This is a genomic window from Ruegeria sp. BHSA163 (assembly GCF_059613365.1).
Map to the genome: position 1 here is coordinate 1 of NZ_JBXWSJ010000009.1, position 55,867 is coordinate 55,867.

Consider the following 55,867-nt stretch of genomic DNA (forward strand, 5'->3'; position numbering starts at 1 on the left):
ACACATAATGGCCGCGGCCAGCGGTCGAATGCACGGTCAGATTCGGCGCGCGACCCAGCAAATCGGCCACCTTTGGTTCGACCCGGTTGATGGCGTGAACTTGTCCCGACTGCAGCGCCGCGGTACGCGCTGTCGCGTCGTTGATGACCACGACTTCGACACTGTCGAAATTGCCAAAATCACTGTTCCAGTGGTTTTCAAACTTGGTGTACATGTGGCGAACACCGGGCTCATCTACCTCCAGCTTGTAAGGACCGGTTCCGATGCCGGCACCTGGATTGTCCATGCCGCCGTCTGGCTGAACAATCAGGTGGTAGTCGGCCATCAAATAGGGCAAATCCGCGTTCGGTTCGGTCAGAGTGACCTGGAAGTTGTCACCGTCCGCTTTCATGGACTCGATACCCTTCATGATGCCCAGAGCACCAGACTTTGAATCTTCGTTCGAGTGGCGCTGCATTGTTTTCAGCACGTCCTCGCTGGTCATGGTCTTGCCGTTGTGGAACTCAACCCCTTGGCGCAGTTTGAACGTCCAAACTTTGGCGTCGGCGCTACCTTCGACGCTTTCTGCGAGCCGAGGTTCAATCGTTCCGTCCGGCGCGACTTCGACCAGCTGGTCACCGAACTGTTTACCATTCTGGAACGGAACTGAGCTTGCATAGGTTGCTGGATCAAGAGAATTGGTCGATTCACCGCCCTGAAGGCCGAACTTCAGATCTCCGCCCTTTTTCGGGCCAGCCGCGCGCGCGGCGTTTGCGAACATTGTGCTGGCCATCGCAGCGGAAACTCCTAAGGCCGCAGCTTTGCCCATGAATTCACGACGTGTCAGCTTACCAGCAGTCACCTCTTTGGTCATGTGAGTGAGTTGTTCGTTCATCCAAAATCTCCCAATTGGTTGGATCAAGCCACTTACGGGCTTTTATTGACGCATGGGTCAAAGTTGCGCATTTCCGCTCATCGGGCAAGATTTAATGTAAATCGAGTTTCATGCCGGATTTACACTTGTTCCCGCGGTATCGTGTCTTCGATCTGGCGGGAATGGATTACCTTGCCGTTCTCGTAGGCCATTATACTGGCTCGAAGATGAAAATCGGAACGATCTGACCACATTTCACAGTTGGTTTGGGTTCTGAGGTTCACGTCCCCTCGGACCATCTCCTGCACCCAAGTACATTCGCCTCGTGCTGATAATGGATCATCAGGATGGATCGACCATGATTCGCTGGCGCTTCCTCCACTGATCAGGCCGTGTTCGTCGTCTCGGGCAAGGCCGAAGTCATCTTCAATTGTCAGGCGAAGCAGACCTGTGTTCATGTCCGTTTCAATACGTCTTGAATTTGTCGCAGTCCGCAAAGTCGTAAGCTTGCGCTCCGCGTCGCTTTCAGCCGGGGCAAATAACCATTCATCGGTTTCGGCGGTCGGTCTCACCGGTATGGTGATATCGCCGTCACTTAAGTGAAGTTCGGTAACCTCGGGCGACGGCCAGATCAACGGCCAATAGGCGTTGGAAATGGCTACGCGCAGGCTGTGGCCTTTCGGAACGCGATAAGCAATATGATCAAGGTCAAGCGTCACTTCATAAGTTTGACCGGGCGCTAGAGCCTTGGGCCGTGCATGATCATTGCGATGGGTCAGATTGAGCACACCATAAGTTATTCTGGCAGAGGCACCGTCGGGATGGACATGATTCAGACGTACCACGACCTGTGCTTGCGGTTTATCGGAACTTAGACTTAACCGAACCCGAGGTGCGCCGACTATGTCCAGATCTTCGGTCAACCCGGGGCCATCGAAGCAAACCGACAGGGCATCATCAGCGCGTTGATCACCCGGCATGTCGGGGCCTAGCCAAATGGCACAGAACTCCCCACTTTCCATTCCACAGTGTTGCGGCGAGCTAACGCGTTGGTCCAGCGGACCGGTCTTGTCGAGCCCAAGGTTGCTAAGCGTCATCTTTAAGTGCGTTATATGCGAAGTCGTGCCATTTGACTCGGCGATCCAACGCCCCGGTCGTTCGGGATACCATCGTGCCGGACGAACGCCATCCATTAAGTAGGCCCGATAATCGGGATCATTTTCAACGCCGGTTTCGATACCTTTGAGCCAACGTTCCCACCATCGAAGAGCTTCCTGCAAGAACCCAATCCTGGGTTCGGGAACTGCGAAATGAGGGTACTTGTGAACCCAAGGCCCAACGATCCCTTTTGTAACAGCCGCTAGTCTTTCGACCAGTAACGGCACAGTGTTTTTATAGCTATCGCCCCAACCGCCAATCGCCAAAGTTGCAGCACTGATTGCGTTGAAGTCTTCACAAACGGAACCGTGCCGCCAATAGTCATCACGTGTTTGGTGGCGCAGCCAGACTGACGGCAGAAATGGTTCTGCTTCCAACCTCTTTTCCCAAATCTCGCGCCAATCCTTGCGTAGTGCCGGGTCAGGCGCACGAGAGGAATAAGACCACATCGTTGCGCCCCAGCCCAAGTTCTCGTTCAAAAGGCAGCCACCTTTGTAGTGTATGTCGTCGGCGTACCGGTCCGCTGTCGAGCATAAGGTTATGATCGCTTTCAGGGCGTCAGGCTGCATCGCTGCCACCTGAAGGGCGTTGAACCCTCCCCAACTGATGCCCATCATACCTACCGAGCCATTGCACCATGGCTGCCGTGCCAACCAGTCAATGACCTCGACTGCATCGTCCAGCTCTTGTTGGGTGTATTCGTCTTCCATGAACCCTTCGCTGTCACCATTGCCGCGCATGTCAACGCGGACGCAGGCATATCCACGCTTGGCAAACCACGGATGGGTCAGGGCATCGCGGGTCGCTGTGCCGTCGCGTTTCCGGTAGGGCAAGTATTCAAGAATGGCAGGAACAGGGTCTTTTTTTGCGTCCAAAGGCATCCACATCCGCGCTGACAATCGGCAACCGTCGGACATTTTGATGCCCATGTCAGGAAGATCTTCGATGTCGCGCAGCGAATTGGCAGCTGGAGTCATATGGTCGACTTCCTTTCAGTTGGTTGAGTTCCTGCGGCAAAGTCGGGTGACGCGCTTTCGCCCCTCATCAGTTTTCCATCCAGATTGTCACGGGACCATCGTTGACGAGTTCAACCGACATGTCCGCTCCGAAGGCTCCAGTTTCCACAGGAATCCCGTGGTCAGCGAGGTTTGAGACGAAGGCATTGAAAAGACGCTCACCCTCCGCTGCCGGGGCCGCGTCCGAAAAGCCGGGTCTGTTGCCACGCGTCGTATCGGCGGCCAAGGTAAACTGACTGACCACCAGAGCCGAGCCGCCAACATCCAGGATCGATCTGTTCATTTTTCCAACTTCGTCCTTGAATATCCGCAGTTTAGCTATTTTTTGCGCCAGTTGAGCGGCCTTCTCTGGACCATCTCCGTGCATTGCACAAACTAGGATCATCAGACCTGGGCCGGATTGACCGATCAAGGCACCATCGGTCCATACAGAAGACTTCGACACTCTTTGCAACAATGCTCGCATGAACGATATGATCCTCTGTCTTATCTGTTAGCCACGCCAGTCAACGAATTGACCCAAAGGTGCGCGGTCGGTTCGAAACCCGTTAGCTGGATGGTCAGTGTCAGGGTAGCCGAAGGAGATAGCACAAAGGATCAGCCGGTCATCCGATATGTCAAAGTAGCGATGCAGAAACGGCCCATAAGAAGCCACGGCGGCCTGGGGAATGCATGCCAAACCAAGCGACTGAGCGGCCAAGGAAAAGGCCGTTACGAAACCTCCGCAGTCCATGGCGCCATAAGAACCCAGCTCAACGGGACTGGACAGAATTGCGCAATGCGGAGCTCCAAACAGGGCAAAATTTTCCATCATCTGTCGTTGGGACGCTTCGCGGTCGCCTTTTTTGACTCCGACCGCTTCGTACAACGCCCAGCCGCACGCGCGCCGGCGATCCTGGTAAACTCCGGAGTAGCTTGTTGGGAACGGCATATCTGGGGCAGGTGGGCGGTTGGTCGCCTCCTGCTGCAATGCTATACGGAACCTGTCTGTTTCATCTCCGGTGGTAACGACTACTTTCCAAGGTTGCGCGTTGCACCAGCTTGGTGCACGTCCCGCGCTAATGAGCAACTGCTCAATCTCTGTCTTAGGAACTGGATCGGGTCGAAAGGCTCTGCACGAGTAGCGTCCCCGCAGCAATTGATTCAGAACTGAGATGGTCAAACGGTCACTCCCTGTTTCAGTTCAGGAAGATGCACTCCGTTTCGAACTCAAGCAAGCGCATAGAAATTACTGCTGACCGGTCGCTGCCATATAACCAATCGCAGCGGCAACTATTAGCCCCAAAGTCACCGCAATCGTTATCTTTATTGCCGACCAAGGTCTTTCCCCTTGCACGCGCCCGGTGCGGCCATTGACAACAAACCTGTAGGTTTGTCCGCGATACTTGTATGCCGCCATCCAAACCGGCAACAGAATATGTTTGAAAGTGACATCCCGAACGTCAGTTTCGACCGCATGGATGCGCTGACGATCACCTCCGATGTCGAATCGAACGTCCCTTTCGATAACGCGTGCCATGTAACTCCGGGCTTCCTGATAGCCCTCGCGAAGTTCGACGGTATAGGCTTCGGCCCGAAAACCCGCCAAATACTCTGGCTGATAAGGTTCCAGCGCTGGCAGGTCCCATGGTTCCAAAGCATCGGTGTAGGACTTTGGCAAAGATCGCGAAGCCAGAACCAGAACATCATCAAAGAATCTGGCCACACGACCGGATTTTGGTGACCACCTGATTTTTGGCACCTGTTGTTGAACGCGTTTCCCGTCCTTAACGACTGTGCGAGTTTCGTAATAGACCGTCCCTCGCTCGCCCCGGTAAGACGATTTGGTATCAGCATCAAATGTCCAATATGGAACGTATATACCCTGCATTTTCCGGCCCTTGCGCGCATAGTCTTTCAAGCCATTTGGCGCGAACCATAGACGTCCCAGCCAGTCACTCATGGCCTTATTTGCAGATCGCTCGTCCAGCGCGAAAGGCAGGACGCCGCGGGGTTTGATATGGCGGCTGATGCCGGTGTCCGTAACAACTGGCGTGGCACAAAACGGGCATTCCGCTGCATGCGTGTTCGGGTCGAATTCGACCTGCGCAGCGCAGTTGGGGCAGGTCAGAATCCGAGTTTCTTCGATTTCGCTGTCAGGTAAGCGATCCGCCACTGCGGCGTCAAAATCCAACTCTCGTAAGTTGGCGCCACCCCAAGGCCCGTCACCGATAGGTTCCGAGTTTCCGCAATGATCGCAGGTCAGCGTTCCGTTGGCTGGATTAAAACGATAATCCGCTCCACATTGGTTACAAGGGAAACGGTGTTCTTCATTGGTCATAGCGCGGCTCACCTTGTTCTGTGCGCGACAAATCCGTTTCTACGCGCCGGGCGGCGGTGGGGGCAGAATCGTGAACAGTTGCGCTAGTTCCTGAACATCGCCTGCCTTTTTCCATCCGTCCTGACCAGCCGTCCAGACATGTGTGTCCCGCGTGATCTCTCCCTCGGTCGCCATTCGACCCATCTTGGCCTTGGAGAACGGCCCACTGGTTTGGCCATCGACGGCTATGTGCCAAACATGTTCAACGGGCGGAGGCGGCGGTGGAGTCGTCGGAGTGGAGGGTTGTGATGATGCCGACGCACCCCATGGGCCACTTGGCTGGCCCGATGCCATGTTTGCCATCTGGTTCGCCATTGCCATTCCCATGCCCATTCCCAATCCTGCGCCCACACCCCCGCCTTGGCCCGTGTTGTTGGCCGCAGCCGTCATCGCTTCGGCGGCAGAATATTGTGTGAACTTGCCCAGATCGCCTGCCAAACCCATCGAAGTCCGCTTGTCGAGCGCGGCTTCGACTGCCGGAGGCAATGATATGTTCTCAATGTAGAACTCGGGCATTTCCAATCCGTAGCCCTCAAGAACAGGTGACACCTCGGCAGCGATGAGTTTGCCCAAGTCGGCCGTATTTGCGGCCATGTCGAGGACCGGAATTCCGGAGCCTGCGATCACTCGGCTGAATTCCTGAACGATTATGTTCCGGATCTGAAAACTGATCTCATCCATTGTAAATTCGCCGTCAGTGCCAACGATCTCGACGAGGAACTTCGCTGGGTCCTTCACTCGTACCGTATACGTGCCAAAGGCCCTAATACGGGTCGGCCCAAACTCTGGGTCCCGCAACATGATTGGATTTTTTGTTCCCCATTTTAGATCGTTGAAGCGGGTTGTGTTGACGAAATAGATTTCGGACTTGAATGGTGATTGGAAACCATGATCCCAATGCTGCAGCGTAGTCAGTATCGGCATGTTGTTGGTCTCGAGCATATAAAGGCCCGGAGTGAAAACATCCGCCAACTGCCCCTCATGCACAAAAACCGCTGCTTGACCCTCGCGGACAGTCAACTTGGCCCCGTATTTGATCGCGTGACCTTCGCGTTCGAAGCGCCAGACCATGGTATCCCGCGTGTCATCCACCCAATGAATGACGTCAATGAATTCTCCGGTCAGAAAATCGAATATTCCCATTGGGGTTCTCCTGTTTTTGGGGTCAACGTTATAACCCCATCAATTCACGGGTAATGTTCCGCACCACTGGACGTGCGTCTTCCACCGAGACGCCTGGTTGCAAACGTCGATCGTACAATAATTTCAGCAGATGTTCGTCATGACTTGTCAGTAACGCAAATTCATCGTCGTCATTGAATATCGAAGGCCGGGCAGCCGGGCTGTCGTTTGGCAGGCCCAAACCTTGCGCGATTTCTTCGTGGATGCAGCTTAACCGCACAAGATCGGGTAGTTCGGCCCGAATTAATGCGACAGCACGCACATAAACGTTCGGCGCCGAGTTCGTGGCGGAAGCGAATACAAAACAGTCAAAAGAAGGGCGCGGATTAGCGATCAGGTCCAAGGTGCTTTGTCCAATATTCGGGACTAACTGTTTGAGGCGACCAACGACATAGCTACCGTCATCCTTGCCCGCAAAAAACACATGAAAGTTTCCGTTTCGACTGACGGTCGAAATAGGATGACCGGTCAATCTGGCCAATCTCTTGGAATAATTGGAAACGTCCTCCCGATCCTTGTTTCGCACTTCCGGTGGGACCGAGGGACCAAATTCGGGCTGGATGCGCACGGGGCCTGACCAGCGGCTCAGTTGCCCGTCTGTCCGCCGGGCGCCAACCGAGGCAATATCGTCCGGGTATTCGCTGTAAAAAGCGATTGTTTCGAAGTTTCTGGCCAGATCATCGGCTTCGTACGGTGTGTCAGGCCCGCCCCCGTCGGTCCTTAGCAGTCCGCGCGTTTGCAAATCGCGTTCTACTCGCTTGTAGAACCTTGCCAAATCCTGACTGGCCGCCGATGGCGGCACGTAAGCATTGGCTGTTTCAACAGTTTGGACGGGTTCGGGTTGGGGCGCGGTGACGGTTGGAACCACGTCTTCGCACCCTGCCACCACCAGCAGGGCAATGACCCCAAAGGTCAATCTAAATTGATGTCCTTTCGGGACCATGGCCCCCAACCTCAGCTGGGGACTGCTGTGTTGGCGGTGTCGCCCAGACCGTCCTTGCGAGCTTTGGCAGATGCCAGTGTATCGCGCAGTTCCGCCTCCATTTTTTGCAATTCTTCCTCAGCAGCAGCTCGTCTGGCTTTGCCTTCATCTGCGATTGCCAGGCTTTCGTTGATCGTGCCAATCAGGTCAGCGTTGGCCTTTTTAACAGCCTCAATATCGAAAACGCCACGCTCCATCTCTTCTCGGATCATTTTGTTTGACTGCCGCAGGTTGGCCGCGTTCGACGTCAGCAACTCATTCGTAAGATCGTTTGCATCCCGGACTGCCGCCGCAGCTTCGGCGCTTCGTTGGATCGTCACGGCTTGCGCCAATTGGGTTTCCCAAAGTGGAACAGTGTTTACCAGCGTGGAATTGATCTTGGTAACAAGCGATTTGTCATTTTCCTGCACCAGTCGGATCGAGGGCAGAGATTGCATTGTTACTTGCCGTGTCAATTTCAGATCGTGAACGCGGCGTTCCAGATCATCTCGTGCAGCGCGCAGGTCGCGCAATTCCTGCGCTTTCATTACCTGTTCGTCCTCTGGGGCGGCCTCGACCTCAGCTTCTTTTTCAGGAATATCGTGGCTGTCCAGTTCAGTCAGTTTTTCTTCGCCGGCAGCAATATAAAGCGCCAGTTCATCATAAAATCCCAAGGTCTTTTCGTAGAGTAAATCCAGTGATTTGATGTCTTTTAGCAAGGTATGTTCATGCCCCAACAAATCGTCAGTGATCCTGTCGATCTGGTTCTGAACTTCTTCGTACTGGGCGGTGAACTTGGCAAATGGAGCGGCTCTGCCCAACAATTTTTCCCACCAGCTGCGTTCGCGACGAACATCAAGTTCGCTGACCGAAAACCCCCGAATGGTGGTTACGATGTTACGAAGGCTATCACCAGCAGGCCCTACATCCTTGTTCTTCACATCTGCCAGCATGGCCTGGCTGATTTCCTGCAGTTCTGCTTGGGCTGAAGATCCAAAAGCAACGATCGAGTTTGTGTTGTCCATGTCGATCTCGTCCATGCGTTTTCGGATCTCTGCACTGACGGCTTCGTCAGCCTCTTCCAGCGTAACGACTTCGGCCTGTGGTTCAGGCAGCGCGACGGCTGTCACTTCCTGAACCAGAGTTTCTGTTTCAACGGCCTTGTTCTTGATGTCTTCGGACATTGGGTAAATCCTCGCTCAAATATTGGCCGGTCAGTCAAGCCGGACTCCTTCGCGCTGCAACCTTTCGCGCAACACATCAATTTCGACCGTCAGGTCGCTTCTATCATCCAATAACATTTTTCTGGTTCGCGCCGCGAAATTCTGTTCAAGATCGTCCAGTAAAGCCGAGTAATCTGCTAACGCTTGGGGGTCGCGCGTTCGGGCGTAAACATCTGCGAACTTTACCGTCGCGTCGCGTGCGCCCTGCAGATACACCGTCAGGTATTTTCGTGCACCCGCCAAGTCGCGCGGATCTTCCTCGACCGTGCGAAACAGATCTCGGGCTGTTGTCTGAAATTTTTCTACACGTGCTTCGATCCTACGATCTCCGGCCCGTTTTATGGCATCCGTCATTTCAGACAGATGTGTTTCCGCATCTTCAACGACCCGGGCTACGCGGTCTTGCTGGAAAGTGTCTATTCCTTCCATGCCCTTGTCCTTCATCGGATCAAGGCCAAACGAAACCGAGTGCAAAACGGTCGCGACTCCACCAAACAAGATCGGAGCCAGCAAGCTCGCCTGCATGGCGGCGTCTGTGCTTATCAATTCAGTTCGGTAAGATGCTAGCGCAACTCCCAAACCAGTCAGAACACTTGCACTGATCTTTCGGGGAAAAGCAGGGCGCCGGGCCGTCCGTCGTTCGTTATAAGCTGCCTCGGCACGCAATCCTTCGCGCAGCAGAAAAGCCGCAGCCGTCAGCAAACCTGCTGCCACTAGTCCGATGGTCATGCCAATAGCACCATCATTTAGGGACAAAAATACAAGTGGAATAGCTGGTACAAACAAGACGTTCGCGCGTGCGCCTGCGGGTTCGACGCGTGCACCGTCAAACTGTCCGCGCGGAGGCTGTGCGTCCGGCTCGGACCCGCCCTGAGGGCTGAATTTCCCGCCATACCGCTTAGCCATGCTGTTACAAGCCTCCCAGCAGGCCGGTGCAAACGCCAAACATCACCACCAACAACGCCACATAAGCGAATTTTTGAACTCCGGAACCGGACATGATGCCCCCTCATCACAGTTTCCTAGGAAAATTTAGTGGAAGCGAGGGCTTGGCGCTAGGGGGAAGGTTTACAAACCGTCGTCAATTGCGATGTTTCTTGCTTACGGTCGCACGTTTGCGTTGCGGCCGGACCGGACGCTTTGAAGGGTTGCCAGGTTTTGCCCCTTCATCCAGACCCAGCTGATCGCGCATGACACGACGGCGAACTTCCTCGACTTCGCCTGCCTTAAGCGCGCCCAGTTGAAATGGTCCATATGAAACACGCAACAACCTGTTGACGGCAAAACCGATGTCTTCCATCGCGCGCCGAATCTCCCGGTTTTTCCCTTCTCGCAGGCCAACGGTAAGCCACGCATTGGCCCCTTGCTGTCGGTCTAAAGTCACTGTCATGGGTTGAAACCGCTCACCCTCAACTACCAGGCCGTTACGCAACGGCGCGAAATCCTCGTCTTTTGGTCGTCCGTTTACACGCACCCGGTACTTTCGCAGCCAGCCTGTCGAAGGTAATTCAAGCTTGCGCTTTATGCCGCCGTCATTGGTTAGCAACAACAACCCTTCCGAGTTTAGGTCCAAACGGCCAATGCTCATAACCCGCGGCATATCTTCGGGTAAGCTGTCATAAATTGTTGCTCGGCCTTTCTCATCTCGCGTGGATGTAACCAAACCCGGAGGTTTGTGATATAGCCAAAGACGAGTTGGTTCCGGTTCAGAAATCGGTTTGCCATCGACAATGATCTTGTCATTGACCGTCACGTTTAGTGCAGGGCTGTCGATTGTCTTGCCATTGACGGCGACGCGGCCTGCATTGATCATCCGCTCTGCCTCGCGACGAGAGGCGACGCCTGCGCGTGCAAGAACCTTGGCGATCCGGTCGCCTGGAGGAGGGGTGTTTCTCATTCCCCGGCCTTAACCTATCCCGACGGCTTGCGAAAGCCAGGTTTCTGAGGCAGTCAGAAGCATGATGTTCAGATCGCATATGGAATTGGCGTTGGAACAGGCGCGTGCCGCAGCAGATCGCGGCGAAGTTCCGGTTGGAGCTGTGGTCGTGTCACCCAGTGGAAGCGTCGTGGCGAAGGCTGGAAACCGGACGCGCGAATTGAAGGATCCCACTGCGCATGCCGAAATACTAGCCCTGCGGGAAGCCTGCGCTGTCACTGAGTCTGAGCGCCTGTCGGGTTTCGATCTTTATGTAACGCTGGAGCCATGCGCTATGTGCGCTGCGGCAATGGCGGCCGCACGCATCAGGCGTATCTATTATGGTGCGTCTGATCCGAAATCTGGTGGCGTCGCCCATGGCGCCCGGGTGTTTATACACCCTCAGTCCCATCATGTTCCCGAGGTTTATGACGGGATCGCTGCCAAGGAATGTGAAAAACTGCTCCAATCGTTTTTTGCAGAAAAACGCGCCGGAAATAACTAGTAAGCCCCTTGAAAGGTGAAAACTGTTCACGTCCAATTAAGACTGTACACCGTTTGGCGGCCTCCGAACCCTTTCAGCAAGACAGGTTTTGGTGGACCGAACCACCCATTAGGATCTGTATCGAGCATCAGGCGCGTAACATCCGAAACATGAATTTCGTTTGGACCGCTGACATCTGTAACGCGTGCCGCTTTATTGACAACCGTTCCAAAAAAATCTTCATCCTTTTGGATAACTTCACCGGTGTGAATGCCGATCCGTAGGCGCAAAATCTTCGCAGTGTCGATTGACGCATTGCGTCGCTGAAGGTTCACCGCCGCGTCCACCGAATCTTGTACGGAAGTAAAGATAGACATTGTGCCGTCACCGAGCGATTTGACCAATCTTCCCCGGTGCGAAACTATGATTCCTTCGGCCAGTTCCAAGTGCCTTGAGATTATATCCGCCCATTCATGGTCGCCTAGTTTGCGTGTCAGTTCAGAAGAATCTGCGATGTCGGTAAACATGACTGAGGCTATACCATCGCTCTGATCTTGCTGAAATCCGATACGCGCAGCTTCGACAAGGGCGTTAAGTGCCTCATGTTCCACACCAATCTTCTCCAGGTTGGACATAGGGTTGGACACATGCAGCTGTACCATTTTCCAGATGCCGTCTTCTAAATTCAGCACAAATGTGAACCGATGGGGCGTCGAATTTCCATTACTTGCAAAAGTGAGCGTCGCAGAACAATGGGCCCAGCCAACTTCGCCACATTCAAAGGCTTCCAAGCTGTGTTCATCCCAGTCGAATTCCGGAATTTCCCTTACATGATCTGCAAATCCGTCCCGAAACACAGTTCCGGACCAACACTCACCGTCTGCAGAGCCCTGATACCGCAAGTGCTCTGATTTCGACAACATGTTCATCAAGACTGCTTGGTCCTGGTTCTGAACGGCAAGGTTCCATCTGCGCACAACTGCGGCCAGTTCCGGCGACGGAGTTATCTTGCTCATAAAGCTGAACCTACAACCTGATTGCCTGCATAACTTCTGGTTCGATCACATCCACACCGGGCAGACCATCAATCAGATCCTGAGCCGTCTGCTCAAGGATCGGAAAGGTTTTGTAGTGGCAGGGTATTACCGTTTTGAATTTGAAAAACCGTTTAGCCGCATATGCAGCCCCTCTCATGTCCATTGTGAAATGACCGCCAGCCGACAAAATTCCGATATCGGGTTGATAATAGTCGCCCATCCAATCCATGTCGGCCATTATGTCTGTGTCGCCCGAAACATAAACCGTACGTCCCTCGGCAGCGATAATAAAACCAACCTCTGAACCGCCTGTTCGCAATCCTTCCGGAGTGGAAAAGGTTGAACTGTGTGATGCCGGTACCATGGTAACTTTTATGCCGTTCAGGTTGACGGTTCCACCTTTGTTAAATCCGACGGTTTCGATGTTTTCGGCTTCGGCCCAATAGCCCATCAGGTCGTATTGGCCGACCACGGGAATACCCAAGTGCTTTGCCAGTGGCAGCACATCGACCACATGGTCAAAATGCGTATGTGTCAAAAGAATATGCGTCGCGCCTTCAACTGCGTCATCGTGCTGCGCCTCTGGCAGAGAAGGGTTTCCGGTCAACCATGGATCAATCAGAAAAACCTGACCTTCGGTTTCAATTCTGAAGCTTCCATGTCCCAGCCAAATGATATTCATCAAGAATCCTCCAACATACAGCTTGGTCTCAGCCTAGCATCCGCTATGTAAAAATCTATGGAATGGTCAGAATATATTGATGGATACTGTGAGCGGCTGTCGCCTGCTTATTGGGCCGAACCAATAAATGCCGTGACGAATTTAGCATTTCTGATTTCGGCCTTCATTATGTGGAGCCGTGTTGCCGGTCAGAAGGCACCTCTAGCCTATCTTTTGATTGCAATTCTGGCTGGAATCGGTGTTGGCAGTTTTTTATTTCACACGCATGCTCAGGTTTGGGCCGCGGTCGCAGATGTCACACCTATTCTGATGTTTGTGCTGGTATATATTTTTGCAATAAACCGGGATGTTTGGGGGTTGAAACCCTGGCTCGCGGCAGCACTCACGCTGCTGTTTTTCCCTTTCGTCGCTGTGACGCTCCCATTGTTTCAAACGATACCCGGTCTTGGCGGCTCGGCGAGTTATGCCCCTATTCCGTTATTAATATTGATCTACGCAGCCTTATTACGCCACCGAGCGCCAGGTACGGCACGCGGCTTGGCGTTGGGCGCTGTCATCCTGATAGCATCTATAACTTTCCGCGCATTAGACGAACCGCTATGTGGCTCTTTTTCAGTTGGCACGCATTTTATGTGGCACATACTGAATGCAACGATGTTGGGATGGATGATCGAGGTGTATCTTCGATCGCTGTTAAGGCGTAACGGTCAGTCCGGCAATTTGCGCGCAACGTAGAATCCGTAACTCACAAAAGATGAATACTTTTCGTACAGGTCAATCTCGGTCTGCTCGGCGCTGACAAGCGCCATGGCTTCGCTTGAATGTCCGTGCTTGTCCAAAAAGTTAGCAAACCTGCCTTGCATTGGGCCATAGTAGTTGTCGCGCCAACAATCTGGTGACAAAGGAAAATAGCCCAAAACCTCGTACCCATGTGTTTCTAGCTGCCCGATCTTTTGAGACGGCAGTCCGACTTCGGGGTATTCCCGACCCCAGTGACGGGTCAAAGCGTCTGGTCGGTTTCGGGTGAGCCAGGTGAGCTCGGAAACTGCCAAGATACCGCCCGGTTTCAGGAACTTACGCCAGTACCGAACCCCGTTCTCAAACCCAATATTGTAGATGGCGCCTTCAGACCAGATCACTTCCAGCGAGGCATCTTGAAATGGCAGTGCTTCCATCGACGCGAGCAGCGTCTTGATGCGATCTGCAAGTCCAAGCTTCACGGCTTGAGTATCGAGTTCGTCAAGAAAGTCCTGCAAAAAGTCTACGGCGCAAATTTCGGCATTTAGGCTCTGTGCAAGGATCAGGCTGGCCGCCCCAGTGCCACAGCCAATATCGGCGATTTTCAAACGCTGTTTCTTGTTCAGTCCAGCCAGATCGATTGCACGCCGGGTCGCGTCCCTACCGCCGGGGCCCTGCCTTTGTCCCTTTATATGCAGATCCACCAAGAGTTTGAGTTGATCCATCGGATTGAGTCTCCGGTGTATGTTGGAAAAAACAATTTCATGGTTGAAAGGCTGCCGCCAGAACTTCAGGCAAATCGAACTCCCGCAACGCTCGCGCACGGCCATCTGACGACATCTTTCGCGCAGTTTTTTCAACGATCCTTTGTATCTTTTCGGAGGAGTGCTTGGCTGCAAAGGGCTGAAAATACCATTTAAGAAACACGAAACAGATCACATCCTCCAACGCCTGTACTTCGGCGTCACGCTTTATGCCTTGTTTGCGCAACATTTGACTCGCGGTCTCAAGCTGCTCATGGTCATAGCCCGCATCTTTCATATAAGTCATAACGACCTTTGCGTGGAACTCGCCCTGCGCCTTACGCCAAGCTAAATATCCTGCGCGACCTTCAGGATATTCGGACCGTTTTAGTTTCCAACGTTCAACATGCTGCCCCCGCGCGGCAATCTGCAGTTCTTCCGAAGCATTTGGGAAGAGTCTTTCAAGTTCTGCAGTCATCCGTTGACCATAAAGCAAAGCCTCGGGCGTACCATTTTCCAGATTTGGATCTTGTGAATTGGCCGCGTCTATGGCGTCCAGAACAAGTTGCATTCGAGCGGTCATTATTAGCTCCGTTGCGCCGACTACATTGAGCCAAGGTTGGGCATCATCTTTTCGATGTTAACGAGTTGGGAACAGCTGCGCAGCATTCAATTTAAACGCGCCCGGGTCAGGGGGGATCCGACCCGGGCTCAAGGGCCATTTTATCGCTCTGGGTGAACTTTATCTTTGGTTACAGGCTCCGCGATTGGATCGGGGAAATTCAGATCGCGGACTAGGTTATCCATTCTAAGATCAAAGGCTTGTGCCTGTGCCGTCAGAAATGAAGTGGACATAAGGAACGCTATAAAAAAGGTTTTCATTGCCTTTCTCCATGTTTGCTGCGCCGTCAGACTGAAATGAACTGTTTAGTTCATTTTTCAAGGGCCAAAATGAACTAATTGGTTCATTTTTTTTGTTATTTCGATTTACCTAACCGAACACCGCGTAAACGGGAGCTTTCTTCGGCTTAATGCGCGGAAATTGATCCCGTTAATCTGGTGCTCTTGCGACTGCCGCGACGGACAGGTAAATGCCCTCTGAGCGAATTTGAGGGAAGCCGATGTCAATTGACCAAAGTACCGCCGCCAAAGTGGCGAAACTGGCCCGGATCAAGGTCGAGGATGACGCGCTGCCGGCGCTGGCATCCGAATTCAACACGATCCTGGGCTTCATTGAGCAATTGAATGAAGTTGACGTAGAGGGTGTCGACCCGATGGTGTCGGTGGAGCCGATGCGTCTGAAGCGCAGAGAAGATGTGGTCACCGACGGCAACCAGCAAGACAAGGTTCTGGCAAATGCGCCCGACGCGCGCGAGGGCTTTTTCGCTGTTCCCAAAGTTGTGGAGTAAGACATGAGCGAACTTAACAAGCTGGGATTAGCCGAAGCGCGTGATGCATTGCGCAAAGGTGAGGTGACCTCGGTCGAGCTTACTGATTCTTGCCTGAAGGCAATTGATGAAGCCGCCGCGCTGAACGCGTTTGTCCACAAAACGCCCGAAATCGCACTTGAACGCGCTAAAGCCGCGGACGAACGGATCAAGAAGGGAAACGCTCCTTCCATGTGCGGTCTGCCGATTGGTATTAAAGATCTGTTCTGCACCAAGGGTGTGCCTTCTCAAGCCGCCTCAAGAATCCTTGAAGGGTTCAAGCCAGAGTACGAGTCGACGGTTTCTCAACAGTTGGCTGATAATGGCGCTGTGATGCTGGGCAAACTGAATATGGACGAATTCGCTATGGGTTCGTCAAATGAGACCTCTGTTTACGGAAATGCGGTCAGCCCTTGGCGGCGCGGTAACGATGATGCGCAGCTGACACCGGGTGGTTCGTCCGGCGGTTCCGCAGCAGCTGTTTCTGCGGATTTGTGTCTTGCGGCCACCGGGACAGATACTGGCGGCTCGATCCGACAGCCAGCTGCATTCACCGGCATCACGGGCATCAAACCGACCTATGGCAGATGCTCGCGCTGGGGTATTGTTGCGTTTGCCTCGTCGTTGGATCAGGCGGGGCCGATGACCAAAAACGTGCGGGACGCGGCGATCATGCTGGAAACGATGTGCGGTCACGACCCCAAAGATTCTACCAGCGCCGAACTGGCCGTACCGAATTTCGAAGGTATGCTTACCGGAGATATCAAAGGCAAGAAAATTGGCATCCCCAAAGAATACCGCATGGACGGTATGCCCGCCGAGATAGAAAAACTCTGGTCAGAGGGCGCTGAAATGCTAAAGGCCGCAGGTGCCGAGATAGTCGATATCTCGTTGCCGCACACGAAATACGCCTTGCCTGCGTATTACGTTATTGCTCCTGCCGAAGCGTCGTCGAACTTGGCGCGCTACGATGGCGTTCGTTATGGCCACCGCGCCACATTGGCACAAGGCGACGGCATAACTGAAATGTACGAAAAAACGCGAGCCGAGGGATTTGGTCATGAGGTCCAGCGTCGTGTCATGATTGGAACTTACGTTCTGTCGGCAGGCTTCTACGACGCTTACTACAATCGCGCGCGCCGCGTGCGTACCTTGATCAAGAAAGACTTCGAGGACGTATTTGCCGCCGGAATCGACGCGATTCTAACGCCGGCAACTCCTTCGGCAGCATTCGGACTGGGTGAGATGACCGAGGCTGATCCTGTTCAAATGTATTTGAACGATGTTTTTACCGTGACGGTAAACCTTGCGGGATTGCCTGGTATCTCGGTGCCTGCTGGCCTTGACAAGAAAGGTCTTCCGCTGGGTCTTCAGCTGATTGGGCGCCCGTGGGATGAAGGCGACCTGCTCAATACCGCCTATGCGTTGGAAAGTGCAGCAGGGTTTGTGGCAAAGCCCGTGAAATGGTGGTAAGCCTTCGGGCAGTACAGGCAACGCACAGAGACGGAAAAGCCAAATGCGCAATTTGCTTCTGATCCCCGTAATAGGATTGATTGGTGCGTGCAACACGGTGGCACCTGTCGAGGGAACGGGTTTCAATACGCCTCAGTATCAGGCGCAGCGAGAGGCGGAACTGACCGGGCAGGGATATACTGGAAATCCGCTGTTGCCACCCGAGGAAGTTTCACAACAACCGCTGTCAGCACAGGACCCGCAAGGGGCCGTATCAGTGGGCGGTGACAGTGCCGATATCGCCAACCAGACCGCTGTTGCATTGGCCAGCACATCTGGACAGTCTACGCAAACCGCGCTCGTGCAACCAATCAGCAATCCAGGAATTTCGGACGAGCAGGATTTTACTGCCGTTTCAGGTCGGCGCAGCATAGAATCCGACGCCGCTCTGATAGAACAGAACCGCCAGACTTACGAGGTCGTGGCTCCTACGGCGGTTCCGGCGCGCGGTCAGGACGGTCAACCCAACATCGTTCAATATGCGTTGAACACTTCAAACCCTGTTGGCACGCAACTTTATAGTCGAGCGGGTTTCAATCTTGAAGCCAAAGCGCAACGAAACTGTTCCCGTTTCACTTCACCAGATCAGGCGCAAATCGAGTTTCTTTCAAGCGGCGGACCTCAACGAGACCGTAAAGGACTTGACCCAGACGGAGACGGATATGCGTGCGGTTGGGATCCAAGCCCGTTCCGCAGTGCCATCAACAACTGATCCACTTACGCCGATCTGGCGCCCATCCCCCAATTTCGGCCCGCGCCGGGATGGTCTTACGCCGTCGCTGATCGTTATTCACTATACCGCGATGCAAAGTGCCGCTGCCGCGCTGGAACGGTTGTGTGATCCAGTGCATGAGGTATCGGCTCATTACTTGATTGGATCTGACGGAACCCTCTGGCAATTGGTTCGCGAAGAAGACCGCGCCTGGCATGCAGGCGCTGGGAGTTGGTGCAAAAAGACCGATATAAATTCCCGCTCGATTGGCATTGAACTAGACAATGCCGGCAATCATCCGTTTTCTGAACCACAAATGACGACCTTGGAACAACTGTTGGGTCAAATTAAAGCGCGCTGGTCTGTCAAACCCTCAGGGGTTATAGGCCATTCTGATATGGCTCCAGGCCGAAAAAGTGACCCCGGTCCGCGTTTTGACTGGTCGCGTTTGGAACATCAAAGCATAGCTTCAACTATTGGTTTCAACAAAGACCCTAAGGACGAGCAGTTTCATACTTTCCGAACGCTTGCGCGAAATGCCGGTTACACAGCTGATGTGGATGACGAAGCATTACTTGCCGCCGTACGCCTGAGGTTTCGACCATGGGCCAATGGTCCTCTTGAATCAGCAGATTTTGAGCCATTTGGCAGCTCAACCAATTTGGGTTGAGCCATAGCGTTTCTGGTTAGAGTGACAAAATGCCGTCAAACCCAAATGCTACCTGAACCCTTGACGTGGTCTGTCGCACCGCATACCCACCCCCGTGCGCGGAGGGCCGGATGGCCGCTGGGGCTTACGCCCGAGAGGAAAGTCCGGACTCCACAAGGCAACGGTGCCGGGTAACGCCCGGGCGGGGCAACCCGACGGAAAGCGCCACAGAAAACAAACCGCCACATTCGTGTGGTAAGGGTGAAACGGTGGGGTAAGAGCCCACCGCGCCGCTGGCAACAGTGGCGGCACGGCAAGCCCCACCGGGAGCAATGCCAAATAGGGTCCCCGCGCGGGCCGGTCGGCGTCAGCCGATACCGCCGCTAAGCGCGTCTTGGCCGAGAGGGACCGGGTTGGCAGCTGGAGCCGTGCAGCAATGTACGGCCTAGAGGAATGGTCATCGAAGGGGGCAACCCCGGAACAAGATCCGGCTTACAGGCCCTCCGCGCGTTATACCGTCAGCTGCCCGGAGGTGTGTAGGCACCGGTTAAGGCAGCGGCCTTTTCCGCGATTGAAACAAAGTCGTCTGCCGTCCATGCGCGAACAGTCTCGATCTTATCTACCGCTCCGGAGGCAGCCACTGCCATACCGACCGCTACCGCGTCGGTTCCGTCTGGTGCCTCGCTGATAACGACAACGTCATTCGAACCAGTTGTCATGTAGAACGCCAGCAACTTGCCGCCCACCTTTTCCAGCAACGCCTTTACCGGCCCAGTTCGGTTTGCTGGCTTTTCCAACATTCCTTGAACGCCAGATTGGGAATACGAAGCATAGGTGATAAAAACAGGCATTGTGTTTCTCCTACAATTTTTGCATCGGAACCCAAAATTTGGCCGGTTCCACAGCCATCGATACCCATCAAAGACCGGTCACAAACGCCGTTAGGACAAGCCAAAGCCCCGCCGCAATCAGGCAAAGGCCGGTAAGTATCGGCAGCCATTTTGCACGGGGCAGCAATTTCTCGAGGGCGACGTACAGAGCGATCCCTGCGATCCAATAGAGGTTCATGATGCCGCCAACGAATAGCAGCGCCATCAAGGCCCAGCAGCAGCCAAGACAGTACACCCCATGCAAAGCACCTGTTCGCAGTGCACCATAAGCGCCAGGCCGATTGTGTTTTGATAGAAAGCGGGCCGGGCTTTGACAATGTTTGAGGCACGCAGTTTTGAGATCTGACAGCTGATAAGCGCCCGCAGATACCAGAACACAGCCAGCAAATACCTTTGATCGTATCGTCATCATGGGTCCGTCGGCCAAACCGACAAGTTCCAATGCCCATTGCGCGCCTGTTGCGACAAGACTGAATCCGGCCCATGCGATTAGGTACCCGGTAAGGAAACAGAAACTGAGCCAAACAGCGGCGTTCTGATCGCGACCAACACGCTTTAACGCGGTATAGAGCAGCACTGTTGGTGCGGCGCTAGGCGTCATCATCGCAATCATCATGACCCACCACATCAGGAATATCAGAACAGCGTAGTTGCGGGTCCAAATGGGCGGACCGCCCATTTGCATCGGTTCACCTATTGGGCCGGCCATGCGCGTCATCTCCAGCGCCGACATGTTCATGCCGACCCCGGTGATCGTGTACCAAGCAGCGGCGAGAACAACTAGAGATACGCTGCCCAGCACAATATAGCGGTCATGCCGCAACAGCCGCTCAATCATTCCAGGTCGCGGCGAAGTATCGGATGTGGTCATCGTAAGGCTCTGATCAGGCTCCAACTACACCGTGACCCGAAATATTCAGATGGGCCAAATGCGCATGGGTTGCGTCAAAGGTCAGGCTAATTTCGCCGCCATGCGTTTTTGCGGAACCAGAAGCTGCCTCGGCATGACGATACTCAAAACCGTTCGGCAACTGAATCGAGGCACGATGAGCTGCACCTGAAACAATGTGCGGAATTGGGCTGACTTCGACATCGAAAATACCTTGCACTTTGGCATAGCCTGAGCGTTCGTCCCGGTCCCAACTAAGTTCAATCGGGACATAGAGCGTTTCATGCTTTGTTGGGGCCATGGCGCTGTAGACATACCACATCGTCGCCATTTCATCGGTGTCTTCACCGGTCATGATTGCTTGAAGGGCTGCGCGTTGCTCCGCGCTGGCGGACTCATCAACAATCAACTGCATCTGGCCGTTACCCTCGTGAATAGGGCCGGGCCAATAATAAACGCCAGCAGCTCGAACTCCGGCTAGATCAGTATCGCCGTAGTGACCACTTTTGATATCGAAAACAACCACTGCCTCGCAATTGCCATGTGTTGGAAGAACGCTGAATTGGCATGGGCAACCAAAATTGCAGTTACAGTTTGCCAGCTCTTCACCTTGAATAGTCCACTCAGTCATGATGCCCCCAAAAAATGTCATGCATATAAACTCTGCCGACAGAGGGTTTGCCTGTTTTTTGGTGCCTCGAAGTTCGAGCCCGCAATTGGCTTCTTAACTTAGTGGGTTACGCCGAACATATCAGGATTTCGTGATCCATTCAATTGAACGTGCCACATTTCAAACTTGGGATGAACCCGTGTTCAGATTCAAGCGTTATGGTGGTGGACAACGGCTCCGAATGACAAAGCGAATTTCAGGTAAGTGCTCAGATCGGACTCTGGTTTGTCTGAATACATGCAGGTGTTACGATAGTGTCCCATAAAATGCGCCATCCATTGGGAGGAATGAAATGAGTTTCATGAAAGCATTGGCTTCGGTTGCTGTGGGTTTTGCTGCGGCAAAGGGGCTTGAAAAATACAAGCAAATGGGCGGCATGGCTGGTTTACAGGACGCAATGCAAAGCGCAAGCAGTGGATTTGGAATAGATCAGCTTGGCAAGATGGCTGAACAGCTTGGAATGCCCGGTGGGGCTTCGGGGTTGCAAGAGATGATCGGCAAACTCGGAATCGCCGACCCGGCTGGTGCTGCTGGTTTGGGTGGATTGATCAACGCAATGCAGGGGGCTGCCAAAACTGGCAGCCAACAAACTGTTGATATGCTTGAGACGGTGTTCAATGGCACTCCGGGCGGGGCAGCCATGGAACAGCATGCCAAGCTAATGCTGCGAGCAATGATTCAGGCGGCCAAGGCTGACGGAGAATTGGATGCGCAAGAAAAGGAAACCATCTTGAGTGAATTGGGCGATGATATCAGCGACGAAGAACGCGCCTTTGTTCAAGAACAACTAGAAGCTCCGATCGACGTGATGGGGCTGGCTGCGGATTCCGGGGCGCCTCTTCGGGCTCAGATCTACGCCACGTCCCTTGCGGCGATTCGTTTGGACCATGAGCGCGAAGCTGACTATTTGCATCAATTGGCCTCAGCTTTGGGACTGTCGGACTCTGAACGCAACCAAATTCACGAATATATGGGTGCGTCGACATTGTTCAGCTAGCGCATATCTGCAACCGCTGCTCCCTAGGCAATTGCCCTTGACATAGTCCGTGCAAGGCGTAAAAGCGCACGCTCAAGAGGATTCAACCGAAAGGCCCCTGCCTTTTCGGACGCAGGAGATAACCATGGCGAAGCCGACGACAATCAAAATCCGTCTGAACTCGACCGCGGGCACGGGCCATTTCTATGTGACCAAGAAAAATGCTCGCACTATGACTGAAAAGATGACCATTCGTAAGTACGATCCGGTCGCTCGCAAACACGTCGAGTACAAGGAAGGCAAGATAAAATAATCTGCCCTCAATGGTGAAATTTCAAAGGGACTTTGCACTGGCAGGGGCCCTTTTTTTATGCTCATTGGGCAATTGGAAAATCACTCGAACATTGGATGATGGAAATCAGGCCGTTGCAGAGGCGCATCAGCCATTCAAGTATTCTGTTTTCGCGCGGGTTGCAATTTCGCGTCACCTGCCGCTACGCTTCGCCTAACCGACCCAAAATGTTGACCGTCATGAAAAAAATCATATTACCCGCACTTGCCGCCCTGACCCTTTCGGCCTGCGAAGACCCCTTTAACCGACAAGGGGTCGGGTTCACCGGAATAGACGGAGAACCGCGCACGATTTCCGAAGTGGCTGGCGCAGCTGCGTTCATTCCGCCTGCAACCAATGTTCCGGCAGAGCTTGCTGAATTGCCGACCATTCAAGTCACGTCAGATAAAACTGAACTGGAAAAGATGGCTGGTGTAGCTATCGATAACGGTGGACGCAGCGATACGACAGCGGTGCAGCTGTCGGGCAGCGCAACACCCCTTTTCCTTAGCACGGTCGCCGTGAATGGGAAATTGTTCGGCGTCTTGCGCACACCAAGCAACAGCAACCGCGTCGATAACTCGGTTGGTTCAATTTTTGGATCCGAGACTGAACGGTTCACAGGCTGTTTGTCTGCCGGCCAAGTATATCGGAAAGGTTCATCCGGTAAGAGTTCCGGTTTTGCGGTTCCACTGAACTGTAGCTAAGCTTTTTCTCTCTCAAGTCCCAAGCCCCTGCCTGAACGGCAGGGGTTTTCGTTTAGCCCGGCTTTCGACTTTCCACCAAAAAACATGGGCGGACCTTTTCGGATCCGCCCAACTAGGTTTTAATTTGCAGAATTTTATTCGCGGTTGCCGAACAGTTGTAGCAGGAACATGAACATATTGATGAAGTCCAGATACAAGCTCAATGCACCCATTATCGCGGCTTTACCCAACCATTCTTGATCGCCGGAGTGAGCCATCTGCAGGTAAGTGGTTTTGATGTTCTGAGTGTCGTATGCGGTCAGGCCGGCAAAGATCAGAACACCCAGAACCGAGATGGCAAATGCCATAGCCGAAGAAGCGATGAAGATATTCACGATCGAGGCTACGATCAGGCCGATCACGCCCATGATCAGGAACGTGCCCATCGCCGAGAGGTCTTTCTTAGTTGTGTAGCCGTACAACGACAGTCCCGCAAATGCGATTGCCGTGATCAGGAACACTTGAATTATCGACTGACCGGTAAAGACCAGGAAGATCCAGCTGATCGATACACCCATAACTGCCGCAAACAGATAAAAAACTGTCTGTGCACCCGCTGCGGACAGGCGGTTGATTCCGGCGCTGAAACCGAAAACAAATAGCAAAGGCGCAAACATGATGACCCATTTCAACGGCGACGCGAACAAAGTGTATCCGAACGAAGTCAGATACTTACTTTCGCTTAGTTGAGCGGCAGCCGCCGATGGATCGGTTGTTGTTGCAAGCCCGGAAATTGCCCATGCGGCTGCAAATGTAATCAGCATGCCGACGGACATTGTGCCGTAGACTTTGTTCATGTGGGCGCGTAGGCCCTCGTCAATCTCGGCGGCGCGCGCACCGGTGGCCGTCCGGATCGTGTCGAATTGTGCCATTAAAAGGGTCTCCCTTCATTCATCTGTTCCCGGCCCGCGAATGCAGGCTGGTTTCCAAGCAAATATCGGAGAGTGTGGCCGCCGATTCAAGGGTTTTACGCCTAAAACTCAGCAAAACTGTCAGTAATGTGCTCGGGCCGCCTTTTCTGGCGGCCTCAAAACACGATCAGTCCGATTAATACAGTTGTTTTATCCAGTTATCAGGTGCGTCCCAGATGTGGCGGGTTGCTTCGCGGCGGGTCAGCCCGATATCGTCAAGCAAATGATCATCCAACCTGGCAAGTGAGCGACGCTGCCGGGCAAGATTAAGCAAATTCCAAAAAATCTTGCGTTTGGCGACGCGTTTCGTGCTTCCAGAGTGAGAGATAGCTATTTGGGTCATAATGATTGCCCTTTCACTTAACCTTGATGGTTCTTTTTCATTAGATCAATTATGTTGATATATATGGAGCAACATGCCATATTATGAAAATGAATGTTTATGACGTGATCCATAAGGAATCGTGAATATGCGTAATTTGGACATTACAACTCTTCGATCCTTTATTGCCGTTGCTGATCACGGTGGCGTAACACGCGCTGCGGGATTTCTGCATCTGACCCAGTCAGCAGTTTCAATGCAGCTAAAGCGACTTGAGGAGCTTTTAGGACTGGAGCTTTTGGATCGCAGCGGAAGGACGATTGCGCTCACTGCGTCAGGCGAGCAACTGCTTGCTTATGCCCGCCGCATCGTCGCGCTAAACGATGAAGTTATTTCAAAGCTTACGGATCAGGCGTTTGAGGGCGAAGTCGTTCTGGGTGTGCCCCATGACATTGTTTACCCCGCTATCCCACGTGTATTGCAGCGCTTCAACGCCGACTTTCCGCGCGTACGCGTGCAACTAGTTTCTTCCTACTCGATGCAATTGAAAGAGATGTACCGGCGCGGCGAATGCGATCTCATACTTACCACGGAGGCTTCTGGAGCAGACGGAGCCGAGACTATTGCCGAACTTCCACTTAGATGGATCGGCGCGCCGGGCGGTTCGGCATGGCGCAAGCGACCAATTCCGCTTGCACTTGGACGACGCTGCTTGTTCCGTCCTCAGGTTATCGCTGCTTTGGATGCAGCAGGTATTCCATGGGAATTGTCTGTTGAAACCGAGAATGACCGCACCATCGAGGCGACTGTAAGCGCAGACTTGGCCGTTCACGCGATGCTCGACGGTACCGAGGCTGCCCATCTTGAGCAGATCGAATCGGGTGGCGCCCTGCCAGAGTTACCTGCACACCGAATCAATCTTTATGGGGCTGATAAAGGACGTGACGCAGTTGTTGACGCCCTTGCTTCTTTGGTACGGCAGAACTTTCTCATGCTCGGGGGCTCACCGCTTAAGGCAGTTGTCGCCTAGGGTTCAAAGTGAAATCACGATTTTACCCGTCGACTTCCGATCTTTTAGCAATTGCATCCCTTCGGCCACCTGTCCAAGTGGCAGGACGTGGCTAATATGGGGCTTGATCCGCCCTGCTTTGTGCCATTGAAACAGAGTCGAAAAACTTTCCTGCACAATCTGGGGGCGGAACTTTAAATATCCGCCGATATACAGTCCAATCACGGTCAGGTTTTTTACCAGCAAATGGTTGGCTGGGATATTTGGCACTTCGCCCCCTGCAAAACCTATTGGCAATAGGCGGCCTTCTGGGTTAGTGGCCCGAAACGCAGCATTGAAAACGTCGCCACCAATCACGTCATAAACAACATCCGCGCCACCCAAAGATAGAACGCGTTCGCGCAGGTCCTCACTGGCGTCGACCAGATAGTCAGCTCCGGCATTCGCGGCTACCGACAGCCTTTCGGCGCCGCGCGCCTGAGCAATGACTTTGGCACCCATCAACTTGCCAATCTCAACGGCAGTCAGGCCGACACCACCTGCCGCACCAGTTACAAGCAGCGTTTCGCCCGGCTGTAGCCGCGCGCGATGGTCCAACGCGATGTGGCTGGTTCCGTAAGCAATCTGAATGGCGGCAGCATCTTCAAAACTCATTGTTTCGGGAAGAGGAACCGCCCGATCTGCGTCAAAGACACCGTATTCAGCCAACCCGCCAAAACCACAATAAACCGCCACACGGTCACCCGGAGCGATGGTCGAAACATTGTTTCCGATTTCGTCAACAATGCCCGCGACTTCCATTCCCAGAGCGAAAGGGGCTTCGGGCGTATCCTGATACGTGCCTTTCTGCATCAAAAGATCCGCAAAGTTCAGGCCGCAAGCCTTGATCCGCACACGTATTTGCCCGTCGGATGGCGTCGGTAAGGCCAAAGTTGTCAGCGTTGGCGGTTTTCCCTGAGTCTCGACACAATACGCAAGCATGTGGGCCCTCCTGATCGTCTTGGGCATAGGCAATAGACGCGCAATGAATGTCAATTCGAAAGAGTCTGTGCGATGTGTTCTGCGAAGTAGGTGCCGAATTTTGTTTCCAATCTGAAAACGAACTCACACAGATGAACTTTTTGACACAACCACAAACAACTATTCGCAACACCGAATACAACCCGCTTGAAAAATAGATGGAATGCGTCATAGTGCTTAAGGGTGCCATTCGGGGGGAGTATCCGAGTTGGGGAGTTTGTAATCAGCATCCCGCTGCTGTGCCGGGGTGTGTGTTGTAGCGATTTCCCGGATGGTTGTTTGAGTTAAAAAGGAGAGTACCAATGACCCATCACGTCGATGTTCATGTTGGCAAACGCGTCCGGCATCGCCGCTGGCTGATTGGCATGACCCAGCAGCAGTTAGCGCAGCAGGTTGGTATCAAGTTTCAGCAAATCCAGAAATATGAAACTGGGGCCAACCGTGTAAGCGCGTCTCGCCTTTGGGATATCGCAGAGGCATTGGATGTCCCAGTCAGTTTTTTCTTCGAAGGCCTGGAAGACGAAACCAAAGGCAACAATGACAAAAAGTCGGTTCCTGCCGATCTAATGGGAGACAAGGAAGCGCTGGATCTTGTCCGCTCATACTACGCCATTCCAGAAAATCAGCGCCGCAGGCTTTTCGAACTCGCCCGCGTACTGAGCGAAGTTGCCTGATCGACCCACTTGACAATGGGGCGCAGTGATCGCACGGGTACCACATGCGACACAGCCCATCCAATGATCTTGAGATAGCCGAAACAATGGCCGACGCAGCGCGCGCGGCCATTTTGCCATTTTTCCGGCAGCCCGATCTAGAAGCGGACAACAAGGTCGAGGGTGGGTTCGATCCAGTGACTATCGCCGATCGCGCGGCCGAGAAGGCGATGAGAGCTGTTCTTGCCGAACACAGACCTGACGATGGCATTCTGGGTGAAGAATTTGGACATTCGGCGGGTTCCAGCGGTCGAACTTGGGTTTTAGATCCAATTGACGGAACAAGAGGGTTCATTAGCGGTACGCCGACCTGGGGTGTCCTGATCGCGCTTAGTAATGAAACCGGTCCATGCCTGGGTGTGATTGATCAGCCCTATATTGGCGAACGATTCATGGGACAGGGTGAACTGGCCATTGCTACGGGACCGGCCGGTCAACGCAAACTGACGACACGCAAGACGCAGTCGCTTGAAGAAGCAATTGTGTTCACTACCTTTCCCGAAGTCGGCACTCCGAGTGAGGCTGAGGCGTTTCGCGCTGTCTCACAGCACGCTAAGCTGACCCGATACGGGATGGATTGCTACGCATATGCTTTGCTGGCTGCTGGACAGATCGATCTTGTTATCGAGGCGGGGCTGAATTCTTACGACATCCAAGCTCCAATCGCGTTGATTCACGCAGCCGGTGGGGTTGTGACAGATTGGAAAGGCGACCCAGCTCATGGTGGGGGGCGTGCTCTGGCGGCTGCCAACGCCGAGCTGCATGCAGCGGCTTTGGAAATCTTAAAGCAATATTGAATTCTGTTGCTGTCGATGTAGTGAAAGATTACCATTTTCACGTGCTGGTTCTTGAGCCCGTTTTCCACCAGCTTCGCACTCCATTTGCATGAGACGGGCAATTGCAGGAGCGCGAAAAATGTCTGAATTTTTGATCTGTAACGCTGACACTATTCTAACAATTGACGACGAGCGGCGTGAACTGGAACAGGCCGACCTGCTGATCCGTGATGGGCAAATCGCAAAAATCGGTCATGGGTTAGAGACCACAGGCGAAGTGCATGACGCAACTGGATGTGTCGTAACGCCGGGGTTGGTGAACACCCACCATCACCTGTACCAAACTCTGACTCGCGCAGTACCAGGGTGTCAGGATGCCCTATTGTTCGGTTGGCTTAAAACGCTTTATCCCATCTGGGCGCGGTTTGGCCCTGAAGAGATGTTTACTTCGGCCCAAATAGGGCTGGCAGAATTGGCATTGTCAGGATGCTCGCTCAGCTCTGATCACTTGTATCTCTATCCCAATGGATCTCGTCTGGACGATACCATCGTGGCGGCCGCCGAGGTTGGCATCCGGTTTCACCCGACGCGTGGCGCGATGAGTATCGGGGAAAGCGGCGGCGGCCTTCCGCCAGACGACTTAGTTGAGCCAGAGTCCGTGATATTAGAGGATATGATCCGCGTCGTGGATGCGTTTCATGATCCGATGGAAGGCGCGATGTGCAGGGTGGGATTGGCGCCATGTTCGCCATTTTCAGTCAGTCAAGAATTGATGCAGGACACAGCGTTGCTGGCGCGGGACAAAGGCGTCATGCTGCATACCCATTTGGCCGAAAATGATGAAGATATCGCCTATTCTCAGGCTCAGTTCGGCTGTCGCCCCGGCCAATACGCTGAAAATCTGGGTTGGACAGGACCGGATGTCTGGCACGCGCATTGTGTGAAGCTGAATAGCGTCGAAATTGACCTATTTTCCAGAACTGGGACAGGAGTGGCCCATTGCCCGTGCTCAAATTGTCGTCTTGGATCGGGAATTGCTCCGGTTCAAAAAATGCGTGACCAAGGGGTAAACGTTGGCCTTGGCGCTGACGGTTCCGCCAGCAACGACAATGGCAATCTCATACTCGAAGCCCGACAGGCGATGTTGATGCAGCGCGTTGTAAACGGGGCCGACGCCATGTCGTCCCGTGAGGCGCTGGAGATCGCAACACGAGGCGGTGCAGATGTTCTGAACCGACCTGACTGTGGTCGTTTGATGCCTGGAAAACGCGCCGATATTGCGGTTTGGGATACACGGAGTATTGAGAGCGCGGGCAGTTGGGATCCGGCGGCCTTGCTGTTGTCCGGTCCGATGCGTGTCAAACATCTCTTTGTAGAAGGACGACAAATCGTGCGTGGTGGTCACGTCACAACTATCGATTTGCCAACAGCGATAGAACGCCAGAATCAACTTGCCCGCGCTCTGCGGAATTAAGGTTTTCGGCTGACCCGGTTTCCTCCAATCCAAACATCGGCAACCGCCCGATCATCGCCCATCATGATGGTTGGGAACACAGCCTCCCAAAGGTCCTCAGCCGTTGCTTCTCGCTGCGCAATGTCAGGAGTCGACGCAAGATCAAGGACGACCAAATCGGCCTCCAATCCTGGCGCAATATTTCCGATGCAGTCATCCATCCGAAGTGACTGCGCGGAACCAACCGTGCCCAGCCATAGCAATTGCGCCGGGTGGAGTGCCGTTCCCTGCAACTGTCCGATTTCGTAGGCAGTTGCCATTGTACGAAGCATCGAGAAACTGGACCCACCGCCCGTATCTGTGGCCAGACCGATCCTGTGCCCCTGTCGCATAAGGTCATCCAGTTCAAACAAGCCAGATCCAATAAACGTGTTTGAGGTCGGACAATGTATCAGGGCCGCGCCCACTTCGCGCAGACGTTCACGCTCGCGTGTTTCAAGATGAATGACGTGTCCGTACAGCCCGTTACCGCCCAACAGACCAAACTGTTCGTAGGTATCCAGATAGTCGCGGGCATTCGGAAACAGAGATCGGACCCACTCGATTTCGTCGGTTTGTTCGCACAGATGCGTCTGCATCAGGCATTGAGGGTACTTTGCCCAAAGAGCACCCATTGCCTCAAGCTGTTCAGGCGTCGACGTCGGCGAAAATCGTGGCGTGATTGCATAGGACAGCCGATTGACCCCGTGCCACTTTTCCAACAGGCTTTGCGACTGATTGTAGGCGGTTTGAGCCGTATCGCGGAGGCCTTCAGGGGCATTGCGATCCATACAGGTTTTGCCTGCCACGACGCGCTGCCCACGCAATTGTGCAGCCTCAAAAAACGCGTCAACGCTCTCTGGGTGTATCGTACAGAAGCTGCACATCGTGGTCGTTCCGTGCGATGCCGTGAGGTCAAGATAGCGGTTGGCAATTTCCGACGCGTATCGGGGATCACCGAATTTCATTTCCTCAGGGAAAGTGTAAGTATTGAGCCAGTCGATAAGACGCTTACCCCAACTGGCGATCATTGCCGTTTGCGGGTAGTGCACATGAGGGTCGACAAACCCTGCCATGATCAGGTGCTGGCCATATTCCACATCTTGCGCTTCTGGATGCTCTTGCGACAATTTGGCTATCGAACCCAGTGCTTTTATTTTCCCGTCTTCGATCAGTACCGCCTCATGAGTATTTGTCGCCCGTGTCGGTTCGGTGGCGAAAGGTGACTCCAAAAAGCTTAGAACGCGCCCCTTCAGTAACGTCTTTTGAGGCATGTTTCCCATACTCCACCCAGTTTTGTGCTGCGTTACAGCATAAGCGGGCGCATGTTGCGGGTAAATCTGCGCATTGTCATTGTTTTCTGGTAGCTGCTTCTTCTATTTAGACGCAAATCACCGACGCGAGGGTTGCGCATGACTACAGTCAAAGACGAAGCCGGACCCGACCAACCGCGGGAGGAGGACGCCTATGCGCTTGATCGCAGAACAGTGGCGTCCATTCTTTATGCGGTGGATGTTGATGATCGCGGTAAACTGATCGAGTTATTGGAGCCACTGCACCCAGCCGACATTGCGGACCTTCTGGAGCAGATTAATCCTTACGACCGCTCGCGTCTTATCCGACTTTACGACAAGGAATTTGATGGCGACATCTTGTCCGAATTGGATGAAGCCGTCAGAGAAGAGGTCATCGCTGTACTGCGTCCCGACGTACTTGCCGAGGCGGTTCGCGAAATGGAAAGCGACGATGTCGTCGACCTTTTGGAAGATCTGGAAGAGCCACAGCAGGAAACCATTCTTGACGCGCTGGAGGAGACAGATCGCCATGCGGCACAGCAGGCACTGGCCTACCCGGAAAACTCGGCCGGCCGACTTATGCAGCGCGAGATTGTTATGGCGCCCGAGCATTGGACGGTTGGTCAGGCAATTGACTTCATGCGGGCCAACGACGACCTGCCAGAGCAGTTTTATCACGTGGTACTCATCGATCCCCGTTTGAAGCCAACTGCGCAAGTTACACTCGGGAAACTTATGGCCGCGCGGCGTGAAATAGCCTTGCGCGACATCGCCGAACAGGAATTCCACACCATCCCCGTTGATCAGGATGAAGAGGATGTAGCCTATGCGTTCAATCAGTATCACCTGATTTCAGCCCCAGTGGTGGATGCGGATGGACGTATTGTCGGTGTCATCACCATCGACGATGCAATGGTCGTTCTGGACGAAGAATACGAAGAGGATATGTTGCACCTCGCGGGCGTGAGTAACGAAAGTTCGTTGTCCGACAGCGTTGCCGCCACTAGCAAACGACGCCTGCCCTGGCTTGCGGTCAATTTGTGTACAGCAATCTGTGCCTCACTGGTGATTTCCCAGTTTGAGGCTGCGATTGATCGGTTGGTAGCTTTGGCCATTCTGATGCCTATCGTTGCGTCAATGGGCGGAAATGCCGGGACGCAATCCCTCACCGTTGCGGTGCGGGCGCTGGCCACTCGCGACCTTACCGGATCAAACGTTCTGCGGGTCATCCGACGAGAGTTATTGGTTGGCATGCTGAACGGACTGTGTTTTGCCGTCGTATTGGGCATAGTTGGAATGATGTGGTTCGCCTCACCGATGCTGGGCGTTGTGATCGGCACGGCATTGGTTGTGAATATGATCATAGCTGGTTTTGTCGGAACGGTCGTTCCAGTCGCGTTGGATCGTATAGGAGTTGACCCTGCGCTTGCATCTGGAACCTTTGTAACCACAACAACAGATGTCATGGGTTTCTTTATCTTCCTTGGACTTGCAAGCGTGGTGCTACTTTGACCGATCTGACCGAAAAAAAAGCCGCTGCGCGAAAAGCCGCATTTGAACGCCGTAAGGCGGCCTTTGATCTAAGGTTGCCAGGATCCGCCGGTAGATTATCTGAGGTGTTGGCAGGGTATCGCGGGGTGCCCCAATCGGGATACATTCCTATCCGAACCGAAATTGATCCACTGCCGGCAATGGCAGAAGCAGCTGCTTATGGTCCGGTTGGCGTTCCCGTTATTCAAGGCGCGGGTCAACCGTTGAAGTTTTCCCGCTGGACGCCCGAAGGCACGCTGAAGGATGGCCCGTTTGGAGCGAAAGTTCCGGAAATAGAGGACTACTTTGATCCCGAGATTTTGATCGTACCTTTGGTGGCGTTCAACGCTAGCGGCGGACGCCTTGGTTATGGAGGCGGATTTTACGACCGTACCCTTGCAAGGTTGCGTGCCAACCATCCGACACTCGCTATTGGATTTGCCTTTGATGGGCAGGAGGTGGCAGAGCTGCCGTTAGAGCCTACTGATCAGCTGTTAGATATGGTGGTCACGGAAAGCCGCGTCATTTCGATCAAGTCTTAGACTGGCTCCGATTTCAGCCAGGATTGTTTTCTCGGAAATATTCCCACGCGTCTACTTCGCTGCCGTCCTGCAGAATGCACACGCCCGATTGACCATTCACGCCGTCGCGGATTTCATATTTCGCGCCGCTCTCTATACAGAAAGTCGCAGCAGGGTTTGCTAATTCCGTCGATTGCTCGGGCTCAGAGTCACAGGCTGCGACTGTCATCAAGGCTATGGTCGAGGCGAGAAAGCGGTGCATGTTGAAACTCCAATGGAATTCGATCTGGCGGTTGAGGGCGGCAGTTTAATCACTTGTGCTAACGGGATACCACACTTAGGACAGACTGCATGAGGATATTATTTCTTGGTGACGTTGTAGGGCGTGCTGGTCGCGCCGCGGTTCAAGAGCTCCTGCCGCGTCTTCGGGAGGATTGGCGTCTGGATTTTGTTGTGGTGAACAGCGAAAACGCCTCGAACGGCATGGGGTTGAGTGGTAACCACGCAAAGCTGTTGTTGGATGCGGGCGCCGATTGCCTGACGTTAGGCGATCACGCTTTCGACCAAAAAGACATGCTGCAGTTCATCGAAAACGAGCCGCGTATCGTGCGCCCAATCAACTTTGCAAAGGGCGCTCCGGGTCGCGGTCATCGACTTTATACAGCGCCAGGTGGCCGAAAGGTTCTGGTGGCACAGGTGCTTGGACAAGTGTTTATGAAACGCCCGTTCGACGATCCCTTCTCGGCCATCGAGCCGATCCTGAAATCTCATCCTCGTGGCGGACAGGCTCAGGCCATCATCGTGGAAATGCATTGCGAGGCTACTTCGGAAAAAATGGCCATGGGTCATTATTGCGACGGTCGCGCAAGTCTTGTGGTTGGAACCCATACCCATATTCCGACAGCGGACGCGCAAATCTTATCCCGCGGTACGGGTTATTTGACTGATGCCGGCATGTGCGGTGACTACGACTCGGTTATCGGGATGGATAAACAGGAACCTATGCGCCGCTTTATTACCGGGATGCCAAAGGCTCGGTTCACGCCCGCCAGTGGCGAAGCCACCCTGAGTGGTGTTTTTGTTGAAACAGATGATCGCGATGGGCAGGCGAAAAGCGTAAGAATGGTGCGGATTGGCGGGTGTTTGCAGCCGGCTGCACCCTGAACTAAACGACAGGCTTGCCCTGTTGCGCCCAATGCGGGACACTGTCTTAAAGGCAACTGCGCCAGGCCAGGGTTCGGACAGAATACCAGTAATGCAATTCCTTCAACTCACAGATATGGCCAGCGCAATACTGGCGCTGGTAATTGTCGCGGGTATGTTTGCAATGTTCCTTCGCGAGGCCTACCCGACCGAGGTCGTGGCAATCGGCGGCGTTGCCTTGATGCTAATAACCGGCATTCTACCCTACCAGAGCGCGCTGACTGTTCTTTCCAATTCAGCACCTTGGACAATCGCAGCCATGTTTATTGTGATGGGAGCACTCGTCCGGACTGGTGCCTTGGATGCATTTACATCTGTCGCCCAAAAACAAGCACAGGTAAACCCAAGGTTTGCAATTGGGTTGCTGATGGCATTTGTTATTCTCGCTTCGGCGGTTGTTTCGAACACGCCAGTCGTTGTCGTCATGATTCCGGTGTTCGTACAGATCGCGCGAACGTTGAACCTGCCGGCTTCCAAGTTGTTGATACCGCTCAGTTACGCAGCGATTTTGGGTGGTACGCTGACACTGATCGGAACCTCGACGAACCTGTTGGTTGATGGTGTTGCGCGTACGCAGGGAATGGCAGCGTTTACGATATTCGAAGTCACACCGTTGGGCATTGCCCTTGTAATTTATGGCATGATTTACCTGCGCTTTATTGCGCCGCGTTTATTGCCGGAGCGCGACAGCTTGGCGTCCCTTCTGAGCGACAAATCAAAGATGAAATTCTTTACAGAGGCCGTCATTCCACCAGATAGCAACCTGATTGGGCGCGAAGTCACTGGTGTGCAATTGTTTAAACGTCCAGGTGTTCGCTTGATTGATGTTGTCCGCGGAGACGAGTCGCTACGCCGCAACCTTAAAGGAGTGACACTGAACGTCGGCGACAGGGTAGTACTGCGAACCGAAATGACTGAGTTACTAAGCCTGCAGACCAACAAAGAGCTCAAGCGTGTGGATCAGGTTTCAGCGGTCGAAACCAAGACGGTTGAGGTCCTGATCACGCCGGGCTGCCGTATGGTAGGTCGCACATTGGGTGCGATGCGTTTGCGCCGCCGATATGGCGTTTATGTCCTTGCAGTGCATCGCCGGAATCAGAACATAGGGCGGCAGCTGGATGATCTGGTTGTCCGGGTCGGCGATACCCTTTTGCTAGAGGGCGCCGCCGCTGACATTCAGAAACTGGCGGCAGATATGGATATGGTGGACGTGGGCCAACCTTCGGTGCGCGCTTTCCGTCGCAGCCATGCGCCTATCGCTATCGGTGCTCTCGTTGGTATCGTAGCATTGGCTGCGCTAGGCGTGGCCCCGATCCTTTTATTGTCTATTGTAGCGGTAGCAATCGTCTTAATAACCCGATGTATCGACGCGGATGAGGCGTTTTCCTTTGTTGAAGGTCGCTTGTTGGCTCTGATTTTCGCGATGCTGGCAATTGGCGCGGCGTTAGGAGAGTCCGGCGCCGTATCGCTGATTGTCGAAACCGTCGCACCCGGGCTAAGTTCGCTGCCGCCATTCCTGATTATCTGGGCCGTCTATCTATTGACTTCTATTCTGACCGAACTTGTGTCGAACAATGCTGTTGCCGTTGTCGTAACACCAATCGCGATTGGTCTGGCGCAGGCTGTCGGAATTGACCCGCGACCGCTGGTCGTTGCAGTGATGGTTGCGGCATCGGCCTCATTTGCAACGCCCATAGGGTATCAGACCAACATGATGGTTTACGGTCCCGGTGGATACCGGTTCACTGATTTTCTTAAGGTAGGTGTGCCACTTAACCTGACCGTTGGATTATTAGCGTCTTTGTTGATCCCACTCATCTGGCCCCTTTGATATCGGCACAGAACCGCTGATTTTTCGGAGATGTCCTTGTAATTTCAAAAGAACTTACGACTTTTGAGTCACGATATTGCGAAAGGGAATGAACCCATGGCCAAAACAGGACGGATCGCGCTGCTTTCCATGATGGCTTCGGCAACCATTTTCAACGGGGCACTGGCAGGAACGATCGAAGGCACGGCAACGTACCGCGAAAGAATAGCCGTGCGGCCAGGCACGACATTATTTGTGGAACTTCAGGATGTATCCCGAGCAGATGCACCATCGGTAACCCTTGCGGCACAAAGGTACGCTTTAACGGGCGTGCCCGCGCCGTTTGAGTTAAATTATGATGACGCTTTGATCGACGACAGAATGCAATATGTGGTGCGCGCCACAATGTATCAGGGAGACAAATTGCTAATGACCACTGATCAGGCCTATCCCGTCATAACAAACGGCGCAGGAAATTCAGCCGATTTGGTTCTTGTGCAAGCGGCGGGGCAGGGCCTTGCTTCCCTTGAGAACAGCAAGTGGACAGCGGTCGGTTTGAACGGAGACGTGCTGAATGCCGAACGGCAACCGCAGATCGAATTTGCCGAGGGTGGAACTTTTGGTGGTACTGGCGGTTGTAACCGTTTTTCCGGTCAGGTTGAGATTTCAGGGAATTCGATAAATTTCCCTGACAATATGGCTGCTACCTTGATGGCATGCCCGCCATCGATAGAAGAAGTTGAAAAGCAGTTCTTCGATGCACTGCAAAAGGTAACGACCTACGCCGTTTCAGGGAACAGTTTGGTGTTTCTTGATGAAGCTGGCGAACCTGTCGTGAATTTCGTCCGCACACAGTAGCGCAGCGGCACACTAGGCTACAGCTCTGGAGCGTCCTGCATTTCTGCCTGAAAAAATGCATCCTCCTAGAAAGGTGCCCTCAAGTGCATTGTAACCGTGATATCCACCACCGCCAAATCCGGCGATCTCGCCAGCAGCGAAGAGGCCGGGAACGATATTTCCGTCTGCGCCTAACATCTGGCTGTCCAGATTGGTTTGTAGTCCTCCCAAAGTTTTGCGTGTTAGGATGTGCAGCTTGACTGCGATAAGCGGACCGTTTTTAGGTTCAAGGAACCGGTGCGGCTTGGCAGTGCGGATTAATTTGTCACCGAGATAATTGCGGGCAGCGAGAATCGCCATTATTTGAGCGTCCTTTGAAAACGGATTGCCGATTTGCGAGTCCCGCGCTTCAATCTGTTCCCGCAAATGGGCTTCATCAATCTGGCCGTCTCCGAGTTGGTTCATTCCACCTACCAACTCGGTCAAGGTATTCGCGACGACGAAATCCTCGCCCTTTTCCTTAAAGGCTTCGACAGGGGCCGTTGCCTTTGATCCTGAAAGGATGCGCTGGCGGATCACCTCTTTCCAACTTCCGGAGGTAAAATCCGGATTTTGTTCCGAGCCAGAAAGGGCGAATTCTTTCTTGATCACCTTTTGCGTCAGAATGAACCAGCTGTAATCATATCCGGTTTTTAGGATCTCTTGCAGCGTACCCAATGTGTCGAAACCAGGCAGGTAAGGCGGTTTCAGTCGGTTGCCGCAGGCGTCAAACCACATCGAACTTGGGCCCGGTAAGATGCGGATTCCGTGCGAAGGCCATATAGGGTCCCAATTCCGCACACCTTCTGTGTAATGCCACATGCGATCGCCATTAATAATGTGTCCCCCGGCTTTCTCGCTGATGGGGATCATTCGCCCATCGACATGGAACGGTACTCCGGCCACCATATTTTGGGGCGGTTCGCCCAAACGCTCGCGCGGCCATGCTTTTCGTACCATATGAAAATTGCCGCCAATCCCGCCCGACGTAACAATTATCGATGGTGCATAGATTTCGAACTCACCAACTTCGTCACGGTTGGTTTTGCCACCGCGTTGGGCGGTGTCGTCCGCAAGCACTTCACCGGATACGCCCTTGGCAGAGCCATTTTGCATAATGATATGGCTTACCTGATGCCGAAACTTCAATTGTATTAGTCCAGCCGCCACATGGTCTTTTACCCTGCGGATGAAATGTTCAAGCACACCCGGACCTGTGCCCCAGGTGATGTGGAACCTAGGCACAGAATTGCCGTGCCCATCAGCGAACGAACCGCCACGTTCTGCCCAGCCTACCACCGGAAACCAACGCAGACCCATCTTGTGCAACCAAGGGCGCATTTCTCCCGCTGCGAATTCGACGTAAGCTTCGGCCCATTTTCGGGGCCAACGGTCTTCTTCGCGATCAAACTGCGCACTACCCATCCAATCACGAAGAGCCAGTTCGCGGTTGTCGCGGATGCCCATCCGGCGTTGTTCTGGGGTATCAACCATGAACAAGCCACCAAGACTCCAGAACGCCTGACCGCCCAGAAAATGTTCGGGTTCTTGGTCCAGCACAATGACCTTTTTGCCGCGATCACCCAATTCGGCCGCAGCAACCAGACCGGCAAGGCCACCGCCAACAACAATCGCGTCCGCCTTGTTTTCGCCCATGGTTCATCCTTTCAGCGGCTTCGGAACCAGATCAGAAAGGGGATCGCAACTGCGTACATTGTGATCCCGTAAACTGCAGCGGGCAATGCAAGTGGGCTGAATCCGCTTTCCGTTCCAGTAATCAGGGCTGCTAGTGTGATTCCAAGTGTAGAATTCTGAATACCAGTTTCGATTGAAATCGCCTTGCTCTCTTTCCACGAAAGGTTCGCGACACGCGCTAGACCCAATCCAATCAGTAACAGCGCCACATTCAACGAGATCAGGCCTGCCCCCATCACGCCAAGATTTTCCACAAACAACTGCCAGTTTCCGGCCAAAGCGGCGACGACGATTAGTATGAACAATGCTGTTGCAAGTTTGGCCAAAGGCGCATCAACACGGTCTGCAAATCCCTCGGCAAAGTTTCGGATGGCGACACCAATTGCCACTGGCAATGTCGTGATCAAAAACATGGCCACAGCCAATCCACTGATGGAAACCTCTGGGGCATTCTCACCCATGAAATGGCCGATTGCCCATGCAGCAAGGATTGGGACGGTCAGAATTGAAAGAAGGCTTATCACGGCGGTAAGGCTGACTGACAGCGCAACGTCCGCCTTGGCGAGTTTTGACAGTATATTGCTGGTGACGCCGCCTGGGCAAAAACTCAACAGCATGAATCCAACGGCGATCTCTGGTGGTAAAGCGAACAGCTTTACGGTTGCAAATGCGGCAATGGGCAGAAGAACCACCTGACATATTGCACCGATGGCGAAAGGGTAACGGCGGCTTAGAACGCGCCGGAAGTCTGCAATCTCCAACCCGATACCCAAAGATAGCATGATTATCGCCAAGGAAATTGGCAGGCCCACATTGATTAAAAGATCCAAATACAACTCCTCCCAAAGTCGCTTCGGACCAATCTATGCGAGCCGCCACCTTGCAAGCAACCGCGCCGTTAGGTCACCCGTAACGCTGCGCGAAACGGCGCAGGATTTCACCAGGCTGAGTGACATCAGCTGCGTGGCATATATCGATAAGTGACTGCGCATCTTCCGGTGGGAAATATCCATGGTCTTTGTAAATGTTGATGCGCTGTTCAAAATCTTTGGCATCCGCTTCGGGGTGAAACTGCGTGGCATATACATTCTGCCCCCACCGGATCATTTGATACGGGCAGGGGTCTGAGGCGACCAGATGAACGCAACCGGCGGGTAGTTTCTGCACAGCTTCTTTGTGGCCAACAAAGGCGTCGAAAACAGTGTGCAGGCCTGCCGTCAACGGATCATGCATACCGTCTTGGGTTAGTCGGCAAGTGGACGGGCCTACGGGCTCTCCGAAATTCTTTTTACTCACGTTGCCATCCAAATGGGCGGCCAGAATTCCCAGCCCGTAACAACACCCCATAAATGGATGGTCCTTTGCCGTGATCTGCGGCATCAGGCCCATTATCGAGTTTTCAATGCGTGCATCCAACGGGGATTTTTCATCTGGATCATCACTGACACACCCGGGTCCACCCCCAACGATGACAGCCGCATATTCTGAAACGTTCAATTTTTCAGGCAATGACTCGCGGTCCAGGCGGATGCGATGGGCCTGTTCTTGCGACAGCTCTGTTTTGTCCAATATCGATGCAAATTCAGCATCCGACGCATCGGTTTCCGGTCGCAATTGAAGGATAAGAAATCGTTTCATTCCGCGCTACTACCGCTCATAATGGCCAGAAGACAAGGATTGCGGGCACGGAAACTGCAATGATCAGAATTTCCAGCGGCAACCCCATGCGCCAATAGTCGCCGAAACGATAACCGCCCGGTCCAAGAACCAGCGTGTTATTTTTATGCCCGATTGGCGTAAGAAACGCGGCCGAAGCCGCGACGGCAACGGTCATCAGAAACGGGTCGGGCGAAACCTCGAGCGCGCGCGCCATCTGAATACCGACCGGGGCCGCAACAATGGCTGTCGCCGTATTGTTGAGCACGTCTGACAAGGTCATGGTTACGACCATCAGCACGGTTAGAATAGCCCACGCAGGTAAGCCATCGGTGAGCTGTACCAGCGCATTTGCTATAAGTTCTGTGCCGCCGGAACTTTCCAAGGCGCTGCCTAATGGAATCATTGAGCCAAGCAAAACGACAACGGGCCATTCGATGTGGTTATAAACATCAGCAATCGGCATGATCTTGGTTAGCACATAGGCTATCACGACCAGACCCAGCGCGATCGGTAGATAAATAATCCCGACACTGGCGGCCAGAACCGCGGCTGCGAACAACCCGATTGCCAGCCAAGCTTTTTCGTTTGCGGTAACGTTCAAACCGCGTTCGGCCAGCGGCAAACACCCTAACCACTCGGTCACGTCAGAGGTGCGGTCCCGCGGACACAACAAGAGCAGGATGTCACCGGGCTCAACCACGGTTTTTCGGACCTGACTTGTTATGCTGCGCCCCTGACGCGAAATTCCCATTAAAACCGTGCTCTGGCGCCAAGCCAGACCAATTGCCTGGGCCGTTCGTCCGGTAATACGCGCGTTTTCAGTGACGACGACCTCGGTCACCTCCAAACCGTCCCCTTCGGCAGTCAAAAGCTCCTGACGGCGTGAGTCCGAGAAATCCAGAGCTAGCGCCGCCCGAAACTCATCCAATGCTTCGGGACGGGCTTCCAGCACCAATGCGTCACCTTCTTTCAGCGTAGCATGAGCTGATCTGCCATAGCGCCGTTTATCGTCACGGATCAGGCCAATGATCGCCACGTCGGATTTTTCAGCAACTTCATATAATTCGCTGACCCGCTTCCCGATGTGGGCGGATTCTGGCGGAATTGTAAGCTCAGCAATGTATTCGGCCAAAGCCTCGGACGTTTCTACCTGTGGACCACGGTTTGGTATCAGCCGCCAGCCCACTAGGGCAACGAAGGCAAGACCAACAATCGCGGCAAGGCCGCCGACCGGAGCAAAATCAAACATGCGAAACGGTTCGCCCAGTGTTTCGGCTCTTATCGATGCGATGATTATGTTCGGTGGAGTTCCGATCAGAGTCGCCATGCCACCCAAAATGGTGGCGAAACTCAATGGCATCAGGCTCAATCCAACTGACCTGCCAGCTTTGCGCGCAGTTTGGATGTCTACCGGCATCAAGAGCGCAAGTGCAGCCACGTTGTTCATGAATGCCGACAGGATTGCTCCGATCCCTCCCATCAGGGCAATATGAGCCCCCAACCCACGCGAGGCATCTACCAACGTGCGCGTGATAAGAAATACAGCTCCAGACCGTACAAGGCCCGCTGAGACCACAAGTACAAGCGCAACAATAATCGTGGCGGGGTGACCAAATCCCGAAAAAGCGTTGTCTATGGGTACGACGCCCAAAATGACGCCGATCATAAGGGCGGCAAACGCGACCAGATCATAGCGGAACCGCCCCCACAGCAACATTCCGAACACACTGATGAAAAGGCTAAAAAGAATGATCTGGTCAGTTGTCATAACGACACCATAGCCACCGTGACGGTCCGGGCAAGCCGATCCCTTGATCACACGGTGCGCAAACGTCTATATGAGCGCCAAATACGTAATTACGAAGACGAGGACGCAATATGGCAGGCCATTCCAAATGGGCCAACATCCAGCACCGCAAGGGTCGTCAGGACGCCGCGCGGTCCAAACTGTTTTCCAAGTTATCCAAAGAGATCACAGTCGCCGCCAAGATGGGTGACCCTGATCCTGACAAGAACCCGCGCCTGCGTCTAGCGGTGAAAGAGGCCAAGTCGAACTCGGTCCCCAAGGATGTGATTGACCGCGCCATCAAGAAATCTGTTGCGGGTGAAGGCGACGATTACGAGGAAATCCGTTATGAAGGCTACGGCCCTAACGGTGTAGCTGTAATTGTCGAGACAATGACCGACAACCGCAACCGCACCGCGTCGACTGTCCGTTCGACTTTCTCCAAGAATGGCGGCAACCTTGGTGAAACCGGTTCGGTCGGGTTCATGTTCGAACGTAAAGGAGAGGTGGTTTACCCCGTTTCTGCTGGCGATGCGGACACTATTTTCGAAGCTGCTATCGAGGCTGGCGCCGAAGACGTTGAAAGTTCGGATGATGGCCACATTATTTGGTGCGCGGATACCGATCTGAACGAAGTTTCAAACGTGTTGGAAGCCAATTTGGGAGAGTCGGAATCCACCAAGCTGGTTTGGAAACCCACTACGACGACGGAGTTGGGTCTTGAGGATATGCAGAAACTGATGAAGTTGGTCGATGCACTTGAGGATGACGACGACGTGCAACGAGTTACAACCAATTTCGAAGCTACTGACGAGGTCATGGCGCAACTCTGAACAGCATCTGACCTGAAACCTTTTGAACCCCGGCCGAATGGCTGGGGTTTTTCGTACTGTGATTGGCTACTTGGCCGTTCGGTGCAAAGACGGTACATTCGAAAAGAGCACACAAAACAAAAGGGATGATTGGACTTCAAGTCACTCCTGAAATGAGCGTATGGCGGATACCTCCCCTGATCTTGCAAGACGGAATGTCCCGGTTCTGGCCGGTCAAAGCATATTGTCTCAGGTCGCGTGGACACTCGGAAGCCCATCGGTCGTTTTGCCCTTCCTAGCGGTGTCGCTTGAGCTACCAATGTTTCTCGCCGGTGCTCTAGTCTCGATACGTATGTTTGGAAGTATGGTCGCTGACGTATTCCTTGCGCATTCGATAGCGGCTCGTGAACGAAAAAAACGGGCGATTGCGTTGACCGAGGTCGCGGTCGGGGCCTGTTTGGTTCTCGCTTTGGCTTTGGCCGCTACTGGTGTTGTCCCGATTGTTGCTTTGGCATTTGCGACTGCTTTTTTGATGATTGGTCTGATCGAAGAAGTTCAGTCACTGCTTTACACGGATCTGATTGGGGATCATGTCAAATCAAAGTCTCGGATGGCATTGCACTACCTTCAGCTTGGGGCTGGGGGGTTAGCTACGATTGGTTTGGCATTATTGATTCATCAGATCATGAAGGACGCTCCACCGTTCTCGCGCCACTCGGCTGTCATAGCAGTTTCTGTAACATTTTTCGTTCTTTCTGGCCTTTCAATTCTGGCGATGGCCGAGGCGGAAAAGAAGAAGGAAACCTCCGAAAAAGATGTTGGAAAAACGAGGTTCGTTGAGAATTTCACCAACATTTCCAAGATGTTTGAACAACCATGGTTCCGACATTATATGGTCATGAGGCTGCCTTTGGTTGTGGTGTCACTTTCGGTACCCTTCTTCGCTTTGATCGCTGCGGAAGCGCACCATTCATCTGCAAAGGGACTGACCGCGATGATTGTTTCTTCCGCGTCGGGATATCTTGTATCTGCGCCGTTGTGGCAGGTTGTGAATATGAAATCCCATCGAGCCGTCATGGTTGCAGGCACGCTGATGGTAGCATGCACAGGGATCGCGTTGCTGAGTGTACATTATCTGGGTGCCGATCATGACATTCATTTGCATGCCGCCGCGTTGTTTGTCGTGACCGTGGCGGTCACTGGTGTCAGTAGTGCACGGAAATTGTATTTTCTTGATGTGGCTCCGAAAGATCAACGCGTACAAGGGGCTGCAGCAATCAAAAGCATATGCCGCATATCTGCCGTTGTTATCTCATCGGTCCTGGCAGCGGTCGCGCACATGCACGAAGTTTCTTTGGCCATCATGTTCATCTGTGCGGTAAGTATTTTGGCGGCGGTCCTATGTTACCGCGTCGTCATTCCTGAAGAGGTAAAGGCTGCAAACCTTTAACTTAAGTCCTCATTCGGATGGAACCATAATCTGTGCCGCTGCTTGCCTGACGGCCCGGGTTAGCGAAGTCAGGGCGGGGGCAAGTATCCTTCCGACTTGCCATGTCAGTGGAATGTCCAACGGCTTGCCGGGGACTAGCTCGCAAAGCCTGCCGTCTTCGAGCATGGGTCGCACTAGGACTTCGGGATTCATCCCCCAACCCACGCCAGCGATGGCGGCGTCGACGAAACCTTGTGATGAAGGCAGAAAATGCGAAGGCGGCGAAATACGGGTGCCGGTTTGCGCCTCGATCCAGGTGCTCTGCAGTTTGTCTTTTGGATTGAATATCAGGCAAGGAGCCTTGGCCAGAGTCACGGGCGTTACGCCGACTGCGAACCATTTTCGAATAAAGTCAGGACTTGCAGTAGGCAAATAGCGTAGAGACCCAAGTGAAAAGGTATCACAACCGCTTACGGCATGACCGCCTACGGAAATGGCGGCGCTGACCTCGCCGCGGCGTAACCACGCAGCCGAGTAATCTTGATTATCGATCACCAGATCGAAGAGCATTCCGTCAACTTTAGCCATAGCATCAATAAACCAGGTTGCCAGACTGTCTGCAGTAACCGCGATCCTCACGCGTGCCGCGCCCGGACTGGTTTCAAGCGCCAGTTCTCTGGTCAGTTGAGCCTCTAAAAGTCCAATATCCTCGGCGTGCCGCGCTATCCGTAGTCCGGTCGGCGTGCCGGAGCATGGGTTGCCCCGCTGGATCAAAGACGCGCCAACACGGTCTTCCAATGCTTTGATCCGCTGCGATATGGCCGAAGGTGTCACCGCAAGTTCCGAAGCTGCAGCCTCAAAGCTCCCATGCCGCAAAATAGCGGACAAAGCGGACAGTTGATGGGGGTCGAAACGCATTAGAGATTCTAACTTAGGAGAAGTTTCTTTAATTTGATAGAGCCAGCAAAGTGGGTTAGTCAACGCCTCCGAATATGGAGGCAAAATGACAACGTCGCTGATTGCAGGTTTCGCTTTGGGATTCAGCCTGATCCTGGCAATTGGCGCACAAAACGCCTTCCTGCTCAGACAAGGCCTAAGACGAGAGCATGTGTTTGCTTTGTGCCTGATCTGCGCAACCTCAGATGCCATTCTGATCGCCGCGGGGGTAGCCGGCTTTGGAACTCTGACGCAGGCCGCGCCATGGTTCGAAACGGCGATGCGCTATGGCGGTGCGGTATTTTTGATATGGTATGCAATGCGAAGCTTTCACTCTGCCTGGCAGGGCGGATCGGTCCTGGAAACTGGGCCAGGCCAAAGCATGACCCTGCGTGCTGCATTGCTTACCGTGTCGGCATTTACCTGGCTGAACCCTCATGTCTATCTGGACACCGTCGTTTTGATTGGTTCAATCTCAGCGCAGTACGAAGATCAGATGGCTTTCGCCATTGGCGCGATGACGTCCAGTTTCGTGTTCTTTTTTTCGCTTGGGTATGGGGCGGGTATTTTGGCTCCGGTTTTCAGGCGTCCGAGGTCGTGGCAAGTATTAGATCTAATTATAGGGATCGTGATGCTGGGGATCGCACTTAAACTTGTTGCCATGTGAAGGGTTGTGGAGTGCCGGGTTTAGGTGTTCAACAAACCCATGAGTATTGCCACTGATCAATCGCGCCCAATTGCCGGCATGTTTTGGATGTTTGCCGCAGGTATGTCCTTTGTGGTCATGACGGCGCTGGTCAAGACATTGGGAACAACCATGAACCCAATACAGGCGGCATTTTTGCGGTACGCATTGGGGTTGGTATTTCTGCTTCCGGCTTTGCGCGCCATTGTCGCTACACGTTTGACCCGTCGAAATGTGACCCTTTTTGGCCTACGCGGAGTGGTTCATGCAGCGGCGGTAATGCTGTGGTTTTTCGCCATGACGCGCATTCCGTTGGCCGAGGTCACAGCGATGAACTACATGACACCGGTATACGTCACGCTGGGCGCAGCGCTTTTTCTTGGGGAAAGACTTGCCTTTCGCCGAATTGCAGCGATTGGCGTGGCATTGGTCGGTGTTGTTATCATTTTGCGTCCGGGTTTCCGCGAAGTTTCACCGGGGCATATCGCAATGCTGGGAACATCATTGGCATTGGGGGGGTCTTACCTTTTGGCCAAGGTAATGGTGCGTGATATCCGACCTTCGGTTGTTGTGGCTCATCTTTCGATCTGGGTGACAATTGCGCTTATACCTTTTGCTGTCGCCGTTTGGGAACCGCCGAGACTGCGTGACCTTGGAGTATTATTTTTAGTCGCCAGCTTTGCCACTGCTGGGCATTATTTCATGACACTTGCGCTACAAGCGGCACCTGTTGCCGTCACTCAGCCGGTCACATTCCTGCAATTAATCTGGGCTACATTACTGGGGGCCATCGTTTTTCACGAAAGCGTCGACATCTGGGTTGTGGCGGGCGGAACGTTGATTCTGGCAGCCGTCAGTTTCATTGCGTGGCGTGAGGCTGTTCTAAAACGTTCAAGCGGCACGCCGCCTTCGGGTTCGGAATGCCCGCCCGAGCGTTTGCGAAAGGTTGTTGATTGACGAGTCAATAAAATCCTCTTAGCCTTCGAACGGATTAGGTGAGGCTGAGAGGCGGTTATGCCAAAATTGGGAATGGAACCGATCCGCCGGGACGCGATTGTCAAAGCGACAATTGCGGAGTTGGGTGTAAAGAAATCGTTGGACGTTACTGTCAGTCAGATCGCCAAGCGCGCGGGAATGTCCAGCGCTTTGGCGCATCACTATTTTGGTGGAAAAGACCAGATTTTTCTTGCTGCAATGCGACAGATTCTAAGCGATTTCGGGGCAGAGGCACGCCAAGAACTTAAACAGGCCGCGCCGGGTGAACGCCCACACGCCATCATCCGTGCATGTTTTGGGCCCGCGTGTTTTACACCGGACGTCATTGCAGCTTGGATGACCTTCTATGTGCTGGCGCAAACCAACGGGGACGCGCTGCGTCTTTGGCAAATCTATCAGTCGCGTATCCGTTCAAACCTGATTGACGCGATGCGCCCTGCTTTGTCCGATCCGGTCGAGGCTGCAGAGGATATGATAGCATTGATAGATGGGCTTTATATCCGCGCTGCACTAAGCGCACCGGAAGAGCCACAATTAGCAGTGGATCACGCCCTGCGTGTTCTCGCCAGGTTTTTAGAGGCAGAGAATGACCCAACCTAACATTCTGATCCTCATGGTGGATCAGTTGAACGGCACCCTCTTTCCCGATGGTCCGGCAGACTGGCTGCACGCACCAAATCTGAAAAAACTGGCGGCACGGTCCACACGGTTTGCAAACGCATATACAGCTTCTCCGTTGTGCGCGCCTGGCCGGGCCAGTTTCATGACGGGTCAGTTGCCCTCCCGAACCGGGGTTTATGACAATGCAGCCGAATTTCGCAGTGATATCCCGACCTACGCGCATCATCTGCGCCGCGCGGGGTATTATACCTGCTTATCCGGGAAAATGCACTTTGTTGGTCCGGACCAAATGCACGGCTTCGAAGACCGGCTGACGACGGACATCTATCCGGCTGATTTCGGTTGGACTCCGGATTACCGAAAACCAGGCGAGCGGATCGATTGGTGGTATCACAATATGGGCTCGGTCACAGGCGCCGGTATTGCAGAAATCACCAACCAGATGGAGTATGACGACGAAGTCGCTTACCACGCTAAGGCCAAGCTTTATGATTTGGCCCGAGGCAAAGACGATCGTCCCTGGAGCCTGACCGTTAGCTTCACGCACCCGCATGACCCATATGTCGCACGGCGAAAATACTGGGACCTTTACGAAGACTGCGAACACATTTTGCCTGAAATTGCCGACATTGGTTACGAAAATCAGGATCCGCACGCGCAACGGATATTTGACGCCAATGACTGGCGGAGTTTCGACATTACAGAGGAGGATATCCGCCGGTCCCGCCGAGCCTATTTTGCGAACATCTCGTATCTTGACGAAAAGATCGGCGAATTATTGGAAGTGCTGGATAACACTCGGCAAGAGGCAATCATTTTGTTTGTCTCGGATCATGGCGACATGTTGGGTGAACGAGGATTGTGGTTCAAGATGAACTTCTTCGACGGCTCGGCTCGGGTTCCGCTCATGATTTCGGCAACTTCGCTGCCCGTTGGGTGTATTGACGATCCCGTTTCTACAATCGATGTCACTCCGACTCTGGGTGCTTTGGCGGGTGTCGATATGGCGGAAATCGCGCCTTGGACAGACGGTGAAAACCTTGTTCCGTTGGCGCAAGGTGTTGAGCGTACAACACCCGTCGCCATGGAATATGCGGCAGAGGCGTCTTATGCGCCGCTAGTTTCTCTGCGGTATGGAAAGTGGAAATTCAATCGCTGCGCGTTGGATCCTGATCAGCTGTTCGATCTGCATAACGATCCGCATGAGCTGAAAAATTTGGCAGGCATTAAAGAACACGCCGGAACCTTGCAGACAATGCGAGCCAAGTCCGAAGCTCGTTGGGACCTGGACCGTTTCGACGCAGATGTCCGGGCAAGTCAGGCCAGACGCTGGGTAGTTTACGAGGCGCTTAGGCAGGGCGGTTATTATCCTTGGGATTACCAGCCCCTGCAAAAGGCCTCGGAAAGATACATGCGCAACCACATGGACTTAAACGACGTCGAAGATAGCCAACGCTTTCCTCGCGGCGAGTAACACTGAAGATCATCCCGCGGGTAGAGACCAGGCCATTAAGAACTCTGATCCCCCGGGCAATGGAGATTAAATAATGCAAGCAGATTTTGTCATCGTAGGCGCTGGATCCGCCGGATGTGCGATGGCGTATCGGTTGAGCGAGGCGGGTGCCTCGGTTCTGGTGATTGAACATGGCGGTACCGATGCGGGGCCGTTCATTCAGATGCCGGCCGCACTTAGTTACCCAATGAACATGTCGCGTTATGATTGGGGCTATAGGTCTGAACCTGAACCTCATTTAAACAATCGCCGGCTGGCATGCCCTCGGGGTAAGGTCATTGGAGGATCTTCCTCGATAAACGGGATGGTTTATGTACGAGGGCACGCGCGTGATTTTGACACCTGGGCCGAGATGGGAGCGAACGGGTGGTCCTATTCCGATGTCTTGCCTTACTACAAACGCATGGAAACATGGCACGACAACGGTCATGGTGGGGATCCAACGTGGCGAGGTAAAGACGGGCCTCTACACGTATCGCGCGGACCGCGTAAAAACCCTTTGTTTCAAGCCTTTGTCGACGCGGGAAGGCAAGCCGGTTACGAGGTAACAGGCGACTACAACGGCGAAAAGCAAGAAGGCTTTGGCCCGATGGAGCAGACTGTCTGGAAAGGTCGTCGATGGTCAGCAGCAAACGCATATCTAAAGCCTGCGCTCAGGCGCGGGAATTGCAGTATCGTCAGGGGACTGGCTGCACGCGTCGTTTTTGAGGAGGGACGTGCAGCAGGTGTCGAACTGATCCGCGGTGGGAAGAAGGAGGTTATCAAGGCCAATCGAGAAGTCGTTTTGGCGGCGTCGTCGATAAACTCACCCAAATTGCTGATGCTGTCCGGTATCGGGCCGGCCTCACACTTGGCGGAGCACAAAATCGACGTGGTTGCGGATCGACCCGGCGTCGGCGCAAACCTGCAGGATCACTTGGAACTGTATATCCAGCAGGCATCCTTGCAGCCGATTACATTGTACAAACACTGGAACCTCATCAGTAAGGGTCTGATTGGTGCGCAGTGGCTGTTCACCAAAACTGGGCTTGGGGCATCAAACCAATTTGAAAGCGCTGCGTTCATCAGGTCGAAACCAGGTGTCGAATACCCAGATATCCAGTATCACTTCTTGCCTATGGCGATACGTTATGACGGTCAGGCCGCCGCTGAAGGACATGGGTTTCAGGCACATGTCGGCCCGATGCGTTCCCCGTCCCGTGGTACGGTCACGTTGCGATCAAATCGACCTGAAGATGCACCGGTGATCCGTTTCAACTACATGAGCCACGAAAAGGATTGGGAGGATTTCCGGACCTGCATTCGACTGACACGAGAAATCTTTGGTCAGGAAGCATTCGAACACTTCGCGGGGGAAGAAATCCAACCTGGCGCGTCTTTGCAATCCGACGAAGAGTTAAATGGTTTTATCGCCGAACATGCAGAAAGCGCCTATCACCCTTGCGGAACCTGTCGAATGGGACGGACTGACGACAAACAGGCCGTTGTTGATCCGCATGGGCGCGTGATCGGAGTCGACGGGTTACGCGTTGCAGATAGCTCGGTCTTTCCGCAGATCACCAACGGTAACCTGAACGCTCCTTCTATCATGGTGGGTGAGAAAGTTTCGGATCACTTGTTGGGCAAAGATCCCTTGCCAAAAGCGAATGACAGGCCTTGGATACATCCCAACTGGGCATCGCAGCAAAGGTAAAATTCTGGTCAGGGCGAACCTGATGGGATTATTCTTTTTGGTGTCAAAATTGATTTGGACGGAAACTTGATCCGGGTCAAAGTGACGGCCTCTGGACATCGATAAAACTTGGACGCAACGCCAAACAAAGGAGCGAACAAGATGTCTCACACCCCGCATGAACTGGCCGAAGAATTCCCAGACAAGGTTGAATTGATGAGCCAGCTTAAACAAACCGATGCACATTTTGCTCGGCTGGCAGAAGAGTATCACGAATTGAATCGCACTGTTCATCGGGCCGAAACCAACGTTTCACCGATGGAGGAATTGGCCGAGGTCGAGTTGCGGAAAAAGCGTGCAGCCCTCAAGGATGAAATCTGGGGGATTTTGTCGAAAGCTTAACTTTACGGGCGGGGTCATCCCGCTTTTAAGCCGGCTTAAGTGTCGTCGTTCCAGAACACATTTCAAGTCACTTGATACGGTAGTGTTCCGCGGGTATGCGCGTCTATGGTCAGTCGCCTTTCCAGCGGCGGGACAGAACGCTGGTGGCAGGTTTGACGCTCACATATTCTGCATGAGATACCGATCGGCTCATAGGCGCTCGCATTGTCGATATCGAGGTTGTCAGCGTAAACAAGTGCTCTGGCATGACGTGTCTCGCACCCTAGGGCTATTGCATAGCGGCGCACAGGAGCCCCGAAAGAACCGCCGGATTTCGAAACATCGCATGCCAACGAAATATACCTTACACCATCTGGCGTTTCAGCCAGTTGGCGCAGGAAATGTCCCGGTGTTTCGAATGCTCGATGAACATTCCAAAGCGGGCAAGCGCCACCGAACCGCGCAAACTGAAGCCGAGTGGCGGAATGGCGTTTGGTTATTGTTCCAGCCTGATCGACACGCACAAAGAAAAACGGGATACCCTTCGCGCCGGGGCGTTGCAGGGTGGACAGCCGATGCGCAACCTGTTCGATTGAGGCGCCGAAACGGTTGCTAAGAAGTTCTAGATCGTGCCGAGCTTCTTGCGCAGCCGCAAGAAAGGTGGCGTAGGGCATCAATGACGCGCCAGCGAAATAGTTGGCCAAGCCGATCTTTGCGATGGACCGCGCCTCTTCGCTTTGAAATTTGGCAAAGTCCAGAGTAGCTTCGAGCAATTTGTCCTGGTTTATCAAAGCGACCTGAAGCAAGAGCTGAAAAACCTGTGTCTGCGGCGCTGCACGCGATGACAAACGGAGGGTTTTGTTCGCCAAATCATAGATGCGGAGAGTTTCAATATCGGCGAAACTAACTTGAATTCCCTGCGCTGAAAGACTTTCGACCGCGGCTTTTCGAATGTCGCCAACATCTGCAGCTTGCGCAGCAAATCTCTCGGCTGCACGGTCGACGGCATCAATGTAGTTGTCACAATAGTGAAAAAAGTCTCGAACCTCTTCCCAGGGGCTTGCTTGAATCTGAGCATCTTCCCGACCCAAAGCTTCGTCCAGCGACGCCAGCCGTTCGTGGGTTTGGCGATAGGTTCTATGCAGCTCGATAAATGCACGGGCAAGGGCGGGAGCATTTGAGGCCGTCAATCTTAGATCCGCCAATGGCGGCATATTGTCGGCAAACAAAGGATCGGCCAATGCCTCACGCATGTCGGAAACAAGCCGTTCGCTGTCGCCGGTACTCAGTTCGGTGACGTCCATCCCGAACTCTTGTGCAAGGGCAAGAACAACAGTGGTCGAGATCGGCCGGTTATTATTCTCCATCTGGTTCAGGTAGGGCAGGGAAATACCTAGCTTGGCGGCAAATTCCTTTTGGGTCACGGCGAGGCGCGTGCGCATTTCTCGTAGTTTCGCGCCTGCGTATAGCTTTTGAGTGGCCATTGAGTGCCTTTGCAGATTTACTTAACCGGAAGGCTAACTTTGCAAACCGGTATTCGCAAGCTATTACAGGCCCAACTGTCGTTCACGCACAATTACAGTATAGATGGCAATAATTGCCATAACTGAGGTGCCCAACATCAGCCACAGCAGGGGCATTGCTCCGGTCTCGCGGGTCAGCATGGCACCTGCTGACGCACTAAGGGCTGCCCCGCCGCCCAGCATAATGGCACCGCTCAATCCCGAGGCCGTCGCGGCCAGATGTGGACGCACTGACAGTGCCCCAGCTGTCGCATTTGGAATGGACATCCCGTTGCCGAGGCCGACAAAGGTCATAAAGCCGAAAAAACTGAGGGCAGTACCCAAGTCAGCCAAGAACACGGCGGCTGACAAAATCACCCCAATAGCGTTCAGCCAGCAGCCATAAAAAACCATTCTGTTGACGCCAAAGCGCACTGAATATCTTCCGCTAATGAAATTCCCGAAGAAGTACCCAATTGCCGGTGCGCCAAAATAAACCCCAACCTCAGATGCGCTCAATCCAAAAACCTGAGTGCCAATGAATGGGGCGCCGCCCAGATAGGCGAAGAATGCGCCCGAAGAAAGAGCAGAGGACAAAGAATACCCCCAAAATCGAGGCGATCTCAGCAGTTCTGGAAATTCGCGGAATTGCTCGATAAGTGTTTTACCGCTCTTGGCTGCAGTCTCGCCAAAGTCATAATAAGTTAAGCCGAGTGTAAGTGCTGCCAATCCGAAGGGCAGCCAAAAATTAGCCTTCCAACCAAACCCTTCTTCCAGAAAACCACCGATTGCCGGACCGATCATAGGTACTATGGCCATGCCCATGGTCACATACCCAATCATTGATGCTGCTTGATCTTGAGAGTACATGTCACGAACTGCGGCTCGGCTAAGCACGATGCCAACTACGATAACGGCCTGACACATTCTAAACGCTAGGAATACCTGCGCGTTGGGGGCAAAAATACAGCCCAATGTGGAAAGCAGAAACAGGGCAAGCCCCCATAAAAGAACCGGCCTGCGTCCGGCCTTGTCCGCGATAGGGCCGATAAGAATCTGGAGCACTGCGTTTACCAAAAGGTAGAGCGCTATGGACAGTTGCATGACTTTGTAGTCAGCGTCGAAATAAAGAGCCATGTTGGGTAGACTGGGCAGGAACAGATTCATGCTCAGTGCGGAAAGCCCGGAAAGTAAAACAAGTGTTGTTATGCTGGGCGGAGATCGATGCGATGATTGAGAGCTGAACTGCATGGTTCACATGTATAGGTAGGTTTGTTCGATTACTATTCGTCTTTGCAATTGATGTGGTGGGTTAGCAACTTTGCGTTTTCCTAAGGGCGGATTGCTATTAGTTTGCAAATTTGCCGAAAAACTCTTTGGTCGGCGCAGGCTTAATTGTAAAGTCGCGCCAAATTTGACAGGGGATTATCGCCATGAAAGACATCCTTTCCGAGCTTGAAGAGCGCCGTAACAATGCACGGCTGGGCGGTGGGCAAAAGCGGATCGACTCGCAGCACGCAAGAGGGAAGCTTACTGCGCGTGAACGAATCGAGTTATTGGTCGACGAAGGCAGCTTTGAAGAATTCGACATGTTCGTCAGCCACCGTTGCACTGATTTCGGAATGGAAAACCAAAGGCCCGCAGGGGATGGAGTCGTTACCGGTTGGGGCACGATTAACGGTCGCATGGTATATGTATTTTCGCAGGACTTTACCGTTTTTGGTGGTTCCCTGTCAGAAACGCACGCTCAGAAAATCTGCAAAATCATGGACATGGCTATTCAGAATGGTGCGCCTGTAATTGGCATCAACGACTCTGGCGGAGCGCGAATTCAGGAAGGTGTGGCGTCGCTTGCAGGATATGCTGAGGTGTTTCAGCGAAATATCATGGCGTCGGGCGTGGTGCCGCAGATTAGCGTTATTATGGGTCCATGCGCTGGCGGAGCGGTATACAGCCCGGCCATGACGGATTTTATTTTCATGGTGAAAGACACGTCTTACATGTTCGTTACGGGCCCCGATGTCGTGAAGACCGTGACGAACGAAGTTGTTACCGCAGAGGAATTGGGTGGAGCTTCCACGCACACCAAAAAGTCCTCGGTTGCGGACGGAGCGTTTGAAAACGATGTCGAGGCATTAGCTGAAGTTCGGCGCCTGGTTGACTTTCTGCCGCTGAATAATCGTGAAAAGCCACCTGTTCGCCCTTTCTTTGACGAGCCTGATCGGATCGAAGCATCATTGGACACTTTGATTCCGGACAACCCAAATACCCCCTATGATATGAAGGAACTCATTACCAAAGTGGCTGACGAGGGTGATTTCTACGAAATTCAGGAAGATTTCGCCAAGAACATCATCACCGGATTCATCCGTTTGGAGGGACAAACGGTAGGTGTGGTCGCCAACCAGCCGATGGTTCTGGCCGGTTGTCTGGACATCGACAGCTCACGAAAGGCAGCCCGGTTCGTAAGGTTCTGCGACTGTTTTGAGATTCCAATCTTGACGCTTGTGGACGTGCCCGGCTTTTTGCCGGGGACCTCGCAGGAATATGGCGGCGTAATCAAGCACGGCGCGAAATTGTTGTTCGCGTACGGAGAAGCAACAGTTCCAAAGGTTACGGTAATTACACGCAAAGCCTACGGCGGTGCGTACGACGTGATGGCTTCAAAACATTTGCGCGGGGATTTCAACTATGCCTGGCCGACAGCCGAGATTGCCGTCATGGGCGCGAAGGGCGCGACCGAGATTATTCACCGCGCTGATCTTGGTGATGCCGACAAAATTGCGCAACACACTCAGGACTATGAGAATCGCTTTGCCAATCCGTTTGTTGCGGCAGAGCGTGGCTTCATTGACGAGGTGATCATGCCTCATTCCACCCGTCGTAGGGTTTCTCGGGCATTCGCGAGCTTGCGAAACAAAAAGCTGAAAAACCCATGGAAAAAACATGACAATATTCCGCTCTAGCTGCAACGGGGCGTAACACTGCCTGACGATTAGACACGTTCAACACTTAGATGCCATTGCGCTAGTTAACCAATGAACCGCCGCAAAAGACATATCAGCAAGAAATCCAACCGCGTCTGTCGCTTAGCCTCGGTGTCAGGCATGAGTCGTCTGAGGGATAAACTTGGATGGTCGACATTGGTTTTGTCTGTGGCGTGGTTCCCAGGGCAAGCCATGGCGGAAAATCTTCTGCCAGTGCCATCCGGGCAACCGGTTGAATTAAGTAACGTTCTGCTAGACACCAATCCGGGCGAACTTTGGGTGCGGTTTCGGTTTGTTGCGCCCAAAATCGGTTCGACCGTCGGGCGCATCACCTATGATGTGGCTGTTGTCGATATGGCGCACCTTTGCGAGGTTTTGGCGGTTCCTTATGTAGCTCAGCACAAACTGGATCCAGCACGGGTTGTTATCTCATTCTCGGATCGGCCAATCGATTTCGGCTCCTCTTCGCCCGAGGCGACGCAATTTTTTGAAGCCTACCGATTGGAACAATCCCAGTGTATTTGGGAGGGGCTTTGATCATGATAAAGCACCGTGGATTTCC

Annotated in this window: 59 protein-coding genes and 1 other RNA gene (1 of these 60 cut by a window edge); 30 read left to right on the forward strand and 30 right to left on the reverse strand. The window is 53.4% G+C overall.

The window, feature by feature from the left end; genetic code table 11:
• The 10 genes from AC2FNV_RS06265 to AC2FNV_RS06310 form a co-directional block, all read right to left on the reverse strand.
• A partial coding sequence (locus tag AC2FNV_RS06265; RefSeq protein ID WP_496772732.1) for an ABC transporter substrate-binding protein occupies positions 1–874 on the reverse strand: 874 nt, incomplete at its 3' end.
• Positions 875–993: 119 nt separating this feature from the next.
• Positions 994–2,988 (reverse strand): CocE/NonD family hydrolase, encoded by a 1,995-nt coding sequence (locus tag AC2FNV_RS06270; RefSeq protein ID WP_170607157.1) that lies wholly within the window; start codon positions 2,986–2,988, stop codon positions 994–996.
• A 67-nt stretch (positions 2,989–3,055) separates the two neighbouring features.
• Positions 3,056–3,493 (reverse strand): D-aminoacyl-tRNA deacylase, encoded by a 438-nt coding sequence (gene dtd, locus AC2FNV_RS06275; RefSeq protein WP_170478624.1) that lies wholly within the window; start codon positions 3,491–3,493, stop codon positions 3,056–3,058.
• A 27-nt stretch (positions 3,494–3,520) separates the two neighbouring features.
• Positions 3,521–4,189 (reverse strand): nitroreductase, encoded by a 669-nt coding sequence (locus AC2FNV_RS06280; protein WP_170607154.1) that lies wholly within the window; start codon positions 4,187–4,189, stop codon positions 3,521–3,523.
• Positions 4,190–4,255: 66 nt separating this feature from the next.
• Positions 4,256–5,347 carry a TFIIB-type zinc finger domain-containing protein gene (locus AC2FNV_RS06285; RefSeq protein ID WP_496772735.1) on the reverse strand — a complete coding sequence of 364 codons (1,092 nt, stop codon included), beginning with the start codon at positions 5,345–5,347 and terminating at the stop codon, positions 4,256–4,258.
• A gap of 39 nt (positions 5,348–5,386) precedes the next feature.
• A complete protein-coding gene (locus AC2FNV_RS06290) occupies positions 5,387–6,529 on the reverse strand; it encodes an SPFH domain-containing protein (protein WP_170607151.1) in 1,143 nt (380 codons plus the stop codon).
• Positions 6,530–6,557: 28 nt separating this feature from the next.
• On the reverse strand, positions 6,558–7,511 hold the full coding sequence (locus AC2FNV_RS06295; RefSeq protein ID WP_170607149.1) for a DUF2927 domain-containing protein: 954 nt from the start codon (positions 7,509–7,511) through the stop codon (positions 6,558–6,560).
• Between the two features lie 11 nt (positions 7,512–7,522).
• Positions 7,523–8,713, reverse strand: coding sequence for a toxic anion resistance protein (locus tag AC2FNV_RS06300; RefSeq protein ID WP_170610848.1), 1,191 nt, complete (start codon positions 8,711–8,713; stop codon positions 7,523–7,525).
• Between the two features lie 30 nt (positions 8,714–8,743).
• Positions 8,744–9,658: a 5-bromo-4-chloroindolyl phosphate hydrolysis family protein gene (locus tag AC2FNV_RS06305; protein ID WP_170607145.1), complete on the reverse strand. Its 915-nt coding sequence runs from the start codon at positions 9,656–9,658 to the stop codon at positions 8,744–8,746.
• 175 nt (positions 9,659–9,833) lie between these two features.
• Positions 9,834–10,649: a pseudouridine synthase gene (locus tag AC2FNV_RS06310; protein ID WP_496772738.1), complete on the reverse strand. Its 816-nt coding sequence runs from the start codon at positions 10,647–10,649 to the stop codon at positions 9,834–9,836.
• A gap of 61 nt (positions 10,650–10,710) precedes the next feature.
• Here AC2FNV_RS06310 and AC2FNV_RS06315 point away from each other — a divergent pair, with 61 nt between their 5' ends.
• On the forward strand, positions 10,711–11,172 hold the full coding sequence (locus AC2FNV_RS06315) for a nucleoside deaminase (protein WP_170607143.1): 462 nt from the start codon (positions 10,711–10,713) through the stop codon (positions 11,170–11,172).
• A 26-nt stretch (positions 11,173–11,198) separates the two neighbouring features.
• Here the strand turns inward: AC2FNV_RS06315 and AC2FNV_RS06320 are convergent, their stop codons facing one another.
• Both AC2FNV_RS06320 and AC2FNV_RS06325 read right to left on the reverse strand, forming a co-directional pair.
• A complete protein-coding gene (locus AC2FNV_RS06320) occupies positions 11,199–12,167 on the reverse strand; it encodes a nuclear transport factor 2 family protein (protein WP_170607142.1) in 969 nt (322 codons plus the stop codon).
• A 10-nt stretch (positions 12,168–12,177) separates the two neighbouring features.
• Positions 12,178–12,870, reverse strand: a complete 693-nt coding sequence (locus tag AC2FNV_RS06325; RefSeq protein WP_170607141.1) for a metal-dependent hydrolase — start codon at positions 12,868–12,870, stop codon at positions 12,178–12,180.
• A gap of 57 nt (positions 12,871–12,927) precedes the next feature.
• Between AC2FNV_RS06325 and AC2FNV_RS06330 the strand changes: the two genes are divergently transcribed.
• Complete coding sequence (locus AC2FNV_RS06330) at positions 12,928–13,605, forward strand: ceramidase domain-containing protein (protein ID WP_170607139.1); 678 nt, start codon at positions 12,928–12,930, stop codon at positions 13,603–13,605.
• Here the strand turns inward: AC2FNV_RS06330 and AC2FNV_RS06335 are convergent.
• The 3 genes from AC2FNV_RS06335 to AC2FNV_RS06345 form a co-directional block, all read right to left on the reverse strand.
• Entirely contained in the window at positions 13,578–14,333 is a 756-nt protein-coding gene (locus AC2FNV_RS06335; RefSeq protein ID WP_170607138.1) for a class I SAM-dependent methyltransferase, read from the reverse strand. The genes AC2FNV_RS06330 and AC2FNV_RS06335 overlap by 28 nt on opposite strands.
• Before the next feature lie 37 nt (positions 14,334–14,370).
• The gene (locus tag AC2FNV_RS06340; protein ID WP_170607136.1) at positions 14,371–14,934 is read right to left on the reverse strand and encodes a DUF4202 domain-containing protein; all 564 of its coding nucleotides are present in this window, start codon (positions 14,932–14,934) and stop codon (positions 14,371–14,373) included.
• A gap of 140 nt (positions 14,935–15,074) precedes the next feature.
• On the reverse strand, positions 15,075–15,233 hold the full coding sequence (locus AC2FNV_RS06345; RefSeq protein WP_496772742.1) for a hypothetical protein: 159 nt from the start codon (positions 15,231–15,233) through the stop codon (positions 15,075–15,077).
• A 239-nt stretch (positions 15,234–15,472) separates the two neighbouring features.
• Between AC2FNV_RS06345 and gatC the strand changes: the two genes are divergently transcribed.
• The 5 genes from gatC (at position 15,473) to rnpB (ending at position 19,162) form a co-directional block, all read left to right on the forward strand.
• Entirely contained in the window at positions 15,473–15,760 is a 288-nt protein-coding gene (gatC, locus tag AC2FNV_RS06350; protein ID WP_170478658.1) for an Asp-tRNA(Asn)/Glu-tRNA(Gln) amidotransferase subunit GatC, read from the forward strand.
• 3 nt (positions 15,761–15,763) lie between these two features.
• Positions 15,764–17,251, forward strand: coding sequence for an Asp-tRNA(Asn)/Glu-tRNA(Gln) amidotransferase subunit GatA (gatA, locus tag AC2FNV_RS06355; RefSeq protein WP_170607132.1), 1,488 nt, complete (start codon positions 15,764–15,766; stop codon positions 17,249–17,251).
• A gap of 43 nt (positions 17,252–17,294) precedes the next feature.
• Positions 17,295–18,002: a hypothetical protein gene (locus AC2FNV_RS06360; RefSeq protein WP_170607130.1), complete on the forward strand. Its 708-nt coding sequence runs from the start codon at positions 17,295–17,297 to the stop codon at positions 18,000–18,002.
• Positions 17,953–18,672 (forward strand): N-acetylmuramoyl-L-alanine amidase, encoded by a 720-nt coding sequence (locus AC2FNV_RS06365; RefSeq protein ID WP_170607127.1) that lies wholly within the window; start codon positions 17,953–17,955, stop codon positions 18,670–18,672. Before AC2FNV_RS06360 ends, AC2FNV_RS06365 begins: the two co-directional genes overlap by 50 nt.
• A gap of 98 nt (positions 18,673–18,770) precedes the next feature.
• Positions 18,771–19,162: RNase P RNA component class A (gene rnpB, locus AC2FNV_RS06370), an RNA gene on the forward strand.
• 7 nt (positions 19,163–19,169) lie between these two features.
• Here rnpB and AC2FNV_RS06375 read toward each other — a convergent pair.
• The 3 genes from AC2FNV_RS06375 to AC2FNV_RS06385 all read right to left on the reverse strand — a co-directional run bounded on the left by AC2FNV_RS06375 (position 19,170) and on the right by AC2FNV_RS06385 (position 21,061).
• Positions 19,170–19,502, reverse strand: coding sequence for a GYD domain-containing protein (locus tag AC2FNV_RS06375; RefSeq protein ID WP_170478669.1), 333 nt, complete (start codon positions 19,500–19,502; stop codon positions 19,170–19,172).
• Between the two features lie 67 nt (positions 19,503–19,569).
• The gene (locus AC2FNV_RS06380) at positions 19,570–20,412 is read right to left on the reverse strand and encodes a DUF2182 domain-containing protein (protein ID WP_170607125.1); all 843 of its coding nucleotides are present in this window, start codon (positions 20,410–20,412) and stop codon (positions 19,570–19,572) included.
• 13 nt (positions 20,413–20,425) lie between these two features.
• The gene (locus tag AC2FNV_RS06385; RefSeq protein ID WP_170478675.1) at positions 20,426–21,061 is read right to left on the reverse strand and encodes a DUF1326 domain-containing protein; all 636 of its coding nucleotides are present in this window, start codon (positions 21,059–21,061) and stop codon (positions 20,426–20,428) included.
• A gap of 331 nt (positions 21,062–21,392) precedes the next feature.
• Between AC2FNV_RS06385 and AC2FNV_RS06390 the strand changes: the two genes are divergently transcribed.
• From AC2FNV_RS06390 to AC2FNV_RS06400, 3 genes are all read left to right on the forward strand, one after another.
• Positions 21,393–22,097 (forward strand): DUF533 domain-containing protein, encoded by a 705-nt coding sequence (locus AC2FNV_RS06390; RefSeq protein WP_170607123.1) that lies wholly within the window; start codon positions 21,393–21,395, stop codon positions 22,095–22,097.
• Between the two features lie 124 nt (positions 22,098–22,221).
• The gene (gene rpmG, locus AC2FNV_RS06395; protein ID WP_010441901.1) at positions 22,222–22,389 is read left to right on the forward strand and encodes a 50S ribosomal protein L33; all 168 of its coding nucleotides are present in this window, start codon (positions 22,222–22,224) and stop codon (positions 22,387–22,389) included.
• A gap of 218 nt (positions 22,390–22,607) precedes the next feature.
• A complete protein-coding gene (locus AC2FNV_RS06400) occupies positions 22,608–23,114 on the forward strand; it encodes a lipoprotein (protein ID WP_170607121.1) in 507 nt (168 codons plus the stop codon).
• Between the two features lie 134 nt (positions 23,115–23,248).
• Here AC2FNV_RS06400 and AC2FNV_RS06405 read toward each other — a convergent pair whose 3' ends face one another.
• Positions 23,249–24,025 carry a Bax inhibitor-1/YccA family protein gene (locus AC2FNV_RS06405; protein ID WP_170478684.1) on the reverse strand — a complete coding sequence of 259 codons (777 nt, stop codon included), beginning with the start codon at positions 24,023–24,025 and terminating at the stop codon, positions 23,249–23,251.
• Positions 24,026–24,200: 175 nt separating this feature from the next.
• Positions 24,201–24,407, reverse strand: a complete 207-nt coding sequence (locus tag AC2FNV_RS06410; protein ID WP_496772748.1) for a DUF1127 domain-containing protein — start codon at positions 24,405–24,407, stop codon at positions 24,201–24,203.
• Positions 24,408–24,534: 127 nt separating this feature from the next.
• Here AC2FNV_RS06410 and AC2FNV_RS06415 point away from each other — a divergent pair, with 127 nt between their 5' ends.
• A complete protein-coding gene (locus AC2FNV_RS06415) occupies positions 24,535–25,416 on the forward strand; it encodes a LysR family transcriptional regulator (RefSeq protein ID WP_170478690.1) in 882 nt (293 codons plus the stop codon).
• Positions 25,417–25,419: 3 nt separating this feature from the next.
• Here the strand turns inward: AC2FNV_RS06415 and AC2FNV_RS06420 are convergent, their stop codons facing one another.
• Positions 25,420–26,376: an NADPH:quinone oxidoreductase family protein gene (locus tag AC2FNV_RS06420; RefSeq protein ID WP_170478692.1), complete on the reverse strand. Its 957-nt coding sequence runs from the start codon at positions 26,374–26,376 to the stop codon at positions 25,420–25,422.
• 341 nt (positions 26,377–26,717) lie between these two features.
• Here AC2FNV_RS06420 and AC2FNV_RS06425 point away from each other — a divergent pair, with 341 nt between their 5' ends.
• The 3 genes from AC2FNV_RS06425 (at position 26,718) to AC2FNV_RS06435 (ending at position 29,378) form a co-directional block, all read left to right on the forward strand.
• Complete coding sequence (locus tag AC2FNV_RS06425; RefSeq protein WP_170478695.1) at positions 26,718–27,089, forward strand: helix-turn-helix domain-containing protein; 372 nt, start codon at positions 26,718–26,720, stop codon at positions 27,087–27,089.
• Positions 27,090–27,133: 44 nt separating this feature from the next.
• Positions 27,134–27,925, forward strand: coding sequence for a histidinol-phosphatase (gene hisN, locus AC2FNV_RS06430; RefSeq protein WP_170607117.1), 792 nt, complete (start codon positions 27,134–27,136; stop codon positions 27,923–27,925).
• A gap of 118 nt (positions 27,926–28,043) precedes the next feature.
• Positions 28,044–29,378 carry an 8-oxoguanine deaminase gene (locus AC2FNV_RS06435; protein WP_170607115.1) on the forward strand — a complete coding sequence of 445 codons (1,335 nt, stop codon included), beginning with the start codon at positions 28,044–28,046 and terminating at the stop codon, positions 29,376–29,378.
• On the opposite strand, the gene guaD is transcribed toward AC2FNV_RS06435, so the two are convergent.
• Positions 29,375–30,670, reverse strand: a complete 1,296-nt coding sequence (gene guaD / locus AC2FNV_RS06440; RefSeq protein ID WP_170607113.1) for a guanine deaminase — start codon at positions 30,668–30,670, stop codon at positions 29,375–29,377. The two genes, AC2FNV_RS06435 and guaD, sit on opposite strands and share 4 nt — an antisense overlap.
• Positions 30,671–30,808: 138 nt before the next feature.
• On the opposite strand from guaD, the gene mgtE reads away from it, so the two are divergent.
• The gene (gene mgtE / locus AC2FNV_RS06445; RefSeq protein ID WP_496772753.1) at positions 30,809–32,203 is read left to right on the forward strand and encodes a magnesium transporter; all 1,395 of its coding nucleotides are present in this window, start codon (positions 30,809–30,811) and stop codon (positions 32,201–32,203) included.
• Positions 32,200–32,763 carry a 5-formyltetrahydrofolate cyclo-ligase gene (locus AC2FNV_RS06450; protein WP_170607108.1) on the forward strand — a complete coding sequence of 188 codons (564 nt, stop codon included), beginning with the start codon at positions 32,200–32,202 and terminating at the stop codon, positions 32,761–32,763. The genes mgtE and AC2FNV_RS06450 overlap by 4 nt, the downstream gene beginning before the upstream one ends.
• Before the next feature lie 13 nt (positions 32,764–32,776).
• On the opposite strand, the gene AC2FNV_RS06455 is transcribed toward AC2FNV_RS06450, so the two are convergent.
• Positions 32,777–33,004 carry a putative hemolysin gene (locus AC2FNV_RS06455; protein ID WP_170478708.1) on the reverse strand — a complete coding sequence of 76 codons (228 nt, stop codon included), beginning with the start codon at positions 33,002–33,004 and terminating at the stop codon, positions 32,777–32,779.
• A gap of 89 nt (positions 33,005–33,093) precedes the next feature.
• Here AC2FNV_RS06455 and AC2FNV_RS06460 point away from each other — a divergent pair, with 89 nt between their 5' ends.
• From AC2FNV_RS06460 to AC2FNV_RS06470, 3 genes are all read left to right on the forward strand, one after another.
• The gene (locus tag AC2FNV_RS06460; RefSeq protein ID WP_170607106.1) at positions 33,094–33,906 is read left to right on the forward strand and encodes a TIGR00282 family metallophosphoesterase; all 813 of its coding nucleotides are present in this window, start codon (positions 33,094–33,096) and stop codon (positions 33,904–33,906) included.
• Positions 33,907–33,997: 91 nt separating this feature from the next.
• Complete coding sequence (locus AC2FNV_RS06465) at positions 33,998–35,776, forward strand: SLC13 family permease (RefSeq protein WP_170607354.1); 1,779 nt, start codon at positions 33,998–34,000, stop codon at positions 35,774–35,776.
• A gap of 96 nt (positions 35,777–35,872) precedes the next feature.
• Complete coding sequence (locus AC2FNV_RS06470) at positions 35,873–36,613, forward strand: YbaY family lipoprotein (protein ID WP_496772756.1); 741 nt, start codon at positions 35,873–35,875, stop codon at positions 36,611–36,613.
• A gap of 12 nt (positions 36,614–36,625) precedes the next feature.
• Here AC2FNV_RS06470 and AC2FNV_RS06475 read toward each other — a convergent pair whose 3' ends face one another.
• From AC2FNV_RS06475 to AC2FNV_RS06490, 4 genes are all read right to left on the reverse strand, one after another.
• Positions 36,626–38,287, reverse strand: a complete 1,662-nt coding sequence (locus tag AC2FNV_RS06475) for an FAD-binding dehydrogenase (protein WP_496772758.1) — start codon at positions 38,285–38,287, stop codon at positions 36,626–36,628.
• 11 nt (positions 38,288–38,298) lie between these two features.
• Complete coding sequence (locus tag AC2FNV_RS06480) at positions 38,299–39,156, reverse strand: bile acid:sodium symporter family protein (protein WP_170607103.1); 858 nt, start codon at positions 39,154–39,156, stop codon at positions 38,299–38,301.
• 73 nt (positions 39,157–39,229) lie between these two features.
• A complete protein-coding gene (locus AC2FNV_RS06485) occupies positions 39,230–39,964 on the reverse strand; it encodes a glutamine amidotransferase (RefSeq protein WP_170607101.1) in 735 nt (244 codons plus the stop codon).
• Between the two features lie 16 nt (positions 39,965–39,980).
• The gene (locus AC2FNV_RS06490) at positions 39,981–41,753 is read right to left on the reverse strand and encodes an SLC13 family permease (protein WP_170478718.1); all 1,773 of its coding nucleotides are present in this window, start codon (positions 41,751–41,753) and stop codon (positions 39,981–39,983) included.
• 110 nt (positions 41,754–41,863) lie between these two features.
• Between AC2FNV_RS06490 and AC2FNV_RS06495 the strand changes: the two genes are divergently transcribed.
• Both AC2FNV_RS06495 and AC2FNV_RS06500 read left to right on the forward strand, forming a co-directional pair.
• Entirely contained in the window at positions 41,864–42,604 is a 741-nt protein-coding gene (locus AC2FNV_RS06495) for a YebC/PmpR family DNA-binding transcriptional regulator (RefSeq protein ID WP_170607099.1), read from the forward strand.
• A 160-nt stretch (positions 42,605–42,764) separates the two neighbouring features.
• Positions 42,765–44,033 (forward strand): permease, encoded by a 1,269-nt coding sequence (locus tag AC2FNV_RS06500; protein WP_170607097.1) that lies wholly within the window; start codon positions 42,765–42,767, stop codon positions 44,031–44,033.
• A gap of 9 nt (positions 44,034–44,042) precedes the next feature.
• On the opposite strand, the gene AC2FNV_RS06505 is transcribed toward AC2FNV_RS06500, so the two are convergent.
• Positions 44,043–44,930 carry a LysR family transcriptional regulator ArgP gene (locus tag AC2FNV_RS06505; RefSeq protein ID WP_170607095.1) on the reverse strand — a complete coding sequence of 296 codons (888 nt, stop codon included), beginning with the start codon at positions 44,928–44,930 and terminating at the stop codon, positions 44,043–44,045.
• 85 nt (positions 44,931–45,015) lie between these two features.
• Here AC2FNV_RS06505 and AC2FNV_RS06510 point away from each other — a divergent pair, with 85 nt between their 5' ends.
• The 6 genes from AC2FNV_RS06510 to AC2FNV_RS06535 all read left to right on the forward strand — a co-directional run bounded on the left by AC2FNV_RS06510 (position 45,016) and on the right by AC2FNV_RS06535 (position 50,837).
• Positions 45,016–45,615 (forward strand): LysE/ArgO family amino acid transporter, encoded by a 600-nt coding sequence (locus AC2FNV_RS06510; protein ID WP_170607093.1) that lies wholly within the window; start codon positions 45,016–45,018, stop codon positions 45,613–45,615.
• 39 nt (positions 45,616–45,654) lie between these two features.
• Complete coding sequence (locus AC2FNV_RS06515; RefSeq protein WP_170607091.1) at positions 45,655–46,590, forward strand: DMT family transporter; 936 nt, start codon at positions 45,655–45,657, stop codon at positions 46,588–46,590.
• A 57-nt stretch (positions 46,591–46,647) separates the two neighbouring features.
• Positions 46,648–47,229: a choline-binding transcriptional repressor BetI gene (gene betI / locus AC2FNV_RS06520; RefSeq protein ID WP_170607089.1), complete on the forward strand. Its 582-nt coding sequence runs from the start codon at positions 46,648–46,650 to the stop codon at positions 47,227–47,229.
• Entirely contained in the window at positions 47,216–48,724 is a 1,509-nt protein-coding gene (gene betC, locus AC2FNV_RS06525) for a choline-sulfatase (protein ID WP_170607087.1), read from the forward strand. Before betI ends, betC begins: the two co-directional genes overlap by 14 nt.
• 73 nt (positions 48,725–48,797) lie before the next feature.
• Entirely contained in the window at positions 48,798–50,456 is a 1,659-nt protein-coding gene (gene betA, locus AC2FNV_RS06530; RefSeq protein ID WP_170607085.1) for a choline dehydrogenase, read from the forward strand.
• A gap of 141 nt (positions 50,457–50,597) precedes the next feature.
• A complete protein-coding gene (locus AC2FNV_RS06535) occupies positions 50,598–50,837 on the forward strand; it encodes an HP1242/YdcH family protein (RefSeq protein ID WP_170478736.1) in 240 nt (79 codons plus the stop codon).
• Between the two features lie 62 nt (positions 50,838–50,899).
• Here AC2FNV_RS06535 and AC2FNV_RS06540 read toward each other — a convergent pair whose 3' ends face one another.
• On the reverse strand, positions 50,900–52,300 hold the full coding sequence (locus AC2FNV_RS06540; protein WP_170607083.1) for a helix-turn-helix domain-containing protein: 1,401 nt from the start codon (positions 52,298–52,300) through the stop codon (positions 50,900–50,902).
• Positions 52,301–52,363: 63 nt separating this feature from the next.
• Entirely contained in the window at positions 52,364–53,569 is a 1,206-nt protein-coding gene (locus AC2FNV_RS06545; RefSeq protein ID WP_170478740.1) for a multidrug effflux MFS transporter, read from the reverse strand.
• A 182-nt stretch (positions 53,570–53,751) separates the two neighbouring features.
• On the opposite strand from AC2FNV_RS06545, the gene AC2FNV_RS06550 reads away from it, so the two are divergent.
• From AC2FNV_RS06550 to AC2FNV_RS06560, 3 genes are all read left to right on the forward strand, one after another.
• Entirely contained in the window at positions 53,752–55,284 is a 1,533-nt protein-coding gene (locus AC2FNV_RS06550) for an acyl-CoA carboxylase subunit beta (protein WP_170478742.1), read from the forward strand.
• Between the two features lie 141 nt (positions 55,285–55,425).
• Complete coding sequence (locus AC2FNV_RS06555; protein ID WP_254442588.1) at positions 55,426–55,842, forward strand: DUF6497 family protein; 417 nt, start codon at positions 55,426–55,428, stop codon at positions 55,840–55,842.
• Between the two features lie 2 nt (positions 55,843–55,844).
• On the forward strand, positions 55,845–55,867 hold the 5' end (the start) of the coding sequence (locus AC2FNV_RS06560; RefSeq protein ID WP_170607079.1) for a hypothetical protein. It continues 331 nt past the right edge of the window; only the first 23 of its 354 coding nucleotides appear in the window; its start codon is at positions 55,845–55,847; the stop codon falls past the right edge of the window.

Coding starts and splice junctions, on each gene's coding strand:
- AC2FNV_RS06510 (WP_170607093.1), top strand. CDS start 45,016: ATGACAACGTCGCTGATTGCAGGTTTCGCTTTGGGATTCAGCCTGATC.
- AC2FNV_RS06375 (WP_170478669.1), bottom strand. CDS start 19,502: ATGCCTGTTTTTATCACCTATGCTTCGTATTCCCAATCTGGCGTTCAA.
- AC2FNV_RS06420 (WP_170478692.1), bottom strand. CDS start 26,376: ATGCTTGCGTATTGTGTCGAGACTCAGGGAAAACCGCCAACGCTGACA.
- guaD (WP_170607113.1), bottom strand. CDS start 30,670: ATGCCTCAAAAGACGTTACTGAAGGGGCGCGTTCTAAGCTTTTTGGAG.
- AC2FNV_RS06540 (WP_170607083.1), bottom strand. CDS start 52,300: ATGGCCACTCAAAAGCTATACGCAGGCGCGAAACTACGAGAAATGCGC.
- AC2FNV_RS06345 (WP_496772742.1), bottom strand. CDS start 15,233: ATGAAAACCTTTTTTATAGCGTTCCTTATGTCCACTTCATTTCTGACG.
- AC2FNV_RS06485 (WP_170607101.1), bottom strand. CDS start 39,964: ATGAAACGATTTCTTATCCTTCAATTGCGACCGGAAACCGATGCGTCG.
- AC2FNV_RS06305 (WP_170607145.1), bottom strand. CDS start 9,658: ATGGCTAAGCGGTATGGCGGGAAATTCAGCCCTCAGGGCGGGTCCGAG.
- AC2FNV_RS06500 (WP_170607097.1), top strand. CDS start 42,765: ATGGCGGATACCTCCCCTGATCTTGCAAGACGGAATGTCCCGGTTCTG.
- AC2FNV_RS06385 (WP_170478675.1), bottom strand. CDS start 21,061: ATGACTGAGTGGACTATTCAAGGTGAAGAGCTGGCAAACTGTAACTGC.
- AC2FNV_RS06295 (WP_170607149.1), bottom strand. CDS start 7,511: ATGGTCCCGAAAGGACATCAATTTAGATTGACCTTTGGGGTCATTGCC.
- AC2FNV_RS06455 (WP_170478708.1), bottom strand. CDS start 33,004: ATGCACCGCTTTCTCGCCTCGACCATAGCCTTGATGACAGTCGCAGCC.
- betA (WP_170607085.1), top strand. CDS start 48,798: ATGCAAGCAGATTTTGTCATCGTAGGCGCTGGATCCGCCGGATGTGCG.
- AC2FNV_RS06460 (WP_170607106.1), top strand. CDS start 33,094: ATGAGGATATTATTTCTTGGTGACGTTGTAGGGCGTGCTGGTCGCGCC.
- AC2FNV_RS06550 (WP_170478742.1), top strand. CDS start 53,752: ATGAAAGACATCCTTTCCGAGCTTGAAGAGCGCCGTAACAATGCACGG.
- mgtE (WP_496772753.1), top strand. CDS start 30,809: ATGACTACAGTCAAAGACGAAGCCGGACCCGACCAACCGCGGGAGGAG.
- AC2FNV_RS06495 (WP_170607099.1), top strand. CDS start 41,864: ATGGCAGGCCATTCCAAATGGGCCAACATCCAGCACCGCAAGGGTCGT.
- AC2FNV_RS06470 (WP_496772756.1), top strand. CDS start 35,873: ATGGCCAAAACAGGACGGATCGCGCTGCTTTCCATGATGGCTTCGGCA.
- AC2FNV_RS06410 (WP_496772748.1), bottom strand. CDS start 24,407: ATGACCCAAATAGCTATCTCTCACTCTGGAAGCACGAAACGCGTCGCC.
- gatC (WP_170478658.1), top strand. CDS start 15,473: ATGTCAATTGACCAAAGTACCGCCGCCAAAGTGGCGAAACTGGCCCGG.
- dtd (WP_170478624.1), bottom strand. CDS start 3,493: ATGCGAGCATTGTTGCAAAGAGTGTCGAAGTCTTCTGTATGGACCGAT.
- AC2FNV_RS06515 (WP_170607091.1), top strand. CDS start 45,655: ATGAGTATTGCCACTGATCAATCGCGCCCAATTGCCGGCATGTTTTGG.
- gatA (WP_170607132.1), top strand. CDS start 15,764: ATGAGCGAACTTAACAAGCTGGGATTAGCCGAAGCGCGTGATGCATTG.
- AC2FNV_RS06435 (WP_170607115.1), top strand. CDS start 28,044: ATGTCTGAATTTTTGATCTGTAACGCTGACACTATTCTAACAATTGAC.
- AC2FNV_RS06425 (WP_170478695.1), top strand. CDS start 26,718: ATGACCCATCACGTCGATGTTCATGTTGGCAAACGCGTCCGGCATCGC.
- hisN (WP_170607117.1), top strand. CDS start 27,134: ATGCGACACAGCCCATCCAATGATCTTGAGATAGCCGAAACAATGGCC.
- AC2FNV_RS06535 (WP_170478736.1), top strand. CDS start 50,598: ATGTCTCACACCCCGCATGAACTGGCCGAAGAATTCCCAGACAAGGTT.
- AC2FNV_RS06365 (WP_170607127.1), top strand. CDS start 17,953: ATGCGTGCGGTTGGGATCCAAGCCCGTTCCGCAGTGCCATCAACAACT.
- betC (WP_170607087.1), top strand. CDS start 47,216: ATGACCCAACCTAACATTCTGATCCTCATGGTGGATCAGTTGAACGGC.
- AC2FNV_RS06320 (WP_170607142.1), bottom strand. CDS start 12,167: ATGAGCAAGATAACTCCGTCGCCGGAACTGGCCGCAGTTGTGCGCAGA.
- AC2FNV_RS06465 (WP_170607354.1), top strand. CDS start 33,998: ATGCAATTCCTTCAACTCACAGATATGGCCAGCGCAATACTGGCGCTG.
- AC2FNV_RS06285 (WP_496772735.1), bottom strand. CDS start 5,347: ATGACCAATGAAGAACACCGTTTCCCTTGTAACCAATGTGGAGCGGAT.
- AC2FNV_RS06380 (WP_170607125.1), bottom strand. CDS start 20,412: ATGACCACATCCGATACTTCGCCGCGACCTGGAATGATTGAGCGGCTG.
- AC2FNV_RS06415 (WP_170478690.1), top strand. CDS start 24,535: ATGCGTAATTTGGACATTACAACTCTTCGATCCTTTATTGCCGTTGCT.
- AC2FNV_RS06405 (WP_170478684.1), bottom strand. CDS start 24,025: ATGGCACAATTCGACACGATCCGGACGGCCACCGGTGCGCGCGCCGCC.
- AC2FNV_RS06325 (WP_170607141.1), bottom strand. CDS start 12,870: ATGAATATCATTTGGCTGGGACATGGAAGCTTCAGAATTGAAACCGAA.
- AC2FNV_RS06390 (WP_170607123.1), top strand. CDS start 21,393: ATGAGTTTCATGAAAGCATTGGCTTCGGTTGCTGTGGGTTTTGCTGCG.
- AC2FNV_RS06330 (WP_170607139.1), top strand. CDS start 12,928: ATGGAATGGTCAGAATATATTGATGGATACTGTGAGCGGCTGTCGCCT.
- AC2FNV_RS06555 (WP_254442588.1), top strand. CDS start 55,426: ATGAGTCGTCTGAGGGATAAACTTGGATGGTCGACATTGGTTTTGTCT.
- AC2FNV_RS06290 (WP_170607151.1), bottom strand. CDS start 6,529: ATGGGAATATTCGATTTTCTGACCGGAGAATTCATTGACGTCATTCAT.
- AC2FNV_RS06270 (WP_170607157.1), bottom strand. CDS start 2,988: ATGACTCCAGCTGCCAATTCGCTGCGCGACATCGAAGATCTTCCTGAC.
- AC2FNV_RS06545 (WP_170478740.1), bottom strand. CDS start 53,569: ATGCAGTTCAGCTCTCAATCATCGCATCGATCTCCGCCCAGCATAACA.
- AC2FNV_RS06490 (WP_170478718.1), bottom strand. CDS start 41,753: ATGACAACTGACCAGATCATTCTTTTTAGCCTTTTCATCAGTGTGTTC.
- AC2FNV_RS06340 (WP_170607136.1), bottom strand. CDS start 14,934: ATGACCGCTCGAATGCAACTTGTTCTGGACGCCATAGACGCGGCCAAT.
- rpmG (WP_010441901.1), top strand. CDS start 22,222: ATGGCGAAGCCGACGACAATCAAAATCCGTCTGAACTCGACCGCGGGC.
- AC2FNV_RS06360 (WP_170607130.1), top strand. CDS start 17,295: ATGCGCAATTTGCTTCTGATCCCCGTAATAGGATTGATTGGTGCGTGC.
- AC2FNV_RS06300 (WP_170610848.1), bottom strand. CDS start 8,713: ATGTCCGAAGACATCAAGAACAAGGCCGTTGAAACAGAAACTCTGGTT.
- betI (WP_170607089.1), top strand. CDS start 46,648: ATGCCAAAATTGGGAATGGAACCGATCCGCCGGGACGCGATTGTCAAA.
- AC2FNV_RS06315 (WP_170607143.1), top strand. CDS start 10,711: ATGATGTTCAGATCGCATATGGAATTGGCGTTGGAACAGGCGCGTGCC.
- AC2FNV_RS06310 (WP_496772738.1), bottom strand. CDS start 10,649: ATGAGAAACACCCCTCCTCCAGGCGACCGGATCGCCAAGGTTCTTGCA.
- AC2FNV_RS06505 (WP_170607095.1), bottom strand. CDS start 44,930: ATGCGTTTCGACCCCCATCAACTGTCCGCTTTGTCCGCTATTTTGCGG.
- AC2FNV_RS06335 (WP_170607138.1), bottom strand. CDS start 14,333: ATGGATCAACTCAAACTCTTGGTGGATCTGCATATAAAGGGACAAAGG.
- AC2FNV_RS06400 (WP_170607121.1), top strand. CDS start 22,608: ATGAAAAAAATCATATTACCCGCACTTGCCGCCCTGACCCTTTCGGCC.
- AC2FNV_RS06475 (WP_496772758.1), bottom strand. CDS start 38,287: ATGGGCGAAAACAAGGCGGACGCGATTGTTGTTGGCGGTGGCCTTGCC.